The 57059-nt window shown below is 65.0% G+C and carries 51 protein-coding genes and 2 pseudogenes (2 of these 53 running past the window's edge); 17 read left to right on the top strand and 36 right to left on the bottom strand.

Features of this window, described 5'->3' with window-relative positions; genetic code table 11:
* Positions 1-84, top strand: the end of a protein-coding gene (locus IVB26_RS29295; protein ID WP_346732837.1) for a PepSY domain-containing protein. The gene continues 237 nt to the left of window position 1, outside the view; only the last 84 of its 321 coding nucleotides appear in the window; the start codon falls outside the window, past its left edge; the stop codon is at positions 82-84.
* A 90-nt stretch (positions 85-174) separates the two neighbouring features.
* On the opposite strand, the gene IVB26_RS29290 is transcribed toward IVB26_RS29295, so the two are convergent.
* Positions 175-642 (bottom strand): MarR family winged helix-turn-helix transcriptional regulator, encoded by a 468-nt coding sequence (locus IVB26_RS29290; RefSeq protein WP_247968551.1) that lies wholly within the window; start codon positions 640-642, stop codon positions 175-177.
* A gap of 149 nt (positions 643-791) precedes the next feature.
* Between IVB26_RS29290 and IVB26_RS29285 the strand changes: the two genes are divergently transcribed.
* On the top strand, positions 792-938 hold the full coding sequence (locus IVB26_RS29285; RefSeq protein ID WP_247968550.1) for a hypothetical protein: 147 nt from the start codon (positions 792-794) through the stop codon (positions 936-938).
* A 204-nt stretch (positions 939-1142) separates the two neighbouring features.
* Positions 1143-2342, top strand: a complete 1200-nt coding sequence (locus IVB26_RS29280) for an ABC transporter substrate-binding protein (RefSeq protein ID WP_247968549.1) — start codon at positions 1143-1145, stop codon at positions 2340-2342.
* A 142-nt stretch (positions 2343-2484) separates the two neighbouring features.
* On the opposite strand, the gene IVB26_RS29275 is transcribed toward IVB26_RS29280, so the two are convergent.
* On the bottom strand, positions 2485-2997 hold the full coding sequence (locus IVB26_RS29275; protein WP_246919307.1) for a winged helix-turn-helix transcriptional regulator: 513 nt from the start codon (positions 2995-2997) through the stop codon (positions 2485-2487).
* 229 nt (positions 2998-3226) lie between these two features.
* Here IVB26_RS29275 and IVB26_RS29270 point away from each other — a divergent pair, with 229 nt between their 5' ends.
* On the top strand, positions 3227-3859 hold the full coding sequence (locus IVB26_RS29270) for a 2-hydroxychromene-2-carboxylate isomerase (protein WP_247968548.1): 633 nt from the start codon (positions 3227-3229) through the stop codon (positions 3857-3859).
* Between the two features lie 188 nt (positions 3860-4047).
* Here the strand turns inward: IVB26_RS29270 and IVB26_RS29265 are convergent, their stop codons facing one another.
* Together IVB26_RS29265 and IVB26_RS29260 are read right to left on the bottom strand one after the other, a co-directional pair.
* Positions 4048-4899, bottom strand: coding sequence for an alpha/beta fold hydrolase (locus IVB26_RS29265; RefSeq protein WP_247968547.1), 852 nt, complete (start codon positions 4897-4899; stop codon positions 4048-4050).
* 29 nt (positions 4900-4928) lie between these two features.
* Positions 4929-5507, bottom strand: coding sequence for a TetR/AcrR family transcriptional regulator (locus IVB26_RS29260; RefSeq protein ID WP_247968546.1), 579 nt, complete (start codon positions 5505-5507; stop codon positions 4929-4931).
* A 220-nt stretch (positions 5508-5727) separates the two neighbouring features.
* Between IVB26_RS29260 and IVB26_RS29255 the strand changes: the two genes are divergently transcribed.
* Genes IVB26_RS29255 through IVB26_RS29245 form a run of 3 tightly spaced genes read left to right on the top strand, consistent with a single transcriptional unit; the run spans position 5728 to position 10574 of the window.
* Positions 5728-6834, top strand: a complete 1107-nt coding sequence (locus IVB26_RS29255; protein ID WP_247968545.1) for an efflux RND transporter periplasmic adaptor subunit — start codon at positions 5728-5730, stop codon at positions 6832-6834.
* Positions 6834-9944 carry an efflux RND transporter permease subunit gene (locus IVB26_RS29250; protein WP_247968544.1) on the top strand — a complete coding sequence of 1037 codons (3111 nt, stop codon included), beginning with the start codon at positions 6834-6836 and terminating at the stop codon, positions 9942-9944. Before IVB26_RS29255 ends, IVB26_RS29250 begins: the two co-directional genes overlap by 1 nt.
* Before the next feature lie 15 nt (positions 9945-9959).
* Positions 9960-10574 (top strand): TetR/AcrR family transcriptional regulator, encoded by a 615-nt coding sequence (locus tag IVB26_RS29245; protein ID WP_247968543.1) that lies wholly within the window; start codon positions 9960-9962, stop codon positions 10572-10574.
* A 76-nt stretch (positions 10575-10650) separates the two neighbouring features.
* On the opposite strand, the gene IVB26_RS29240 is transcribed toward IVB26_RS29245, so the two are convergent.
* Complete coding sequence (locus IVB26_RS29240; RefSeq protein ID WP_247968542.1) at positions 10651-11589, bottom strand: LysR substrate-binding domain-containing protein; 939 nt, start codon at positions 11587-11589, stop codon at positions 10651-10653.
* A gap of 216 nt (positions 11590-11805) precedes the next feature.
* Here IVB26_RS29240 and IVB26_RS29235 point away from each other — a divergent pair, with 216 nt between their 5' ends.
* On the top strand, positions 11806-12591 hold the full coding sequence (locus IVB26_RS29235; protein WP_247968541.1) for a 2-keto-4-pentenoate hydratase: 786 nt from the start codon (positions 11806-11808) through the stop codon (positions 12589-12591).
* A gap of 82 nt (positions 12592-12673) precedes the next feature.
* Here IVB26_RS29235 and IVB26_RS29230 read toward each other — a convergent pair whose 3' ends face one another.
* From IVB26_RS29230 to IVB26_RS29135, 20 genes and pseudogenes are all read right to left on the bottom strand, one after another.
* Entirely contained in the window at positions 12674-13300 is a 627-nt protein-coding gene (locus IVB26_RS29230) for an FMN-dependent NADH-azoreductase (protein WP_247968540.1), read from the bottom strand.
* A 3-nt stretch (positions 13301-13303) separates the two neighbouring features.
* On the bottom strand, positions 13304-14893 hold the full coding sequence (locus IVB26_RS29225) for an isochorismatase family protein (protein ID WP_247968539.1): 1590 nt from the start codon (positions 14891-14893) through the stop codon (positions 13304-13306).
* 20 nt (positions 14894-14913) lie between these two features.
* Positions 14914-15762: an MBL fold metallo-hydrolase gene (locus IVB26_RS29220; protein ID WP_247968538.1), complete on the bottom strand. Its 849-nt coding sequence runs from the start codon at positions 15760-15762 to the stop codon at positions 14914-14916.
* Between the two features lie 30 nt (positions 15763-15792).
* Positions 15793-16677, bottom strand: a complete 885-nt coding sequence (locus tag IVB26_RS29215; RefSeq protein WP_247968537.1) for an amidohydrolase family protein — start codon at positions 16675-16677, stop codon at positions 15793-15795.
* Positions 16674-17795 carry a vWA domain-containing protein gene (locus IVB26_RS29210; protein WP_247968536.1) on the bottom strand — a complete coding sequence of 374 codons (1122 nt, stop codon included), beginning with the start codon at positions 17793-17795 and terminating at the stop codon, positions 16674-16676. The genes IVB26_RS29215 and IVB26_RS29210 overlap by 4 nt, the downstream gene beginning before the upstream one ends.
* On the bottom strand, positions 17792-18673 hold the full coding sequence (locus IVB26_RS29205) for an AAA family ATPase (protein WP_247968535.1): 882 nt from the start codon (positions 18671-18673) through the stop codon (positions 17792-17794). Before IVB26_RS29205 ends, IVB26_RS29210 begins: the two co-directional genes overlap by 4 nt.
* 10 nt (positions 18674-18683) lie before the next feature.
* Positions 18684-19706, bottom strand: a complete 1023-nt coding sequence (locus IVB26_RS29200; RefSeq protein WP_011086158.1) for a xanthine dehydrogenase family protein molybdopterin-binding subunit — start codon at positions 19704-19706, stop codon at positions 18684-18686.
* Position 19707: 1 nt separating this feature from the next.
* Positions 19708-21301 (bottom strand): annotated as a pseudogene (locus tag IVB26_RS29195) (xanthine dehydrogenase family protein molybdopterin-binding subunit).
* Positions 21302-21310: 9 nt separating this feature from the next.
* Complete coding sequence (locus IVB26_RS29190; protein ID WP_246932306.1) at positions 21311-21787, bottom strand: (2Fe-2S)-binding protein; 477 nt, start codon at positions 21785-21787, stop codon at positions 21311-21313.
* A gap of 4 nt (positions 21788-21791) precedes the next feature.
* Positions 21792-22610 (bottom strand): FAD binding domain-containing protein, encoded by an 819-nt coding sequence (locus IVB26_RS29185; protein WP_247968534.1) that lies wholly within the window; start codon positions 22608-22610, stop codon positions 21792-21794.
* A 2-nt stretch (positions 22611-22612) separates the two neighbouring features.
* Positions 22613-23056 (bottom strand): SRPBCC family protein, encoded by a 444-nt coding sequence (locus IVB26_RS29180; protein ID WP_247968533.1) that lies wholly within the window; start codon positions 23054-23056, stop codon positions 22613-22615.
* A gap of 2 nt (positions 23057-23058) precedes the next feature.
* Complete coding sequence (locus IVB26_RS29175) at positions 23059-23496, bottom strand: SRPBCC family protein (RefSeq protein WP_247973296.1); 438 nt, start codon at positions 23494-23496, stop codon at positions 23059-23061.
* Positions 23497-23505: 9 nt separating this feature from the next.
* Positions 23506-26412 carry a flotillin family protein gene (locus tag IVB26_RS29170; protein ID WP_247968532.1) on the bottom strand — a complete coding sequence of 969 codons (2907 nt, stop codon included), beginning with the start codon at positions 26410-26412 and terminating at the stop codon, positions 23506-23508.
* Positions 26413-26437: 25 nt separating this feature from the next.
* Positions 26438-27271: a phosphoenolpyruvate hydrolase family protein gene (locus IVB26_RS29165; protein WP_247968531.1), complete on the bottom strand. Its 834-nt coding sequence runs from the start codon at positions 27269-27271 to the stop codon at positions 26438-26440.
* A 3-nt stretch (positions 27272-27274) separates the two neighbouring features.
* Positions 27275-29485: an ABC transporter permease gene (locus IVB26_RS29160; protein ID WP_247968530.1), complete on the bottom strand. Its 2211-nt coding sequence runs from the start codon at positions 29483-29485 to the stop codon at positions 27275-27277.
* Entirely contained in the window at positions 29478-30260 is a 783-nt protein-coding gene (locus IVB26_RS29155; protein ID WP_247968529.1) for an ABC transporter ATP-binding protein, read from the bottom strand. The genes IVB26_RS29160 and IVB26_RS29155 overlap by 8 nt, the downstream gene beginning before the upstream one ends.
* The gene (locus IVB26_RS29150; RefSeq protein ID WP_247968528.1) at positions 30253-31335 is read right to left on the bottom strand and encodes a branched-chain amino acid ABC transporter permease; all 1083 of its coding nucleotides are present in this window, start codon (positions 31333-31335) and stop codon (positions 30253-30255) included. The genes IVB26_RS29155 and IVB26_RS29150 overlap by 8 nt, the downstream gene beginning before the upstream one ends.
* A gap of 1 nt (position 31336) precedes the next feature.
* Positions 31337-32347, bottom strand: a complete 1011-nt coding sequence (locus IVB26_RS29145) for a branched-chain amino acid ABC transporter permease (RefSeq protein WP_247968527.1) — start codon at positions 32345-32347, stop codon at positions 31337-31339.
* Between the two features lie 465 nt (positions 32348-32812).
* Positions 32813-33640, bottom strand: a complete 828-nt coding sequence (locus tag IVB26_RS29140; RefSeq protein WP_247968526.1) for a helix-turn-helix transcriptional regulator — start codon at positions 33638-33640, stop codon at positions 32813-32815.
* 124 nt (positions 33641-33764) lie between these two features.
* Positions 33765-35015: an ABC transporter substrate-binding protein gene (locus IVB26_RS29135; RefSeq protein ID WP_247968525.1), complete on the bottom strand. Its 1251-nt coding sequence runs from the start codon at positions 35013-35015 to the stop codon at positions 33765-33767.
* A 253-nt stretch (positions 35016-35268) separates the two neighbouring features.
* Between IVB26_RS29135 and IVB26_RS29130 the strand changes: the two genes are divergently transcribed.
* A complete protein-coding gene (locus IVB26_RS29130) occupies positions 35269-36126 on the top strand; it encodes an SDR family oxidoreductase (RefSeq protein WP_247968524.1) in 858 nt (285 codons plus the stop codon).
* A gap of 57 nt (positions 36127-36183) precedes the next feature.
* Here IVB26_RS29130 and IVB26_RS29125 read toward each other — a convergent pair whose 3' ends face one another.
* On the bottom strand, positions 36184-36699 hold the full coding sequence (locus tag IVB26_RS29125; RefSeq protein WP_247968523.1) for a YciE/YciF ferroxidase family protein: 516 nt from the start codon (positions 36697-36699) through the stop codon (positions 36184-36186).
* 87 nt (positions 36700-36786) lie between these two features.
* Here IVB26_RS29125 and IVB26_RS29120 point away from each other — a divergent pair, with 87 nt between their 5' ends.
* The 3 genes from IVB26_RS29120 to IVB26_RS29110 all read left to right on the top strand — a co-directional run bounded on the left by IVB26_RS29120 (position 36787) and on the right by IVB26_RS29110 (position 39787).
* Entirely contained in the window at positions 36787-36981 is a 195-nt protein-coding gene (locus tag IVB26_RS29120) for a hypothetical protein (RefSeq protein ID WP_247968522.1), read from the top strand.
* Positions 36982-37105: 124 nt separating this feature from the next.
* Entirely contained in the window at positions 37106-37282 is a 177-nt protein-coding gene (locus tag IVB26_RS29115) for a hypothetical protein (protein ID WP_247973401.1), read from the top strand.
* Between the two features lie 183 nt (positions 37283-37465).
* The gene (locus IVB26_RS29110; protein WP_247968521.1) at positions 37466-39787 is read left to right on the top strand and encodes a molybdopterin guanine dinucleotide-containing S/N-oxide reductase; all 2322 of its coding nucleotides are present in this window, start codon (positions 37466-37468) and stop codon (positions 39785-39787) included.
* On the opposite strand, the pseudogene IVB26_RS29105 reads toward IVB26_RS29110, so the two are convergent.
* Both IVB26_RS29105 and IVB26_RS29100 read right to left on the bottom strand, forming a co-directional pair.
* A pseudogene (locus tag IVB26_RS29105) lies at positions 39715-40212 on the bottom strand (helix-turn-helix domain-containing protein); the annotation flags it as partial. The gene IVB26_RS29110 and the pseudogene IVB26_RS29105 overlap by 73 nt on opposite strands.
* Positions 40213-40538: 326 nt before the next feature.
* On the bottom strand, positions 40539-41246 hold the full coding sequence (locus IVB26_RS29100; RefSeq protein ID WP_247968520.1) for a hypothetical protein: 708 nt from the start codon (positions 41244-41246) through the stop codon (positions 40539-40541).
* A 200-nt stretch (positions 41247-41446) separates the two neighbouring features.
* On the opposite strand from IVB26_RS29100, the gene IVB26_RS29095 reads away from it, so the two are divergent.
* The 3 genes from IVB26_RS29095 (at position 41447) to msrA (ending at position 43280) form a co-directional block, all read left to right on the top strand.
* Entirely contained in the window at positions 41447-42124 is a 678-nt protein-coding gene (locus tag IVB26_RS29095) for a VOC family protein (protein WP_247968519.1), read from the top strand.
* An 84-nt stretch (positions 42125-42208) separates the two neighbouring features.
* Positions 42209-42631: an OsmC family protein gene (locus tag IVB26_RS29090; protein WP_246929977.1), complete on the top strand. Its 423-nt coding sequence runs from the start codon at positions 42209-42211 to the stop codon at positions 42629-42631.
* Positions 42632-42764: 133 nt separating this feature from the next.
* A complete protein-coding gene (gene msrA, locus IVB26_RS29085) occupies positions 42765-43280 on the top strand; it encodes a peptide-methionine (S)-S-oxide reductase MsrA (protein ID WP_247968518.1) in 516 nt (171 codons plus the stop codon).
* Between the two features lie 16 nt (positions 43281-43296).
* Here msrA and IVB26_RS29080 read toward each other — a convergent pair whose 3' ends face one another.
* Both IVB26_RS29080 and IVB26_RS29075 read right to left on the bottom strand, forming a co-directional pair.
* Positions 43297-46137, bottom strand: a complete 2841-nt coding sequence (locus IVB26_RS29080) for an ATP-binding protein (protein ID WP_247968517.1) — start codon at positions 46135-46137, stop codon at positions 43297-43299.
* A gap of 158 nt (positions 46138-46295) precedes the next feature.
* Positions 46296-47450, bottom strand: a complete 1155-nt coding sequence (locus tag IVB26_RS29075; protein ID WP_247968516.1) for an MFS transporter — start codon at positions 47448-47450, stop codon at positions 46296-46298.
* Positions 47451-48991: 1541 nt separating this feature from the next.
* On the opposite strand from IVB26_RS29075, the gene IVB26_RS29070 reads away from it, so the two are divergent.
* Entirely contained in the window at positions 48992-49915 is a 924-nt protein-coding gene (locus IVB26_RS29070; RefSeq protein ID WP_247968515.1) for an AraC family transcriptional regulator, read from the top strand.
* A 67-nt stretch (positions 49916-49982) separates the two neighbouring features.
* On the opposite strand, the gene IVB26_RS29065 is transcribed toward IVB26_RS29070, so the two are convergent.
* The 6 genes from IVB26_RS29065 to IVB26_RS29040 form a co-directional block, all read right to left on the bottom strand.
* Positions 49983-51215, bottom strand: coding sequence for a Zn-dependent hydrolase (locus IVB26_RS29065; RefSeq protein ID WP_247968514.1), 1233 nt, complete (start codon positions 51213-51215; stop codon positions 49983-49985).
* Positions 51208-51993 (bottom strand): ABC transporter ATP-binding protein, encoded by a 786-nt coding sequence (locus tag IVB26_RS29060; RefSeq protein ID WP_247968513.1) that lies wholly within the window; start codon positions 51991-51993, stop codon positions 51208-51210. The genes IVB26_RS29065 and IVB26_RS29060 overlap by 8 nt, the downstream gene beginning before the upstream one ends.
* Entirely contained in the window at positions 51990-52763 is a 774-nt protein-coding gene (locus IVB26_RS29055) for an ABC transporter permease (RefSeq protein ID WP_247968512.1), read from the bottom strand. Before IVB26_RS29055 ends, IVB26_RS29060 begins: the two co-directional genes overlap by 4 nt.
* Before the next feature lie 72 nt (positions 52764-52835).
* Positions 52836-53780, bottom strand: a complete 945-nt coding sequence (locus IVB26_RS29050; RefSeq protein WP_247968511.1) for an ABC transporter substrate-binding protein — start codon at positions 53778-53780, stop codon at positions 52836-52838.
* Positions 53781-53864: 84 nt separating this feature from the next.
* Entirely contained in the window at positions 53865-54593 is a 729-nt protein-coding gene (gene hutC, locus IVB26_RS29045) for a histidine utilization repressor (protein WP_247968510.1), read from the bottom strand.
* Positions 54590-55948 carry a formimidoylglutamate deiminase gene (locus IVB26_RS29040; RefSeq protein ID WP_247968509.1) on the bottom strand — a complete coding sequence of 453 codons (1359 nt, stop codon included), beginning with the start codon at positions 55946-55948 and terminating at the stop codon, positions 54590-54592. The genes hutC and IVB26_RS29040 overlap by 4 nt, the downstream gene beginning before the upstream one ends.
* Before the next feature lie 83 nt (positions 55949-56031).
* Here IVB26_RS29040 and hutI point away from each other — a divergent pair, with 83 nt between their 5' ends.
* Positions 56032-57059: the 5' portion of an imidazolonepropionase gene (gene hutI, locus IVB26_RS29035; RefSeq protein WP_247968508.1), read on the top strand. The gene runs 187 nt beyond the window's last position; the window shows 1028 of its 1215 coding nt (coding positions 1-1028); it begins with the start codon at positions 56032-56034; the stop codon falls past the right edge of the window.

Here is a 57059-nt window from a genome sequence, read left to right as displayed (position 1 = left end):
GAAGGCATCAAGGATGGTCAGAAGATGAAGTTTCACGCCGACCCCAAGACGGGCGAGATCATATCCGCGAGGCCTGATCGCTAGTGGAGGTTCCCCCACTGTCGCAGGCGGTATTGCCGGCGCACAAGCGAAGTCAGGCGCTCGATGGCGGAGCGCCACATTGCGCCATGCGATCTACTCAGGACGGGGGAGAGGGATGTCAACGGCCCGGTTCATCAAATCGCGCAGATCGGCGGCTTCCCGTTCGCCCATGGCTTCTTCGAAGGCTGTCTGCGCGCGCCGCCATGCAGCCAAGGCTCGGGCATGCGTCCCACGTCCCTGTTTTGTGACGGTGACGATGCGCTCCCGCCGGTCATTCTCGCCGACTGAAATCTCAACGAAACCGTCACGCTCGAGCGGCCTCAGGTTATGGCCCGTGGTCGCACGATCCATCGACATCAGCTTGGCGAGCCGGGCCATGGTCATCGGCCCTGAGGTCACGAGATAACTCAACAGACTATATTGCGTCGATTTGAGCCCGCTCGGGGCCAACGCGAGATCATAGTACCGGGAGAGCCGCCTGGCTGCGCGGCGGACTTGATTGCAGTTACAGCGCGCTGGGTCATCGACCAGATCGGATGATTTTGCTGCTGCTCTCGGCATCAATACCCTCTCAAACCCAAGATATCACACGGCTTCCGTTTGTTGTCGATAGTCCCAAACTGCGCGAGGAAGCGTGACGGTTCAGGCTCCGATGCCTGCGCCCCCCAGCGCGGACAAGGCCAGATGAGTTCATTAATAGAATTTACGGATTGCGTCAGCGCCGCGATTTGCCTTCGCACGCGGCGTTCGCGGCTGATAGCGCGCTGCGCTCGGTGATTTACCTCCTCGGGCAAAAAGTCGCACGTCTCATCGAATGCAGCCGCCGCGGCGCGACCGCCAACGAATGCGTCATCTAAGCGCTTGACTAGTTCTAAAAAAGAACGGTAGTTCTTGCGGGCGGGATGGCCGACCTCGACGGCCGCAGGACTCACCGCGGGCTGGCCAATCGCAGTTGGACAGCGAGCTGCGAGTTCGCGCGGCACAATGCCGGGCGAGCAGCCGGATGACGCAGCGAAACACAACGACGTGCCCGGATGGGTGCGCATCAGGGAGAACGAGCCATGTTGGCGAAATGGAAGAGCCTTGCGGCTCTGGCGATGCTTTTGAGCAGTCCGGCGCTTGCAGCTGACGAGCCCGGAATTACCGCGACCGAGATCAAGATCGGCGGAGTGTTTCCGTTCAGCGGACCGGCGTCATCGATCGGTCTCGTGGGCAAGGGCCTTATCGCCTATATTCAATTGATGAATGACCGCGGCGGCATCAACGGCCGCAAGATCAACTACATCGCCTATGACGACGCCTACAGTCCTCCGAAGGCGGTGGAGCACGTCCGCAAGCTCGTCGAGAGCGACGAAGTGGCGTTCATGTTCGGCCAGCTCGGCACGCCAGGCCTCTCGGCCACGGCAAAATACCTGAAGGCGAAAGGGGTGCCCAGCATCGCCATCATCAGCGGCTCGTCCAAGTTCACTGACGTCGCCAGTTACCCGCTGACGACGACGGGCCTCGTCAGCTACGACACCGAAGGAAAAATCTACGCCAAATATCTGACCAAGACGCTGCCGAACGCCAAATACGCGATCCTCTATCAGAACGACGATCTCGGCAAAGATTACGTCAATGCCTTCAAGTCCTTTCTCGGCAAGGACTACGATCGAAAGGTCGTCAGCGCGTCCTATGAGGTCACGGAGCCGACCGTCGATTCGCAGATCACGACTCTGAAAAGCTCCGGTGCCGACGCCCTGATGATCGCGGGAACGCCGAAATTCGCCGCGCAGGCGATCCGGCAAGCTTCTGTGATCGGCTGGAAAGCGACTGTGATCATCAATTTTCCGTCCGGTTCTGTCGGCGGCACGCTCGCACCGGCTGGCCTCGACAAGTCGACCGGCGTGATCGTCGGGACCACCAACAAGGATGTCATGGATCCGAATTGGAAGGACGATCCGGGCATGCAGGCCTATCGGGCATTCCTCGACAAGTATCTGCCGGGCGTCGATATCACCAACGGCAGCTATCTGACCGGCTATCAGCAGGGCATCCTGCTCGAGCAGATGCTGAAACAATGCGGCAATGATCTGTCCCGCAAGAACATTCTCGCACAGGCCAAGAGCTTCAAGGATTTCATCGTCCCGACGGTACTGCCAGGGATCAAGGTGAATACCAGCGAATCCGAGAACATGATCTGGACGCAGATGCGGCTGCAGCGGTGGACCGGCTCGACCTGGGAAGCCTTCGGCGAGGTGTTGGACGCAAAGTCCGAATGAATTTCGCGACAACCGGAGCAGCGGACGCGGCGTGAGCTGCGTCCGGTTTGCTTTGCGCGGCGGCCGCAAAGAACAGGGCCGCGATGTGGTCTTGGCGTAAGAGCGTATTCAGCGTTGCGGCAGCGTGGCGTGCGCTGCCGTCTCAAGCGGCGCGTGAGCGCGTTTTAGTCTTCCGGACCTCCGGTGCGCTTTTCTCCGGGAGGCCGCGGGCGCCCGGCCCCGGGTGAGTATGAACCTCCTTGGCCGACAGCGGCTCGCCGCATTCGGCGCACACCATGACCGGGTCGAAGTCCTTTCCGCATTTGCGATGCTGGTGCAGCAAGGGGCGGCCGCGCTCGTCGACCATATGAGTATCACCCCAATGCACGATCGCCATCATGATCGGATAGAGGTCGAGGCCCTTCTGAGTCAGGATATATTCGTGGCGCTTGGGCGATTCCTGGTAGGGAATGCGGCGCAGGATGCCTTGCCGAACCAGCTTTTTCAGCCGTTCGGCGAGCAAGTGTCGTGTGATTCCCAACGCCGACTGAAACCCCTCGAAGCGGCGCGTGCGCAGGAAGCATTCGCGCAGGATCAAAAGCGTCCAGCGATCACCGATCACGCCGATGGTTCGGGCCATCGAACACGGCTCTTCCTCGAGTTCTTTCCACTTCATCCGTACACTCCAGTCGTGCCGGCATGGGCCGTTCCGAATCTTCGCGGAGGCCGGCGCGGTCCGTTTCATTCTAGATAGGTACTAAATTCCAAACAATCCCCTTCCAGGCAGGGAAAATCAACACAATGCTGGCCCATTTGACAGTTCTATTTTAGAACTATACGATAAAGTAAATAGGCTGGCGAGTGGATCGCCAGTGCCTGCCATGCGATCTCCGGGAGAAGCCGCGATGACCTTGAAAGTTGAATTCCAGTTCGATTTCGGTAGCCCGAACGCCTATCTGGCGGAAGTGGCCATTCCGGGCATTGAGCAGCGGACCGGCGTGAAATTCACCTACGTCCCGGTTCTGCTTGGCGGAATTTACAAGGCGACGGGCAACATGTCCCCGTTCGAATCGCTTCACGGAATCAAGAACAAGCCGGAATATCAGGCGCTGGAGATCCAGCGGTTTATCCGACGCCACAACATCACGAAATTTCGCCAGAATTCCTTCTTTCCGGTCAACACGCTGATGCTGATGCGCGGTGCTGTCGCCGCCCAATTCGAGGGCGTGTTCGAGCCCTATTTTCGCGCCGCCTATCATCACATGTGGGAAGAGCCGAAGAAAATGGACGATCTCGAAATCTTCCGCAGCGCGTTTGTTTCCTCGGGCATCGATATCGATCGGCTGATGGCGCGTGCACAGCAGGATGACGTCAAGAAGCGCCTGATCGATCTGACCACCGACGCCGTCAGTCGAGGAGCATTCGGCTCTCCGACCTTTTTCGTCGGAAAGGAAATGTTCTTCGGCAAGGACCAGATCCGCGACGTCGAGGAGTCCATTGTCGAGCAAACCAGACAACCTCTTCCCAAGACAGCCTGACGGCGCCGACTGTCCGGGTTGAATGGCGAAAGCCATGCTTCCCGGCTTAGAGGCCCCACGAGCGAGGCGGGGGCGTTATATTATGAGCATCATGATCTCTCAGCACGTCGGAGCTCTGCAACGTGCTGAGAGTTAAATCGCGACAGTCGCCTTCGCCGGATGAGCGGCGTTCGCTGTCGCTGATGCGGTCATTCCGCCGCCAGTATCAAGCGAGCCAGCTCCGATGGATGCTCGACAGCCGAGAAGTGGCCGGTATTCTTGAGTGTCACCATCTGCGCGGCGGGAATCAGCGAGCGTGTGCGTTCGCGCTCGTTTGGACGAGACCAATCGCTATCGCCATAGATGAGCGTCACGGGCGCTGAGATCTGCCGATAGTAATCGCGGGCCTTGCTCCAGGATTGCCAGCCTGCCAGCACCTTGCGTGCGGCCCGCTTGTATCCCGGGCGGCGGGCAACTTCATCGAACTCAGCAAGCAGATCCGCCGGCAGTTTGCCTGAGTCGTGATATCCGCCACCCATGATCTTGCCGAGGACGAGCTTGTTTTCGAGCGATGCATTGATCGCGCCGAGCACCGGGACCTGCAAGCTTCCGATGATGAAGTTCGCGAACCAGTTGCCGCGTCGAATGCCGTCGCCGTAGCGGGTCTCATAGTCATAGGAGTTGACCGCAAAGACCCGCTTCACCCGCTGCGGAAGCGATGCCGCCACCGTGAGGGCCAATGCGCCGCCGATCGACTCGCCGACGATTGTGAGCTCCGAGAGATTGAGCTCCTCGATGAAGCCAATGACGGCTCGCCTGAAGTAGGGCTCGTCGAAGCTCGCACCTGGATCGATTGGTGAGTGGCCGTGGCCCGGGAGGTCAATGGCGTACACCGTGTGCGATCTGGCGAGGAGGGGCGCAAGAGCGCGGAAATATTCGAGCTGCGTCCGGATCGTATGTATGAGGAGCAGCGGAGGCCCGCTGCCGGTCTTTTGAAAGCGTATGCTTAGCTTGTTCGATATCTTCAGCAAACTTGGTTGGGCTTCGGTCATGCTGAGCATGAGATCTCTCCGTGCTTTGAGGGGCGCTTTCAAGCGGCAGCGGTGTCGCGAACCTGTTCGGCTGCGGCATCCAGAACGGCCTGAGCCAGATCGGGGTCGTTGATGGCGCGCGACAGCGTCACCGCGCCGACCATCGTCGCGAGAATGGCCATGGCCTTGCCCCGCGAGGCTTCATCGCCGGTCCCGGCGATGAGGCCGCCGAGCACGTCGAGATGCGCTTTGATGCCCGCTTCGAATTCCGCCTTGACCTCGGGGCCCTGACGCGCGGCATCCGAGCCGAGCGCCACGATCGGGCAGCCGTCCATCTTTTCTCCGCGATGGTCGCCGCTGAAGTAAAACCCGATCACCGCGCCAAGCGGATCATCGGGATTCTGAGTGGCCGCATCCGACCATCGGCCGGACGCGCTCTCCAATGCGCGCCGGGACGCCTCGACAGCCAAATCCACTTTGGACGCGAATTGCTTGTAGAAGGCGCCCTGGGTTAACCCGGCCCCCTCCATCAGATCCTTGAGCCCGATGCCGTCGAAGCCGCGCTCCCTGAAGAGGCGACTGGCCACATCGATCACGGTTTTGCGGTTTTCCGCGGCCTGAGCGCGACTGACACGCATTGGCACCTCCATATTTAGATTGCATTCGAACTCTATTACGACAAATAGAAGCCGAACGCAATCTATCAAGAGGCGGAAGGCGAAATCCTAGGATGGAACCGTTCCGGCCGGCCTTCCTAGGGACAAAATCACATCTTTGTCGCCTCCGTCTCTTTTAGATTGCACTCGACATCTAACTCGAATATAGAGTTCGTATGAAATCTAATTCGGGAGACTGACAATGAAGATGCGGGGTTTTGCGGTTTTGGCCGGTATTCTGGTCCCAGCGGGGGTGGCGACCTTTGTTGCTCTTGCGATTCCCTCCCATGAAGCCTCGGCCGTCAGCGACCCCAGGCAGGAGCCCCCGATGGTCCGTCTGGTCGCGGCCTCGCGGGTCAGCGGATCCGAGCGCGGTTTCACCGGGACCATCGGCGCGCGGGTGGAAAGCAATCTCGGTTTCCGCGTCGCCGGCAAGATCGTCGAACGACTGGTGAACGTCGGTGAGCAGGTCAAGTCCGGCCAGCCGCTGATGCGGATCGACGAAACCGACCTGCGCCTCGCCGTCGCAGCGAAGCGCAACGCGGTTGCCGCGGCGCGGGCCGTTGTCGTTCAGACCGACGCCGACGAGCGGCGCTACGCCAATCTGGTGAACGAGGGATGGACGTCCAAGCAGCGCTACGAGCAGGCCAAGGCCGCATCGGACACCGCCAAGGCGCAGCTCGCCGCGGCGGAAGCCGACGCAGGGGTCGCCGAGAACCAGGCGACCTATTCCGTCCTGGTGGCGGACGCGGACGGAACGGTCACCCAAACGCTGGGTGAGCCCGGCCAGGTCGTCGCCGCGGGACAAGCGGTGGTGCGGCTGGCGCAGTCCGGTCCTCGCGAAGCCGTGGTGGCGCTCCCCGAAACGATGCGGCCGGCGATCGGTTCGCTCGCCGAGGCGAGCCTGTATGGCAGCGATGGGCGCCGCTTTACCGCGCATCTGCGCCAATTGTCGGATTCCGCCGATCCCCAGACCCGCACCTATGAAGCCCGCTACGTGCTCGATGGCGAGGCCGCGGCGGCACCGCTCGGCGCGACGGTCACCATTCGGCTTGCCAGCCAGGATCAGCAGCCGGAAGTCCAGGTGCCGCTCGGAGCCGTGCTCGATGACGGCAGGACGACCGGCGTGTGGGTGTTCGACAGCGCGACCTCGACCGTACGCTTGCAGCCTGTCAAGCTTCTGCGCGTGACCAGCGAGACGGCCGTCATCTCCGGATCGAAGTCCGGTGACCAGATCGTTTCGCTCGGCGCTCATCTTCTGCACGATGGCGCGCGCGTCAAGACCGCCTCGGAAACCGGGAGCAAGTGATGAGCTTCAATCTCTCCGCCCTCGCCGTCCGCGAACGGGCCGTCACCCTGTTCTTCATCCTCCTGCTGGCAGCCGCCGGCGCCTACGCCTTCCTCATGCTCGGGCGGGCCGAGGATCCGTCCTTCACCATCAAGACCCTGACGGTCACGACGGTCTGGCCGGGCGCGACCGCGCGCGAGATGCAGGACCAGGTCGCCGAACCCCTGGAGAAGCGGATTCAGGAGCTGACCTGGTACGACCGGGTGGAGACGACGACGCGGCCGGGCTACGCCTACATGACGGTGACGCTGAAGGACAGCACGCCGCCCGCGAGCGTGCAGGAGGAGTTCTACCAGGCCCGCAAGAAGCTGGGCGATGAAGCGCGCAAGCTGCCCTCCGGCGTGCTCGGCCCCTTCGTCAACGACGAATATTCCGACGTGAGCTTCGCCCTTTATGCCCTCAAGGCCAAGGGCATGCCGATGCGCGAGCTCGCCAGGCAAGCCGAGACCATCCGTCAGGACCTCCTGCACGTGTCCGGCGTCAAGAAGATCAACATCCTCGGCGAGCGTCCCGAGCAGATCTTCGTCGAGTTTTCCTATGCCAAGCTGGCAACCCTCGGTGTGTCGGCAACGGATATCGTTGCCGCCTTGCAGCGGCAGAACACGATGACACCGGCCGGCTCGATCGACACCAAGGGACCGCAGGTCTTCATCCGGGTCGACGGCGCCTATGACAGCGTCCAGGCGATCGCCGATACGCCCATCGTCGCCGCCGGGCGGACGCTGAAGCTGTCCGACATTGCCGAGGTCCGCCGCGGCTACGAGGATCCTCCCACCTACATCATCAGGCACCAGGGTGAGCCCACCATCATGCTCGCAGCGGTGATGCAGGAGGGCTGGAATGGTCTGGCGCTCGGCAAGGCGCTGGAGGAGAGGTCCGCAGCCATCGCCCGGACGCTGCCGCTCGGGATGTCCCTGGCCAAGGTCAGCGACCAGGCCGTCAACATCACCTCGGCGGTCGACGAGTTCATGATGAAGTTCGCAATGGCGCTCGGCGTGGTGCTGCTGGTGAGCCTGCTCAGCCTCGGCTGGCGCGTCGGCATCGTGGTCGCGGCGGCCGTGCCCCTGACGCTCGCCGTCGTGTTCCTGATCATGCTGGAGACCGGCCGGTTCTTCGACCGCATCACGCTCGGCGCCCTGATCCTGGCGCTCGGTCTCCTCGTCGACGACGCCATCATCGCGATCGAGGTGATGGTGGTGAAGATGGAAGAGGGCATGGACCGCATCTCGGCGGCCGCCTATGCATGGAGCCACACCGCGGCGCCGATGCTGTCGGGAACGCTGGTGACGATCGCAGGCTTCTTGCCGGTGGGCTTCGCCCGCTCCACCGCCGGCGAATATGCCGGCAACATCTTCTGGGTCGTGGGCTTTGCCCTCATCGTCTCCTGGATCGTCGCGGTGATCTTCACGCCCTATCTCGGCGTCAAGATGCTGCCCGCGATCAAGCCGGTCGAAGGCGGTCACCACGCCATTTACGGCACGCCCAATTATCAGCGCCTGCGCGGGCTCATCACCTTCGCGGTCCGCCACAAGTTCGTGACCTGCAGCGTCGTCGCCGTCGCCTTCGCGCTGTCCGTCGTCGGCATGGGCGGCGTCAAGCAGCAGTTCTTCCCAACCTCCGACCGCCCCGAAGTGCTGGTGGAGGTTCGTCTGCCGGAAGGCACCAGCATCGAGACGACGACCGCCACCGTCGAGAAGCTCGAGGGCTGGCTGCACGATCAATCCGAGGCCAAGATCATCACGAGCTATGTCGGTCAGGGTGCGCCGCGCTTCTTCTTCGCGATGGCGCCCGAGCTGCCCGATCCGGCCTTCGCCAAGATCGTGGTCCTGACGCCTGACGCGGAAGCGCGCGAGGTTTTGAAGCACCGGCTCCGACAGGCCGTGTCACAGGGCCTTGCGGCCGAGGCCAATGTGCGCGTCACCCAGCTCGTGTTCGGACCCTATACGCCGTTCCCGGTGGAGTTCCGGGTCATGGGACCCGATCCCGCGCAATTGTATGCGATCTCGCAAAAGGCCCTCGAGATCATGCGCGGCGTTCCGGACGCGCGGCAGGCCAATCGGGATTGGGGCGATCGCACGCCCGTGCTTCGCTTCGTCCCGGATCAGGACCGGTTGAACCTGATCGGCCTGTCGCCGGCCGAGGTGGCCCGCCAGCTCCAGTTCCTCCTCACCGGCATCCCCGTGACGCAGGTTCGCGAGGACATCCGCAATGTCCCGATCGTGGCCCGCAGCGCCGGCCGCGAGCGGCTCGATCCGGCCCGTCTGGCGGATTTCTCGTTGATGAGCCGCGACGGCCGCGCGATTCCGCTCGACCAGGTCGGCCATTCGGAGATCCGGCTCGAAGAGCCGATCATGAAGCGGCGCGATCGCACGCCCGTCGTCACGATACGCTCCGATATCAATGAGGCGACCCAACCTCCGGAAGTCTCCAAGGATATCAACACCGCCCTGCAGCCGCTGATCGCATCCCTTCCGGCCGGCTATCGTATCGAGCTGGGTGGATCGATCGAAGAGGCAACCAAGGCCAACGATGCGTTGGCGACGATCTTCCCGGCCATGATTGCCGCGATGCTGATCGTCGTCATGCTGCAGGTGCGCTCGTTCTCGACGATGGCGATGGTCGTCCTGACCGGACCGCTCGGCCTCGTCGGCGTCGTGCCCGCATTGCTGCTCTTCAACCAGCCGTTCGGGTTCAACGCCATCCTGGGCCTGATTGGACTTGCGGGCATCCTGATGCGCAACACGCTGATCTTGACCGAGCAGATCAAGGAGAACCTTGCCGCCGGACTTGACGACTATCACGCCGTCATCGAAGCCACGGTGCAACGCACGCGGCCCGTGATCCTGACCGCGCTCGCCGCCGTGCTGGCCTTCATCCCGCTCACGCATTCGGTGTTCTGGGGGTCGATGGCCTACACCCTGATCGGCGGCACCGCGGTCGGAACGGTGCTGATCCTGCTGTTCCTTCCCGCGCTCTATGCCACCTGGTTCCGGATCAAGCCGACCGCAGATGATAGGCACGAGGCCTCGCACGAGAAGCCGGACGTGCGACCGGCATTGGCCGCCGAATAAGGCTCTGTTGCTCCAATGGATCGTCCGCTCCGCACGGGAAGAGAGTCCGACGAGGCCCGCGCCCGGATCCTGGGCGCGGCGGAAGAGCGTTTTCGCCGCGTCGGTCACCACAGGACGTCGGTGGCCGACATCGCCGCCGAACTCGGCATGAGCCCGGCGAATATCTACCGCTTCTTTCCTTCAAGGAATGCAATCAACGAGTCCATCTGCGGGCGCCTCATCAACGAGGTCGCCGACAGCGCCCTTGCGATCGCGCGCTCGGACGCGCCGGCGACGCAGAAACTCGAGCAATTGCTGACCAGTGTTCACCACCACACCACGATGATGCTGGTCGAGGAAAAGCCCATGCACGATCTGATCGTCGCCGCCATGCAGGAGAGATGGCCGATCATTCAGGCGCACATCGAGCGCATGCTGATGATCTTGGAGGCGATCATACGCGAGGGCGCCGACGCGGGCGAGTTCGATGTCGAAGACGCCGCGGAAGCCGCCCGAGCGGTCAGATCCGCGTTCGTGGCCTTCTTCCATCCGATTTTGATCGAGCACTGCGCGGTACACGGCGAAGACACCGAGGCAGGCATGCGCGCCCAGATTTTCTTTATCCTGAAAGCTTTGGGCAAGTCCGGCTAAGGACCTGCCTCATTTAGCTCTGATGAACGTCGCTGGTGCGAAATCTGCCATCGGCATCTTGGCCCGCGCCGGAAACTCAACGCTCAGTCCCAACCGTACGCTTTCGGGTGGATGTCCCGGCTGCCGCCTTGTCGCCACCCTGCTGTTTGCAGGCATCAGACAGCCAGGCGGAAAACGCGGCGACGGCTGGGTCGTCCGCCATACGCTGCTCGTATTCGAGCACGAAGTGACGCCGCGTCGGCCGAACGATGGGATGCGCTCTGACAAGATTGAGGTGAGCAAGATCCGGAGCGAGCAGGCTCTCGATGGCGATAGCAGCGCCAAGCCCGGCGGCCGCAGCTTCGATGGCGAGACCGAGGTTTTCAAAGCTGCTCCCGCCGCGAACGGGCACCTTGGTGAGCTGCGCGTGGTCGAGCCAGCGGCGCCAGTCGTCCGGTCGCGGCCTGTTGTGCAGAAGTGGAACGGAAGCGAAATCCAGTGCGCCATCCTTCAGCAGGGCTGGCGAGCAGACCGGCACGGTCGCGATCGGCAGCAGCGGCCGGGTGACGAGGCCGGCTCTGGGTTCTCCGTCCGAGACAGCTATGACGGCATCGTAGCGGCTGGCAAGAAGATCCACAGGGTTGGCACTGGTGTGCAGATCGATCTCCAGTTCGGGATGCGCCGCCTTGAGGCGCGGCCACATCGGCAGCAGAAATCGCGACAGGAAGAATCCGTAGACGCCGACCGATAGCCGTCTGAACTGCCGCAGGTGCAGGCCTTCGGCCGCGGCCGCAATGCGGTCCAGCGCTTCACGCGTGGAATCGGCGAAGGCCTTGCCGGCGGAGGTCAGCACCAGGCCCCGCGATCCCCGCAGGAACAGTGCCGTGCCCATGCGCACCTCGAGGGCGCGGACGTGCCTGCTGACGGCTCCAACCGTGACGTTCAGCTCGTCGGCGGCGCGCGTGATCGACAAATGTCGCGCGGCCGCTTCGAATGCTCGTACGGCATGCAGCGGAGGAAGTCGTCGTGAAACCATGAGGGTGCGCCCCGCGGGATGACCGAGCCTTGACTCTCGCTCAAGGCCCCCGCCCAACAAGTCGTTTGCGCGAAGCGCTGTCAAGCCATACCCGAAGTCTGGCCGGCTCCGTCCGGCCCCGAGCCAGCGCTGGGAGGACGAGGCGATCGACCTGCTGCTGCACGAAGCGCCCGTGCCATTGTCCCGCGCGGCCGCGCTGCTGGTGGAGTAATCTGGATGGATCCGTCGACCCAACGTGAACTTGCCCGTCTGCTCGCTGGCCTGCGCCGCGAAGGACGCCAGCAGAGCGGTCTCGATCAGCGTCTCGTGCCGCCCGACAAGGCGACTGCCTACCGCATCGCGCGCATGGTGGAGGAGGAGCTCGGCTGGATCGTCGCGGGATGGAAAATCGCCGCGATGAAGGCAGCGTTGCAACGGGAGTTGCGTACGGACTCGCCGATCTATGGTCGCGTCTTCGCACCGTTCATCATGGAGTCGCCCGGGAGCGTCGAGCACGCCACGCAATGCAGTCCGATTCCAGAAGTGGAGTATCAAGCGGTCATCGGTATCGATTTGCCGCCGCGCGCCGAGCCCTATACGGTGCAGGATGTGACCGCGGCTGTGGAGTCCCTGCATCCTGGAATCGAACTGGCAGAGTGCCGCTTTGTGCATGATGCGGCATTCCCGCCATTGCCGGCGATTCTCGCCGACGGTGCCGGTTCCGGGACGGTCGTCTATGGCCCTGCCATTGCGGACTGGCAAAAGCGTGACATTGCCGGACAGGAGGTCAGCCTCATTTGCAATGGCACTCTGCGCCGCAAAGGCAGGGCTGCCGATTTGCTGGATCATCCGGTCATGCCGCTGACGTGGCTTGCCAACGAACTTTCGCGCACGGGCATCGGCATGAAGGCAGGACAGATGGTCAGCACGGGCACGCTGACGGGCATGTTGCGGCCGAAGGCAGGTGAGACCTTCATTGGCGATTTCGGACCGTTCGGCAGCGTTAGCGCCAAATATTCGTGAGACTTGCGTGGCCTGAGATCGCGCTATCGAGAAGCGTGATGATCGCGCACGGGCTAACCGGATAAATCTACGCTGGGATGCATCAGAAGGTCGTGGCCATTGCAGCCAGACGCCGATGCGCCCTGTCCCGTGCGGCCTCGATCGGCTGCTGCGGTCCGGTGGTTGGTCCGATCGGCACGAAACGGACATTGTCGATACCGATGAAGCGCAGGATGTCCCGCAGGTAAGGCGTTGCCATGTCGATGCGGCCGCGGTTCATGCCGGTGGCAAAGTCGCTGCCGCTGGCGAGGATCACCAGCGTCGGCCGGTCCTTGAGCAGTGGAAGATAGCCCTGCGACGGATCGAACCGAAAAGTCAGCCCGGGCTGGACGATGATGTCGAACCATTGCTTGAGCTTGTAGGGAATGCCGAAGTTCCACATCGGCGTGGAGATCAGCACGCGATCGGCAAGCGACAGGCGCAGCGCCATGCGCTCGGCCTCGGCAAAGCCGTCGCGTTGCGCATCGTTGAAGGCTTGCCCACTCATCCGTGCATATTTGGCCTCGACGATGGGACCCGAGAATTCCGGCATCCGTTCCCGCCAGATGTCCATGACATCGACGTCCCAGTCCGGCCGGGCCTGACGAAAGCCGTCGAGAAAGACGCGCGCGCCCGCACTGGACTCGGAGTCGGCGCGAGGCGAGCAGGACAGGTGCAGGAGCTTGGCCACGGGTCATCCCAACGCCCGGATGACGGCATCGGCCCGGGTGACGATCGCGACGTTCTGCATGGCGAAATTGATCGAGGCGGCGTGCCAGTCGGCATTCATGGTCGAGCAGCAATCCTCCGGAACGATCATGAAGTAGCCCTTGTCGGCGCCGGTTCGGGCGGTGTGCTCGACCGACATGTTGGTCCAGGCGCCGGTATTGATGATCATGTCGCGTCCGGTCGCCTTCAGGATGGTCTCGAGCCGCGTGCCTTCCCAGGCGCTCATGCGCATCTTCTCGACGACGAAATCGCCGGGCCGTGGCTCGAGGCCGGACACGGGCGCCGCGCCCCAGCTGCCGCGCACCATCGCCTTGCTGTCGACGACGCCTTCGAATAACGGCGCATTCAGCGTGACGCCGGGCGCGCCGGGCTCGACGACGAACCAGACATGGATGACGGCGACGCCGCGGGCGCGCGCGGTCTCCGCCAGACGCCGGACATTCTCGACGACATGCTGTTGCTTCGCGTGGCCGGGCGCGCCTGAATCGGCGAAGGCGCCGCCGTCCATGATGACGTCGTTCTGCAGGTCCTGGATGATCATGGCGCAGCGCTGCGGATCGAGCCGCATCTCGCCATCGGCGAGGATGGGCGCCGCCGGCGCGGCGCTTGCAGTCGCGCCGCTTGCAGTCGCGCCGCCGCCGCTTCGCCGGCCGCTCATATAGGGCTCGTGCCGCGGGCCGACCTTGGTCGGGATCGCGTACACCGAATGGGTCGAGGTCAGGTAAAGCATGCGGAAATCCGGCCCGCCCCAGGCGAGGTTGGCGACCATCTCGGGGACGCGGACTTTGCCGAGCACCTCGCCGCGCGGCGAATAGACCCAGACGCCGCCGGGCGCGGTGACCCAGACATTGCCGTGCTGATCGCACTTCATGCCGTCGGGCAAGCCGGGCTCCAGCTCGGAGCGAATGCCGCTTGCGAACACCCGCGCATTCGACAGCGAACCGTCGCCATCGACGTCGAAGACGCGGATCAGCGCTTGCACGGTGTCGTTGACATAGAGCAGCTTCTCGTCCGGCGAAAAGCACAAGCCGTTGGGCTGGTCGAACAGATTGCGCTCGACCACGAGCTTCGGTTCGCCGCCGGGGACGACGCGATAGACGCCCTGGAATCCGAGCTGGCGCGGTCGCTCGACGCCGTAGACCGGCATGCGGCCGTACCAGGGGTCCGAGAAATAGATCGCGCCGGAGGAGTGCACGCAGACGTCGTTCGGGCTGTTCAGCTCCTGTCCCCCAAAATGCGAAGCCAGCACCTCGCGTCGCCCATCCGGCCGCTCGCGGACTAGCTGCGACGTCGCGTGCTCGCAGACAATGAGATTGAGCTCGGCATCATAGGTCATGCCGTTGCATTTGTTGGAGGGGCGCTTGACCTCGACCACACCGCGTCGCGCATCCCAGCGCCGGCGCACGTCGGCCGGCATGTCGGAGAACAGCAGATAGTGATCGACCGGATGCCAGATCGGCCCCTCCGTGAAGTCGAAGCCGGTGCCGACCTGCGCGACCGGCGCATAGGGGTCGATCAGGGTCTCGAACTCGCTTCGCAAGGTGACGTGGGTCATCGGTCGATCCTTAGGTCACGTTACGCTGGAAACCAGTTGCGTGCCGGCAGCGATTGCACGATCGGGCCGGGGACCTGATCGTGCAGGCGCCCGACGACGTTGCCGCCTTCGATCTTGGCGGGATGGTCGTGCACGGGCAGCAAATAGCGCGAATTGCTCAGGAGCTTCTTGATCGAGGCCTTCTCCGCGCGCTTGCTGGTGCCGTGATTGCCCGTCGTGCGTGGCTCCCAGTCATGGATCTCGTTGAACGGCGTCACGATCTGATCGTTGAAGTCGTAGATCACGTCGCCGCAGATGGTCGCAATCCCGTCGGCTGTCTCGACGATGATGTTCATGGAGCCCTCCGTATGCGCATTGGCGGCGTCGCAATAGACGCCGGGCATCAGCTCGATCGGACCGGTGATCTCGAGGTCAAGGAAACGCAGCGCGCTCTTGGTGTGCAGGCGGTCGATCAGGTGCTTGATGTCGGGCGCCGGATATTGCGGATGCATCAGGCCGGAGACGGAATATTCGAGCTCCTTGCGGTTGAGCACGACGGTCGTGTTCATCGGAAACAGATCGTCCTTGCCGGCATGGTCGATGTGCAGATGGGTGTGGCAGACGAAGCGGACGTCGCCCATGCGCACGCCGTAACGCGCGAGCTGGTTCTCGATCATGTTCTCGTGATACTGCAGCCCGCGCATGCCCAGCGTCTCCATGATCTGGTTGGAGCGATAGCCGGTGTCGACCACAACAGGATATTTCCCCCCGAGGATCAGGAAGCCGAGGGTGAGGACACGGCGGGTGCGGCCGCAATCGCGGCCGAGCACCAGAAAGCTCGATTCCAGCTCGATATCGCCATAGTCCAGGATCTTGATCTCCAGCGCCATTCGTTGCCCTCCCTCATCTGTTCTTGTCTGTCAAAGTCGATACACGCGCGCTGCGGTAGCGCTGAAGATCGCGTCCTGCTGCTCTGCACTGAACGGCGCGGCGGCGCTGCGAAAGGCGTCCACGAGGTCGCGATAGCTGGTCCACAATTTCTCGATCGGGAAGTTGGAGCCGAACAGGCAACGCTCGGCGCCGAAGATCGCGACGGTGTCAATAAGCACGGCGGCAATGTGCGCGGGATCGTTGCGATGGATGAAGGTGCCGAGCCCGGAGAGCTTTGAGACCACGTTGGGGCAGGCCGCGAGCCGGGCCATGCCGCCGCGCCAGGCTACGCGGCCTGCTGGCGAGAGATCCTCCAGCATGCCGGCATGCTGCAGGATGAAGGTCACCCTGGGGCAGGCCTCGGCAAGCGCTGCGGCTTCCGGCATCTGCGGAGTGAACACCTGCAAATCGAAGCTCCAGCCATAATCAGCAAGGCGCGCGACGTTGCGTTGGATCGTCGGATCGGCGCAGAGATCCGGGCGGGCCGCAAAGCGGTAAAGCGGGTTCTCGTGCCAGTGCAGCTGCATGCGTACGCCGCGCACCAGGGAATAGCGTTTCAGGCGATCGAGCTGCGGGCGCACGTCGTCCACGGCGAAATTGGCATAGGCGACGATCGCGTGCGGCCAGCCGTGTTCGTCCGCTGTCTGTTGAACCCAGGCGGCCTCATCTTCAAAACGGTCGTTGGCCCAGTTGGTCTGCACATAGACCGACTGGGTGACGCCGATGTCCTTGAGGTCGTCGAGATATTCCTCGATCGGATAGTCGCGCCGGATCGGCTCGTAAGGTCCGAAGATGCGCGGTTGCATGGGGCCGATCAGCCAGGGCAGGTCGTCCTGCCGCCAGATATGATGATGGCCATCGACAATACCGGTCACGCCGCTCTCCTTCGTCCCAACGCGAGAATATGCGCGACGATCGACGCGCTCGAACCGCCATCCACGAGGTCATCGACGAAGCGCTCGATGGCGACGAGCGCCTCGGTCTGCGGGCGGAAGCCCGGGCTTGTCGCCAGCGGCGTCAACCAGCTCAAGCGCCAGGCCCGCCGAGACAGCTTCGCGGCGGCATCGCGAAGCGCGTCGGTCTCGCCGCGCTCGAGACCGTCGGAAACGATCACCACGGCGGCGCCGCGGGCATAGCCGCCGAAGCGGGGCACGGCGAGAAAGGCCTGCAGTGCGTCGCCGATGCGGGTGCCGCCGTCCCAATCGCTGACCAGATGCGCGGCTGCGTTCATCGCCTGCTCGCGGCGCTTCAGCCGCAACGGCCGGGTGATGCGGGTCAGCCGCGTGCCGAAAGTGAAGACTTCTACATTCGGGGCAGCCTGCACCAACGCATGCGCGAGCTTCATGTTCTCCTCGGTGCGCCCCTTCATCGAGCCAGAGACGTCAATCAGCAGCAGCATCTTGCGCGGACGCTGGCGCCGCTTCATGTGACCAAGCCGCAGGATCTCGCCGTCGCTGCGGACGCTGTCGCGCAAGGTGCGGCGGAGATCGGCAAACGGGCCGCGACGGGCGCGCATGCGGCGATGGCCGCGCCGTCGCGGCAGGCGGCGCGGGGCCTCGCGTGTCAGGCGGCGCAGGGCGTCTGTGCTCGCGGTCGTCGCAAAGCGGCGTTCGACCAAGGCCTCGGTACGCGTCGCGGTGAGGCCGGACTCGCTCGCCTCTTCGGAGAGAAGCGGCTCCTCGTCACCGCGGCCTTCTTCCTGAAGCCGAACCGTCTCGTCGTCCTCGCCCTCGTCATCGCGCGTGATCGCCTCGCTGCCGCGGAAGTGGAGATCGAACAATCGGTCGAAGGTCGCGCGTCGCTCGGGTGGGGGCGCCAACGTCGCTAGGGCGGCTTGCCTGACGTGTTCGATATCGCGCGGACCGAGCAGCTCGATCGCCGCGAGGAACGTCGTGGTTTGCTCCGGTGCCACGGCAAAGCCGTTGACGCGCAGCAGCGGGACGAAGGCGACGAAGATGCGTGCGGCGCGCGGGAGCTGCGGCTCGGTGGTCATGCGGTCGCCTCCGCGAGCATGGCATCGAGCCGCGGCGAGATGAAATGCAGATCCTCTTCGTCCTTGAGCGCCACGCCGATCGAGCGCTTGAACGCGTCCGGCCAGCGCGCGCCGCCCTTGTGCAGTAGCGTCGCGGCTTCGGCCCAGTCGACAGCCTCGGCGATACCGGGCGCCTTGCTCAGGGGTTCGCGCCGCAACTTCTCGACGGCTGCGACGACGGCGCGGGCGGTGGCCTCGGCGACGCTGGAGGCGCGCATCATGATGATCCGTGCTTCCCGCTCGGCGCTGGGATAGTCGATCCAGTGATAGACGCAGCGGCGGCGCAGCGCCTCGTGCAGATCGCGCGTCCGGTTCGACGTGAGGACCACGACCGGGCGTTCCGTCGCGCGAACCGTACCGCGCTCGGGAATGGAGATCTGGAAGTCGGAGAGAAATTCGAGCAGGAAGGCCTCGAACTCCTGATCGGCACGGTCGATTTCGTCGATCAGCAGCACGGTGGAATCAGGCGCGCGCAGCGCGGCCAGCATCGGCCGCTCGATCAGGAAGGTCTCGCCGTAGATATCGATGTTCTCGTCACCGGCCTGGCGGATCGCCAGCATCTGGCGCGGGTAGTTCCACTCATAGAGTGCGGCAGACGCGTCGATGCCCTCGTAGCATTGCAGGCGGATCAGGCGGCGGCCGAGCACGGCGGCGATCGCTTTTGCCGCCTCGGTCTTGCCGACACCCGGCGCACCTTCCAGCAGCAGCGGCTTGCCGAGCGCGAGGCCAAGATAGGCTGATGTCGCAAGGCCTTCATCGGCGAGGTAATAGGCCGCCCGAAGCGCCTTCTCCAGCGCCTCCGGGCTGTCGATGCCGACGATGTTGCTGCGAACCGCCACGGCCGTTCCTCTAGCGCCGTGCCTGCGGTCGTGCGCCGCCTTGGCTCTTGATCGCGCGCAGCACCTTTTCGGGCGTGATCGGCAGGTCGTCGATGCGCACGCCGACCGCGTTGAAGATCGCATTGGCGACGGCCGGCAGCACCGGATTGGCGCACATCTCGCCGGGGCCTTTCGCCCCGAAAGGACCATCAGGAGCAGGGCGTTCCAGCACTGCGATATCGTGCGGGCAGATGTCGCCGGGGCCGGGCATTAGATATTCGACGAAGTCGCGGGGGCCGTGAACGGGGTCGGGATAATAGGGCTCCGGGGTCTCGTAGAGCGCGTGGCTGACGCCCATCCAGGCGCCGCCGACCAGCTGTTGCTCGACCAGGCGCGGGTTGAGCGCGCGGCCGAGCTCATAGGCGGAATCCATCCGGACCATCGCGACCTCACCGGTCTCGTCGTCCACCTCGACCTCGGCAACGAGGCAGGCATGGGCATAGCAGGTTGCCGGCGACATCTCGCCGGTCTCTGGGTCGACGTTGGAGAGCGGAACGAGAAAGATGCCGCGGCCGGAGATGGTCTTGCCCTGCTTGAACTGCGCGGCGATCGCGACGTCCTTGGTCGAGATCGAGCGGTGCGGCGCGCCCTTGACGTGGATATTGCCGCGGCCGTCGGTTTCGAGATCGGCCGCGTTGACCTCGAGCTCCTCGGCAGCCGCTTCCATCATCACCCCGCGGGCCTCGCGCGCGGCGGCCATCACGGCATTGCCGACGCGGTGGGTGCCGCGCGAGGCGAACGAGCCCATGCAGTGCGGTCCGGTGTCGGAATCCGCCGTGTCGACATAGACGTCTTCGACCGGCACGCCCAGTGTCTCGGCGCAGATCTGCCGCGTCACCGATTTCATGCCCTGTCCCAAATCGATCGACGACAGCGCCACGGTGAACTTGCCGCTGGGATTGGAGTGCACCAGCGCCTGGCTTGGATCGCCGCCGAGGTTCATGCCGATGGGATAGTTGATCGACGCCATCCCGCGTCCGCGATGCCTGGTCATGTCAGCGTCTCCTGGTGCCGAACACGGATGAGAACCGCGTCGCGCCGTGCGATGGCGCGGCCGGGCGGGGCGGGGAGAGGCGGCGGTGCCGGCGGAGGCGGATCGCGCGGCGGCTCCCGCGTCGTGGTGACAGGCGCGCGGTCGTAGCTCGTACGCTGCTGCGACGGCGCGGCGGGGCGCGCGCGCGTGTCCGTCGGCGTCGGCGGGATCATGGCGCGGCTGCCGCCGCCGTCCTTGCGCGAGGAGGCACGCTTGAACTCGTCGCGGATCGGCCACTTGGCCTTTTCGGCCGCGACCTGAACGCATTCGATCAGGGCGGTGTTCTTGGCCTCGCGTCGATGCGCCTTCATGTCGCCGTCGCGATAGGCGTTGAGGATGCGGAACTCCATCGGGTCCATGCCGACGAGGTTCGCGAGCTTGTCCATCTGGCACTCGATCGCAAAGTCCATCGCGGTGACGCCGAAGCCGCGCATGGCGGTCGCGGGCGTGCGGTTGGTGAAGACGCAATAGACGTCGCCATAGACGTTCGGGATGGTGTAGGGCCCCGGCAGATGCGCGGCACACTTGACCGCGGCGTAGCTCGACAGTCGCGTATAGGCGCCGCTGTCGAAATAGGCGCGGATCTTGCGGGCGACGACGCGGCCGTCGCGCATCACGCCGTCCTTGATGTAGATGCGTTCGGCGCCGCGCGGCGGGCCGTATTGCATCTCCTCCTCGCGCCCGAACACGTAGCGGACGGGGCGTCCGGTCAGCATCGCCCCGAGGATGGCGAGCGGCTCGGTCAATGTGTCGACCTTGCCGCCGAAGCCGCCACCGACGGTACCGCCGATGAAGTGGAAGGTGTTGGACGGCACGTCCAGGATCTTGGCGCAGGTGTCGACGGAGAAGAACAGCGCCTGGGTCGAGGTGTAGACGACGTAGCGGCCGTTGGTGTCGGGCGCGGCAATGGCGCCGTTGGTCTCGGTCGGCGCGTGCTCGATCGGCGACATCTGGTAGCGCTGTTCCAGCACGTGATCGGCGCTCGCGAGCGCCGCATCGGCGTCGCCGAACCGCAGGCGCTGGTGATCGTATACGTCGTGATAGATAAACGCGTTCTTCGGATAGGTCTCGTTGACCACGGGCGCGCCGGACTTCAGCGCATCCTCGACATCGAACACGGTCGGCAAGGGCTCGTAATCGATCCGGACCTTGGCAATGGCCTCGAACGCCTCGCGTTCGCTGTCGGCGACAATGGCAAGGACCGGCTCGCCCTTGTAGCGGACCTTGTCGACCGCCAGCGAGGGCTCGTCATCCTTGCCGAAGTTGATGAGGCTGAGAAGCGTGTTGAGATTGACCGGGACATCGGTGCCACGGATGATCCGGCGCACGCCGGCCGAGCGTTCTGCGTCCGTGGTATCGATGCGACGGATCCGTGCATGGGCTTGTGTCGAGCGCACGACCTTCAGATGCAGCATGCCTTGCAGCTTGTGATCATTGAAGTAGCTCGACGTGCCCGTGACGTGGCCAAGCATGTCCTGACGTTGCGTGCCCTTGCCGATTTCCTTGAGGTTATCGTCGCGCTCGTCGGCGAAAATGTCCTTGCGCAGTTCCAGCATGGTCTGACCTCAGGCGCTGACCCGGCCGCCGGCGGCGGCGAGGATGGCATTGATGATCGGCTCGTAGCCGGTGCAGCGGCAGATGTTGCCGGAGATGGCCTCGACCACCTCATCGCGGCTGGGCGAGGGATTGCGGTCGAGCAGGGCCTTTGCCGCCATCAGCATCCCCGGCGTGCAATAGCCGCACTGGGCGGCAAAGTTGTCGGCGAAGGCGCGTTGCAGCGGATGCAGGTTCGGGCCCTGCTTCATGCCGTCGAGCGTCTCGACCGAGCGGCCGGCGACAGTCTCCGCCAATGTCAGGCAGGAGAGATGGAGTTCGCCGTCAACAAGCACGCTGCATGTGCCGCAGCCGCCCTGGCCACAGCCGAACTTCGGCGTCATGTCGCCGATCAGCTCGCGCAGCGCGACCAGAAGATTGGTGCCGCCGTCGACGAAGATCGCGACGTCGCGGCCGTTGTGGCGAAATTGCAGGGGTATCTTGGACATGGCTCTATTCCTGTCCCGACAGCAGTCGCCGCAGATGCACGCCGACGATCTCGCGGCGATACCAGGCGCTGCCGAGCGCGTTGTCGGTTGGCGATGTTCCTTCGGTCGCCGCGGATGCGGCGGCTGCGATGGTTGCTGCGTCCAGCGAGCGTCCTTCCAGCGCGCGCTCGGCGGCCCGCGCGCGGATCTGGGTCGGCGCCATCGACCCCAGCGCGATCCGCGCGCCCGAGATCCGGCCGCCGCTGAGCGGCAGATGGGCCGCGAGTGTGATGACCGAGCCGCCCTTCGGCTTGATGCGGGCGATCTTGCGATAGCGGAAGGCTTCGCTGTTGGCGGGCCGGGTGCAGGACACCGACAGCACCAGTGTTCCGGTCTGCCGGTCCCGTGCCTGCAAGAACTCTTCGATCGGGATGTCGCGCGCGCCAAAGCCGCCGGCGACGGCGACGGTTGCATCAAGCGCCAGCAGGGCCACGGTGAAATCGCCGTAGGGATTTGGCGCGAAGAGGTTGCCGCCGACCGTGCCCATGTTGCGCACGGCGGGACCGCCAATCGAACGGGCAGGCGCGTGCAGGAAGGCGAGGTCGCGCTCGGCGAGGACGCGCGCGAAGGTGACACCGGCGCCGAGCGTGATGCGCGGTCCCGAGGCGTCGATCCGGGTCAGCGCCTGGTCCTGTGCGCGCACGACGGTCGAGATCGAAACATCCCCCTCGTTCAGCGCCCGCATCACCAGCGTGCCGCCGCCGAGATAGCGTGCGCTGCGGTCCGAGGACAGCGCGCCGGCCGCCTCGCTCGCGCTTGTGAACGTCTTCACTGTCACGGCCATGATTATGCGGCCTCCTTCAGATGCCGGCGGATCGCCTCGAAGCCGGCCTGATAGATGTCTTCCGCGACCATATGCGTAATGCGGTCGCGATCCTCCGGCTTCGTGGTGAAGCGGGACTCCCAATGCCAGAAGGTGCGATCACCATCGGTGACCGGCAGCAGCCGGACATGGGCGACGTAGTTGAACATCGGCATCGGCGTATCGAGCAGGCAATAACTGAAGGACTGTTCCAGGTCCGACAGCGCCAGCAATTGCTCGCGCAGCTCGGAGCCGTCGGTCAGCTTGAACCGCCTCACGCAGCCGATCTTGTCGGCGGATTGCGCACGTTCGATCGAGGAGGTCGCGACCGCCGGATGCCAGCGATCGTGTCCGTTGAAATCGCGCAGCACGGTCCACGCCGCGTCGGTCGGTGCGTCCAGGATCGTGCTCTTGACGATATGCGGCACGGCTAGCCTCCGAACACGCGCTTGAGCGCGTCGAACCCGCCCTGGAACACGCCGCCGCCGATATTGCTGACGAGCTCCGTCTCCTGCTCCGGCGCGCAGTCGAACTCGGCGGTCCATTCCATGAAGGTCTGGTCGCCGTCGGTGACGGGGGTCAGCCGCAGGGTCGCGACGTAGTTCTCGACGCCCATCGGGGATTCCAGGATCGAATAGGTGCAGAACATGTCGTAGTCGGAGAGGCCGAGCAGCTTCTCGCGGATGCGGTCGCCGTTGCGCAGGCGAAAATCTCGCACACAACCGATCTTGTCGGAGGGCTCGCCGCCCTCGATACGGCTTTCAGCAATGGCCGGATGCCAGTTTGGCAGGCCGTTGAAATCGCGCACCCGCGCCCAGACGCGGTCGTTGCGGGCGTTGACGACGGTGGAGACGTAGACGCGAGCCATCATGCGACCTCAGCTCTTCTTCCGCGGCCCGCGCTCGGCCGGCGGTTCGCCACCTTCAGCCGTAGGCGGGGAGGCCGCCGGCTTGTCACCGCCACCGCCGCCGCCCTTGCGCGCGGACTCCTTGATGCCCTGCATGTCGCGCGCCTCGCGGATCAGGCCCGGCATTTTGGCGAGGCTGCCGCCTTCGACGCCGATATCCGCCAGGATGGAGTCGATCAGCGGCGCCTGGACGCGGTAGCGCAGGGCAGAGTCGATCACCTCGTCGGTGGCGCTGCGGCCGCCATTGCCACTGTTCCCGTTGCCGTTGAGGCCGTCGACCTGAAGGATGCGGATGCCCTCGATCTTCTCCATCGGCTTGACGCTTTCGCGCACGATGCCCTCGATCCGGTCGAGCAGCTTTCGGCGGAACAGCGAGTAGCGCGCCTGATCGGTCAGCACGTTCTCGGCCTCGTTGAGCATCCGCTGCGCCTCGGCCTCGACCGCGGCGCGTACGCGCTCTGCCTCCGCGGCGATGCGGGTCTCCTCGGCCTGTTTCTCGGCGAGCAGCACCTCGACGGTCCTGCGCCGCTTGGCGATTTCGCTCTCGCGTGCGGTAATCACGCGCTCGGTCGCTTCTGTCGCGCGCATCCGTGCCTCCTCGGCCATCGCCTTGGCGGCGGACTCTTCCAGCGACTTCTGATGGATGGCGATGGCCTTCTCCATCAGGACCGTCTCGACCTCCTTCTCGCGGTTGACCTCGAGCTTGCGCAATTCGCGCTCGCGGCCGACGCGGGCCTCGTCGAGGCCGCGGTCCGACGCGATGCGCGCGCGCTCGACCTCCTCGCGGGAGGCGATCTCGGCCTCCTGCAAGGATTGCACGCGAGCGACTTCGAGCTGCTCGATCGCGCGGCGGCGCTCGATGCGGGCCGCTTCGAGCGCCTGCTCACGCGACACGTCCGTGGTCTCGACCTCCTTGCGGGCGACGATCTCGGCCTGCCGGACCTGGCGGTCGGCATCGATCCGCTCGGACTTCTTGGTCGACAGCGCGATGACGCGGTCCTCGTCGGCGATCTCGACCGCCTTCTTCTGCTCGATATTGAGCACCTCGCGCCTCTTGGAAGAGTTGATGCGCTCGGCCTCGAGTGCCAGGTCGACCGTGATGCGCTGGCGCTCGATGGCGTCGCGTCGCTTCAGCTCGGCTGCCTCCAAGACGCCGGTGCGTTCGATTTCGAGCGAACGGGTGTCGCGCTCGGCCTGGATACGCTCTGCCGCAACCGTCTTCTCCTGAGCAATGCGGGCCGCCTCGATCGCCTCGCGGGAGGCGATGTCGGCTTCCTCGACGGCGCGGTTGCGGGCGATCTCCAGCGACCGCACGCGCTCCTCTTGGGCGATGCGGGAGGCTTCCGTCGCTTCACGCGCCGAGATGCCGGCGACATCGAGCGCTTGATTGCGCTCGATCTCGAGCTGCCGCGTGTTCTGCTCGGCCGCGATGCGCTCGGCCGCGAGAGTCCGTTCGCGGGCGATGCGGGCGGCCTCGACTGCACGCTGCGCCTCGATCTCGGCCTCCTGGATGGTTCGCACCTGCTGGATCTCCAGCGCGCGGGTGCGCTCGTCCGAGGAGATGCGTTCGACATTGACCGTCATGGTCTGGGCGATGCGGGCCTTCTCGGTGGCCTCGCGGGCGGCGATCTCGGCCTCGTCGACCGCGCGGGTGCGCTCGATTTCGCGGCGTCGCGTCTCCTCCTCGTTGGCGATGCGGGCGTCGGTGACGACGCGGTCCTGCTGGATCCGCGCCTTCTCGATGGCTTCGCGGGCGGAAATCTCGGCTTCTTCGACCGTGCGCATCCGCTCGATCTCACGCTGACGGACCTCACGTTCCGAGGCGATGCGGGTCGTGTCGATCGAGCGCTGGTTGGCAATCCTTGTCTTCTCGATCTCCTCGCGCGCCAGCAGCTCCTTCTCCTCGATGGTGCGGGTCCGCTCGATCTCCCTCTGGCGGGTTTCCCGCTCTGAGGCGATGCGGGCCTCGGCGATTGCCTGGTCATTGGCGATGCGGGCGCGCTCGATGGCTTCGCGCGCCGAGATCTGCGCCTGCTCGGCCTCGGTTTCGCGCAGCGCCCGTTCGCGGGCGACTTCCGTGCGCTGAAGCGCGCGGCGCATCTCGATGTCGCGTTCCTGCTCGAGGCGGGCGGTCTCGCTCTCGCGCTCGATCTCGAGCGCCTGCCGCTCGGCTTCCAGATTGCGAGCGCGGATCTTGATCATCGAGTCCTGCTCAATGTCGTTGCGCAACTTCCGCTTGGCCTCGATGTCCTGCATCAGCTGGGTCAGACCCTCGGCGTCGAACCGGTTCGAGGGGTTGAAGAACTCCAGATCGGTCTGGTCGAGATCGGTGATGGCGACCGATTCGAGCTCGAGGCCGTTTTGGGCGAGCGCTTCGGCCGCGTTGGTCTTGACCCGCACGACATAGTCACCGCGACGCTCGTGCATCTCCTCCATCGTCATCTCGGATGCGACCGAGCGGATCGCGGAGATGAATTTGCCGGCGAGGAGAGCGTGCAGCTGCCCGGGTTCCATGGTGCGGCGGCCGAGCGTGGCCGCGGCGATCGAGACCGCTTCCCGGGTCGGCTGCACGCGAACATAGAAGTCGGCTTCGATGTCGACGCGCATGCGGTCGCGGGTGATCACGGCATCCTGCCTGGAGCGGACGATGCCCATCGGCAGCACGTTCATATTCACAGGCGTGTAGTCGTGGATGAACGGCAGCACGAACGCGCCGCCATTGATCACCACGCGTTCGCCGAGGAAGCCGGTCCGGACGAACGAGGTCTCCTTGGAGGAGCGGTGGTAGAGCCAGTTCACGATATAGACGCCGACCACGATCACGACGATCGCGACGATCAGCCAGAGGATCAATTCACCGACCAGCATCCCTGACATCTTTCCCTCCCTCGTACCTTCGGCGTTATCGCGCGCCGATCGCCTTGAATTGACGCACCTGTTCCGTCAGCGCCCGTTCCACGGGCAGCCGCTCCATCGAGGACGCGCCGTAGAAGCCGTGGCAATGGCGGGTGTTCTTCATGATGAAATCGGCATCGGCGGGATCCGCGATCGGACCGCCATGCGCCAGCACCAGGATGTCAGGATTGACGCTGAGCGCTGCGGACGCCCAGGTGTCGATCTGCGCTGGACAGTCCTTGAGCTTGGCCGCCGTCTGCGCGCCGATCGAGCCGCCGGTCGTCAGCCCCATGTGGCAGACAATGATGTCGGCGCCGGCGATCGCCATCGCGGCGGCCTCCTTCTCGCTGAAGACGTAGGGTGTCGTCAGCATGTCCTTGTCGTGCGCTTTGGCGATCATGTCGATCTCCAGCGCATAGGACATGCCGGTCTCTTCGAGATTGGCGCGGAACGTGCCGTCGATCAGGCCGACGGTCGGAAAGTTCTGGACGCCGGCAAACCCCAGCGCTTTCAACTCGTCGAGGAAGACGTCCATGTCGCGGAACGGATCGGTGCCGTTGACACCCGCAAGCACGGGCGTCCGGGTGACCACGGGCAGCACTTCGGTCGCCATTTCCAGCACGATGGCATTGGCATCGCCGTACGCCATCAGCCCGGCGAGCGAGCCGCGGCCGGCCATGCGGTAGCGCCCGGAATTGTAGATGACGATGAGATCGACACCGCCGGCCTCCTCGCATTTGGCGGATAGCCCGGTGCCGGCGCCACCGCCGACGATCGGCTCGCCGCGCCTCGCCATGTCGCGAAACCTCTTCAGCAGCGCTGCGCGTTCAAACCTTGGCATTGGTCACCTCGCTAGTCTCCGCCGCGCGCCGGTGCGGCCGAATAGGGTTCGGAACGCACCGACGATGGCGGCGGCGAATTCGGGGTCGTTGATGTTCTTGGGCATGCGGATGAGCTGGCGGTTGCCGGTCTGCCGCACGGTGCGCTCCAGGGTGCGGAACAACGCGGCGTCGGCATCGGGATCCCAGAACGGCTGGCCTCGCGCATCGAGTGCGGAGACGCCGGCCTCTGGCACGAAGAAGCGCACGGGGCCGTCCATCAGGTTGAGCCTCTCGCCAATCCAGCGGCCCATCCGCTCGTTCTCTTCCACGGTCGTCCGCATCAACGTCACCTGCGGGTTGTGGACGTGGAACTTGCGGCCGCGATAGCGTTCGGGAATGGTGTCGGGCGCGCCGAAATTGACCATGTCGAGGGCGCCGACCGAGCCGACATAGGGGATGCGCGTGCGGATGATCGCACCGAAGCGGTCCTCCGTCGCCGGAAACACGCCGCCCATAAGCAGGTCGCAGACCTCCGTAGTGGTGACGTCGATCACGCCCGCGAGCTGGCCGGACTCGACGAGCTTTTCCATGGAACGGCCGCCGACGCCGGTGGCATGGAAGACCAGGCACTCGAAATCGTCACGCAGATCGGCGGCGATCTTCTGCACGGCCGGCGTCGTCACGCCGAACATGGTGATGCCGACTGGGGGCAGCTTGCTGGTCTCGCGGGCCGGCGCGGCACGTCCATCCAGTCGCGCCTTGACCATACCAGTGAGCGCATTGGCGCCGTTGGCCAGCACCGCGCGCGAAATCGAGTTCAGCCCCTGCACGTCGGTGACCGAGTACATCATCGTGATATCGGCGGGGCCGACATAAGGTCCGACGTCGCCGGACGCGACGGAGGAGATGATCAGCTTGGGCACTCCGACCGGGAGCGTGCGCATGCCCGGCGCGACCAGCGAGGCCGCGCCGGAGCCGCCGGCCGAGATCACGCCGGCGATGTTGCCCTGGCGCCGCAGCCAGCTGACGAACGCATCCGCCATCGCAGTCACGGCCGTCCCGCGATCCGGGCCGAACACGGCGGAGCCGCCGCGGCCGTGATTCAAGGCGATCTCCTGCGCGGAGACGTCGCAGGACGAATGTTTGCCGCTGGTCGAGACGTCGACCAGCCGCGTGCGCAGGCCGCTTTCGGCGATGATGTCGCGGATGTAGCGCAGCTCGACGCCCTTGGTGTCGAGCGTGCCGACGACCAGCACCACGGGTGGGCCGGCGGTCTGCGCCGCCACCGGCTCGCGCTTGCGCCGCGCCGTCTCGTCGAGCCGCGCCACTTGCGTCGAGAGCGTACGCGCTGCGGCCTCGATGCGGGCGATCGGCACCGGTTGCGACCACCGCGTCGGAAGCGTCGGGTTGGAGATATAGATGCGGATCGGCCCGTCGCGCCGTGGCGTCGGTGCCGGTTTTGCCTCGGGGCCGGACGCGGGGAGCTCGATATCCGGCTCGAGCTCGGCGTGAAGCCCGACGCCGAGCAGGCGCTGCTGAAGCGCGCGGTCGGCAGCGAGCCGCGCGGAGTCGATGATGCGATTGATGCGGCCGTTGACCATGATCGCGACGTTGCGCGAGATCGCGGTGGCGACACCGATATTCTGCTCGATCACGAGCACGGACATGTCGCCGTCTTCCCCCAAGCGCAGCAGCATCTCCTCGACCTGCGCCACGATGACGGGCGCAAGGCCCTCGGTCGGCTCGTCCATGATCAAGAGCTGCGGATTGGTGAGCAGCGCGCGCGAAATCGCCAGCATCTGCTGCTCGCCGCCGGAGAGCTGGCCGCCGCCGTGATCCTTGCGCTCGGCGAGGCGGGGGAAGGTGTCGTAGATGCGCTCGACGGTCCAGGCGCCGGAGCGCATCCCGCCGGCGAGCCGCAAATGCTCCTCGACGCTGAGCGAGCGCCAGAGGCGGCGGCCCTGCGGCACATAGCCGACGCCGAGCCGGGCGATCTGGGCGGGGGGCCGCCGCGTGACGTCCTCGCCGCGAACGCGGATCGATCCGCCGCTCACGCCGACCAGCCCCATGATCGCTTTGCACAGCGTCGTCTTGCCCATGCCGTTGCGGCCGACCACCGAGAACACGCCGCTCTCCAGCGTGAGGTCGACGCCTTGCAGGGCGTGCGAGTGACCGTAATAGACGTCGAGCCCACGGACCTCGAGTGCGGCGGCAGAGCGGCGGACGTCATTCATGGCCGCCTCCGAGATAAAGCTCCTGCACCTCGGGGTCGGACTGGATCTCTTCCGGCAGGCCCTCCTTGAAGACGCGGCCATTGTGCATCATCGTGACGCTCTCGACGACGCGTAGCGCCACGTCCATGTCGTGCTCGATGATGATGTAGCCGATATGCGCCGGCAGGGAGGTCAGGATCTCGATCAGCTCGGCCCGTTCGGTCGGCGACAGGCCGGCGGCGGGCTCGTCGAACAGCACGAAGCGCGGGGCGCCGGCGAGCGCAAGTGCGATCTCGAGCTGGCGTTGCTGGCCGTGCGCGAGCTCCGCCACGCGCTGGTCCTTCACGGCGGAAAGATGCACGGCCTGGACCAGATTGTCGGCCGCATGCATCAAGGCATCGTTCTGTCCCGGACGCAGGAACGAGAAGCGCCCGCGCGAGACACCGCGGCAGGCGAGATAGACATTGTCCTGCACGGTGAGGCCGGGGAACAGGGCCGAGATCTGGTAGGTCCGGCGCAGCCCGCGGCGGATGCGTTCATAGGGCGGGAAATGCGTGACGTCCTCGCCGAAGAAGCGGATGGTGCCGGAGGAGGGCGCGAAGTCTCCGGTGATGCAGTTGAACAGCGTGGTCTTGCCGGCGCCGTTGGAGCCGAGCACGGCGCGGCGTTCGCCGGGGCGCACCGTCATGGTTACATCGGTCAGCGCGGCAAGCGCGCCGAACAATCTCGTCACACCGCGCAGCTCAAGCGCGGCACCGGCGCCGACGGCCGAGAGGCGTTGCGCGACGCTATCCATGGCCGCGTCCTCCGCCAGGTCGATTTGCGGCCGGACGCCGGCTCTGACGCCAGCGCTGCCACAGGCCGATGACGCCGTCCGACGACCAGAACACGATGGCGAGGAAGCCGAGTCCGATCAGCAGCCGGAAGCGATTGCCGTCGAGTCCGAGCCTGACCAGGAAGTCGAGCGCGAAGGTGCGCAGCAGCACGAAGATCAGCGCGCCGATGAAGGGGCCGATCGGGCGCGTGATGCCGCCGACGACGGCGATGATCAGCACGTCGATGCAGGCCCCGACGCTGACCGAGCCCGGTGAAATCTGGCGGTAGTTCCAGACCTGGAGCACGCCGGCAAGTGCGGCCACGAAGGAGGCGAACGCATAGGCGGCGATGCGGTGCGCATTGACGTTGAAGCCGAGCGCCGCCATGCGCCTTGGATTGTCGCGCACGCCCTGAAGGGCGAGGCCGAAGGGGGCGCGCGAAAGATATTCGACGGCGAAATAGCAAAGCGCGGCGACCGCGAGCACGATATAATAGAAGGGAATGTCCGCGCGCCAGTTGACGCCCCAGAAATGTGGCGTGGCCACGGTGTTGATGCCGGTATGGCCGTTGAAGATCGCCCAGTTCTGGTTGGTGAAATAATAGAAGGCCGCGCCGATCGCGAGCGTGATCATGATGGTGTAGATGCCTTCGGTGCGCACCGCGAGCGCGCCGCCGAGCGTGCCGAAGGCGGTTGCCAGCGCGAGCGCCATGGGGACCGCGAGCCACCATGGCCAGCCCAGGCTGATATTGGCGTTGCCGCTGACGCCGAACACCGCGACCATGTAGGCCGAGAAGCCGGCGATCGTGAGCTGCATCAGGCTGACCATGCCGCCATAGCCGGCGAGGAACATCAGGCTGAGCGCCATGGTGCCGAGGATCAAGGTGGAGGCGAAGATCTCGATCAGGAAGAAGCCGTTGGCGATCAGTGGCATGATCAGGAGGATGGCGGCGACGACCCAGGCCGCGGGATTGTTGATCTCCGGCCACGTCCGTGCCGCGCGCTGAGCCATTGTGGCGGGAGATGCGGTAACGCGGGCATCGTGGGCGAGCGACATGTCAGCGCCTCGCCAACAGGCCTTGCGGCCGGATCGCCAGCACCAGCACCATGATCAGGAAGGTCACGACGATGGCATAGGTCGGGATGTAGACCGAGCCGAGCTGTTCGGCGAGGCCGATGATCAGCGCCCCAAGCGCAGCGCCGGGGATCGACCCCATGCCGCCCACGATCACGACGACGAGGGAGGCGAGCAGGAAGCGAATGTCCTCGCCAGGCGACAGCGACTGGAAGGTGCCGCCGACGACGCCGGCGATGCCCGCAAGACCTGCGCCGAACGCGAACACGGCTACGAAGACGAGCTGGATACGCACGCCTGTCGCGGCGAGGATATCGCGGTCGTCGACGCCGGCGCGAATGATCATGCCGATGCGGGTGCGATTGAGCGCAAGCCACATTGCGACGCCAATGACCACCGAGGCGGCGAAGATCACCAGTCGCACCATGGGATATCGGAGATAGACCGGCTCGCCCGAGGATCTGATCGCCGTGACCAGCGGCAGCTCCACGGGGCCGATCAGCCAGTTCGGTGTCTGGATCTGGTAGAAATCGCCGCCGCAGGCCCACAGCATGAGATCGGCGAACACGATCGAAAGCCCGATCGTCACCATGGTCTGCCTGAGATCCTGTCCCTCCATCCGACGGAACACGATCACCTGGAGCAGGATGCCGACGAGGGCGGTGAGGATGAAGGCGACGATGAAGCTGAGCACCCAGGAGCCGGTCGCCGTGCTGATGGCGTAGCCGACATAGCCGCCGAACAGATAGAGCGAGCCGTGCGCGAGGTTGACGTTGCGCATCAGCCCGAAGATCAGCGTGAAGCCGCTGGCGACGAGGAAGTAGAGCCCTCCGAGCGTGATTCCGTTGAAGACTGCGTTGAGGAAGACGCGCTTGCGGCCGACGGCCTCTTCGAGGCCCGGCGGCCAGACCGCGAAGATCAGCCAGAGCGCGACGGCAACGGCAATGATTGCGATGAGCGCCCAGGCCGGATGGCGTTCGACAAAGCGGCTCATGGTCCCGCCTCGCCTCGCTTGTGGCAGGGCCATCGTAGATGGGAAGCGGATTCCCCGCGGCCGATCCTTCGAGACGCCCGCCTTGGCGGGCGCCTCAGGATGAGGGCGGAGTATGCAGCCGCAGGTTTGACGAGCTCCAAGCCGCTTAGCCTCATCCTGAGGAGACCGCGGAGCGGTCGTCTCGAAGGACGGGGCGCTTGCTCGGGCCGTTCCAAGAGATCATCTGTGATTGCGGGGAGAGGTCGCACGGAAGGCGCGGGTACACCCCGGCCTTCCCAGAGCGAGCGAAGCTCGTCTCGGCCCCGCAAGCGGGGCGAGGGGGCATGCAAGCCGATGCCGGCTGCGGGCCTCGCCATGGACGTGCGCTCCCGTCGGTCGCAATCCTCTCTCGGGATCGCGTTGCCGACATCCTAGCCGGGCTCGCAGGGGAACGTTTGATCGTGAGTATCTTTTCGTGGCCCGCGCTCAGGCGCGCAAAATCTTGGCTGCGCGACGATAATCGGTCGGGGCCATCCCCACGTTGGCGGCGAAGAAGCGGGTGAAACCGCTTTGCGAGGAGAAGCCGAGATCGAAGCCGATATCGGCGATCGGCGTCTCGCTTGCCACCAGTGCTTCGAGCGCCTGTTCCATGATCAGCGTGTTGAGATAGAGGTTCGGCGTAACGCCGGTCTGGACGCGGAATAGCCGATAGAAATGTGGTCGCGACAGGCCGGATTCCCGCGCGATCGTATCGAGCTCGATCTCAGCGCCGGGACTTTCCGACATCATCTTGATGCATTTGCGCACGCGAAAATCGGTGACCGAGCCGTTTGCGCGCGGATCGCGGGCGATCTCGGCCTGCTGCCAGCTTTCGTCGTAGCAGATGTCGATCAACCTCCGCAGCTCGGAATCCAGACTGGAGAGCGATGGTGCGCCGCACACGAGCGCGGCGGTCCGCCTGATGTGCTTGTCGAGTGCCGGCGTGCGCTTGAACTGGGTGCGGCCGAAACGCAGCCGATGGGTGCCGGAGGCATCGGGCGCAAACCATTCGGCATTGACGTAGAGCACGAAGAAGATCGCGCCGCCGTCCAGATCGGCAGGCAGGAAATTGTGCGGCTCCCAGGGATTGACCGCGACGACGGACGTCTCGTTGAGATCGTGGTGCCCGTCCGACACGTCGATGCATGCGGGCATGCCGCCGACATGGAAGATCAGATGACCTTCACGATGGGCGTGGATATTGAAAGGGCGGTTCAACTGATAAACCGTCGCCCGACCGAACCGGCCGTGGAAGACGGCGAGCGCACGGCTCATGCCTTCCCCTCCCGAATGTTCTTGTCTTTTGGGTCAACGTTCAACAACGCCGACGAGATTGCAAGAGCGGAGAGCGACCGCGTCAGCAAGTCGCTCCCCGGTTGTCCATTGCAGCCGTGATGCGTCAGTACTTCTTACATTCCGGCACGGTGCGGCTCGGCAGCCCGATCTTCGAGAATACGGCTGGATCATAGCCCAGCGTCTGGTTCACGTTCGGGATCACCTTCACCACCTTGCTGAACAGCGCGCCCTTGCCGTCGTCGACCACTTCGGTGACGAAGTTGGTGCCGATCGCCTGACGGTTGGAGTCGAGCTTGATCTTGCCGTTCGGCGCATCGATCTCGATCTTCGCCAGCGCTTCCTTGAACTTCGACTGGTTGTTGGAGAGATCGCCATTGACCTGACGCAGCGCGAGGATCAGCGCCATGGTCGAGTCATAGTAATTGGTCGCGAGCAGTGACGGGCTCGGGAAGCGCTTGTTGGGCGGGAAGGCGTCCTGATAGGCCTTCACGAATTTCTGCCAGCCCGGATCGTCCCAGGTATCGGCCTGGCCGCTCGCCGCGATGGTGCCGACCAGGGCGTTCTTGGCGTTGCCCTTGGACGACAGGATGGTCTGGTCGATCATGATGGAACCGCCCATCAGATGCGCCTTGCCGCCGGCCTGCTGATACTGGTTGAGGAAGTTCACGGCATCGGCGCCGCCGAGGCCGAGATAGATCGCGTCGACATCGTCGGGCAGCGCGGCGATGACCGAGGCGAAATCCTTGGTGCCGAGCGGCACCCATTGCCGGTTGGTGATCTGTCCGCCGGCGCCGCAGAACTCGAGCACGAGGCCGAATACCTGGGTGTAGATGAAGGAATAGTCCTCGCCGACGGTTGCGATCTTGCGATACTTCTTTTCGTCATAGGCGTATTTGCCGAGGCCGACCTGCCACTGCGCGCCGTCCATGTTGTAACGGAAGAAGTTCGGGGCAGGATCGACATAGGTCGTTTCCTGCGCGCCGGACGCCGCGTTGATGAAGGTCAGCTCGGGATGGGTCTTTGCGAAGTTCTTGACCGCGATGCCCTCGTCGCCGGACAGCGGCGAGAGCAGGATCTGCACCTTGTCCTGCTCGATCAGCTTGCGCACGGCGCGCACGGCGGAGTCCGGTGTCGCGTCGGTCGAGGCGACGATGAATTCGAGCTCCTTGTCGCCGATTTTCTTGCCCAGCACGTTGAGCGCGGTCTGGTGGCCGCGCATGCCGTCCTCGCCGAGCACCGTGTAGGTGCCCTCGAGCGTCGCGGTCACGCCCACCTTGATCTTTTCCTGGGCGATCGCTGCGCCCGAAAGAAACAGGCTGCTCAGCGCGAGCAGTCCCACACTGCATTTCGACATTGTGCTCCTCCCTGTGTCGTCGATTTATGGCCGCACCGAACCGGCGCGGCGCCGCGTGACTCTCGAAGGCCCGCGGCTTTGGAGAGAAGCTAGCCGAAGTCGGATGCGGTGCATGCGTGAGCGCCTCGTCCGGCTTGACGGGCAGTCTCATTTTTGAATGTTGCGGCGCAAAGGGTTCCGCGGTGCAGCAGCGCGGCCACAGGAACGCTTCCGGCGGGGCTCCGTTAGCGGAGCAGATCCCTGGAGCCGCTTCATGACCGACTATCCAAAGCCACCTTATCCGCCGCAGCAGCAACCGATGCCCGGCTCGACGCGGGCGATGCAGCCACGCCCCGATCATGGGGAGGAGAGTTACAAAGGCTCTGGACGTCTGGCCGGAAAGAAGGCGCTCATCACCGGAGGTGACAGCGGCATCGGCCGCGCGGTCGCGATCGCCTATGCGCGCGAGGGCGCCGACATCGTCATCTCCTATTTGAACGAGGACGAGGATGCGGCCGAGGTCAAGGCGCTGGTGGAGCGGGAGAGACGCAAGGCGATCCTCATTCCCGGCGACATCCGCAATCCCGAGCACTGCCGCTCCATCGTGCGTCGCACGGTCGAGGAGCTCGGCAGCATCGATATCCTCGTCAACAATGCGGCCCATCAGGCCACGTTCAAGGACATCGGAGACATCAGCGACGAGGAGTGGCAGCGCACGTTCGAGACCAACATCCACGCCATATTCTATCTGACCAAGGCCGCCGTTCCTCACATGCGGCCGGGAGCTGCGATCATCAACACGGCGTCGGTGAACTCGGACATGCCGAACCCGACCCTGCTGGCTTACGCTACGACCAAGGGCGCCATTCAGAATTTTACCGGCGGGCTTGCGCAAATGCTGGCCGAGAAGGGCATTCGGGTCAACGCCGTTGCCCCGGGCCCGATCTGGACTCCGCTGATTCCCTCGACCATGTCGGAGGAAAGGGTCAAGAACTTCGGCAAGCAGGTCCCGATGCAGCGCGCCGGTCAGCCGGCCGAGCTTGCAACCGCCTATGTCATGCTGGCCGATCCGCTCTCGAGCTACACCTCGGGGGCGACGTTGGCGGTCACCGGCGGCAAGCCGTTCATCTGACGAGAATCGTGGCGGCGCCGGAAGCCGGGCCGCCACGTTACAGTCAGCAGATCTCGATCAGGCCGCGTTGGACGCCTTGGCGTTGACGCCCTTGCGCAGCGCCACCGTGTTCAGCTTGGTGTTGGCAGCCTTCTCTTCATTCAGATTGGTGGTGAGGAAGCGCACGATGTCGTCGTGGCCGAGTGTTTCCGCCCAGGCGATCAGCGTGCCGTAGCGGCACATTTCATAGTGCTCCACGGCCTGCGCATTGGCGACGATGGCGGCGTCGAGCACGGCCTTGTCCTCAATCTCACCTGCGGTGGCGTCGGCTTCTTCGATCAGGCCGTCGATGGCCGGACACTGCGTGCCGCTGGGCTGCTTGCCGAGCTTGGCGAATACTTTGTCGAGCCGTTCGACCTGCTTGTTGGTCTCGTCCAGGTGAGCTTTCAGCCCAGTGGCGAGATCTCTGTTGGTCGCCTTGTCGATCATCTTGGGCAGCGCCTTCAGGATCTGCTGCTCCGCGTAGTAGATGTCCTGCAGCCCGTGCAGCAGCAGGTCTTCCATCGATTTGATGTCCTTGGTGAACAATCCCATAAAAGACGCCTCCTTTTCACAATGTTGACACTGGAACGCTGGACGGCCGCAGCTGTTCCATTTCGGTGTGCAGACCAGGAGAGCCGAATGAGCGATGCAGTTGATCATCTCGCGGGCCTGCTCGGGCGCGCTGCCATGGACGTGTGGGGCGACATGCCTCGCGACATCCAGGAGGCGCTGTTCGAGACCGCCATGAAAGGACGCGAGAGCGAGCGCGAGGAGCTCGCTCGGCTGCTGCACGAGCGGCATCCGCGCACGCTTCATCCGGCCCGGCCGGGATGAGATCCAGAAACGGAACGATCATGCGAGCTCACGATTGGTAAACTGGGTGGCGCGTCGCCGATGGCTCGCATGAGACCGCGGCAGGCGCACCGCCAACCGTTGGTCAATCTGTGAGTCGATCGCCGTGACTGAGATGAACATCGCAAAATGGTACGACCCGATCTCGGAGCGGTGGATCGTGCCTCGCGAAACGCGCGCCGATTATGGTCGGTCCAGCGTCGAGAAGGTGCCGGATGGTCACGAGCGGGACGAGGCGCAGCGGATCTGGCAGCTGTTGGTCGATTGCTGCGCGGGCGAGTGAGGCCGAACTCCGGCGCGCCTGTTCGGGGCGCCCTGTCCAAGCGCGCATGGTCATGATGTGATCACGAAATCCGCGGCGCGGGGCAGCCCAGCGTTTCCGTCAAGGCTGATCTCGACGACGTCCGGAACGGATCGGTATATTACCAGCCCGATTGCAGACCGGACCCGGAACAAGGATCAGACGATGGACGATACGATTGGCTTCCCCGACCCCGGTCTCGACCTGTCGGAGGGCTTCAAGCCGCACACCTCGCATTGGGGCGTGTTTTCCGCGCGTCAGGGCGCAGCTGGCCTCGAGGTCAGGGCCTATGCAGGCGACCCCGATCCGAACGGCATCATCGACAATTTCCCCGGCGCGCTCCGCCACCAGGCGCGCATCGCCCAGCCGGCGATCCGCCGCGGCTGGCTTGAGCGCGGGCCGGGCCTCGACAATCGCCGCGGCCGCGACGAGTTCGTCTCCGTGAGCTGGGAGAAGGCGCTTGACCTCCTCGGCGACGAGCTCTGCCGCATCCGCGACACGCGCGGCCCCGGCGCTGTGTTCGGCGGCTCCTATGGCTGGTCGAGCGCCGGCCGCTTTCATCACGCCCAGAGCCAGGTGCATCGCTTCCTCAACATCGCGATGGGCGGCTATGTCCGCTCGGTGAACACTTACTCGTCGGGCGCGTCCTCGGTGCTGCTGCCGCAGATCCTGGCGGGCTATGAGGACATCACCAAGCGCAACGTCACCTGGGAGCAGATTGCTCAAACCACCGACATCGTGCTGGCCTTCGGCGGCATGGCGCTGAAGAACTCCATGGTGGCCGGCGGCTCGATCAGCAAGCATGTCGAGCGCGGCGCCATGGCCGCGGCGCGCAAGCGCGGCTGCGAATTCGTCCTCGTCAGCCCGCTGCGTGACGATCTGCCGGTGGAAGCCGGCGCCGAATGGATGGCTTGCGTGCCCGGCACCGACACCGCCTTGATGCTCGGCCTCGTCCACACGCTGGTGAGCGAAGGTCTGCACGATCAGGCCTTCCTCGATCGCTACACCGAAGGCTGGCCCACCTTCCTGCGCTATCTCATGGGCGAAAGCGATGGCCAGCCCAAACACGCCGAATGGGCTGCGGCCATCTCAGGCGTCGATGCCGAGACGATCCGCAAGCTCGCGCGCCGCGCCGCCGGCAAGCGCGCGCTGATCACCGTCTCGCATTCGTTGCAGCGCGCCGAGCATGGCGAGCAGCCGGTGTGGATGGGCATGGTGCTGGCGGCAGCGCTCGGCCAGATCGGCTTTCCCGGCGGCGGCTACGCCTATTCGCTCGGGGCGATCGGCTATTACGGCCGTCGCGTCAACGACGTGCCGGGGCCGACGCTGGGGCAGGGCCGCAACGGCGTCGCCGATTTCATTCCGGTGGCGCGCATCGCCGACATGCTGCTCAAGCCCGGCACCACCTATCGCTACAACGGCGAGACGCGGACCTATCCGGACATCCGCATGGTCTATTGGGCCGGCGGCAATCCCTTCCACCATCACCAGGACATCAACCGCCTGCGCAAGGCGTTTGCGCAGCTCGATACCTTCGTCGTGCACGAGCTGGCCTGGACCGCCACGGCCCGGCATGCCGACATCGTGCTGCCCGCGACGATGACGCTAGAGCGCGAGGACATCGGCTATTCCACCAACGATCCCCTGATGGTCGCCATGCACAAGGTCGCCGAGCCGTTTGGCCTTGCGCGCGACGACTACGATATCTTTGCCGATCTCGCCGATCGTCTCGGCGCGCGCGAGCCCTTCACCGAGGGACGCACCTCGCGGCAATGGCTGGAGCATCTCTACGAGCCGACCCGCGCCTCGCTTGCGAAGCGTGGCCTCGAAGCCCCAAGCTTCGACGAGTTCTGGGCGCGCGGCAGCCTGGTCGTGCCGCAGCAGCCCGATGACGGCGGCCGGCTGCGCCGTTTTCGCGAAGACCCGGTCAATCATGCCCTGCCGACGCCGAGCGGCCGCGTCGAGATCTTTTCGCAGAAGATCGCAGGCCACGGCGATGCGGATTGTCCCGGTCATCCCGTCTGGCTGGAGAAGACCGACATGCCGAAGCGAGGCGCGCCATGCTTCCTCGTCGCCAACCAGCCGGTGACGCGCCTGCACAGCCAGCTCGATTTCGGCGGACATTCGCTTGCCGCGAAACATCGCGGCCGCGAGGTCGCGCGGATGAACCCGGTCGATGCGAACGCGCGCGGCATCAAGGACGGCGACATCATCCGCCTGTTCAATGCGCGCGGCGCGTGCCTTGCGGCGGTCCACGTCACCGACGGCATCGCGCCCGGCGTGGTGCAGCTTCCGACCGGCGCCTGGTACGATCCGATGGATCCCGAGGACGAGGCGCCGCTCTGCGTTCACGGCAATCCGAACGTGCTCACCCGCGACATCGGGACCTCATCCCTGGCGCAGGGCTGCACCGGTCAGCTGACGGCGGTCGAGGTCGAGAAGTTCACCGGCAATCTGCCGCCGATCCGCGCGTTCGATCCGGTGTAGGGAGCGGGGGCGCCGGCGATCCAGTTTCGCTCTGGCGAAGGACGACGCGGTGCTTCGACCGCGAGCCCTTCACCCTTGCTGGCGAGGCGCCAGCGCGCCGGAGACTCGCCGCTGATGCGCTTGAAGACGGTCGAAAAATGCGCCTGCGTGCTGAAGCCCACGGCCAGCGCGATCTCCGCCAATGGACGCTCGGTGGTTGCGAGCAGCGTCTTCGCATGCACGGTCCGGTGATGGAGCAGATATTCCCGAGGGCGGTAGCCGGTCGCGGCGCGGAATTGCGCTGCAAAGTGCATCCTGGACAGGCCGGCGACATTGGCGAGCTCGGACAGGCTGATGCAGCGGTCAAAATGATCGGCGACATATTGCTCGACGCGCCGCAGCCGCCATTTCGGCAAGGCATTGACCCTGACGCGCGGCAACTCCATCCCCGTGCATTGGCTGTCCCGGGCGATGACCGCTGTATGGCGAAGACTCTCGGGATCGCGCGCGCCGGCCGGACCATCGGCATGCGCCGCCTGCAAATTGTTCGACATCGCTCGTCCTTTCCTGGCTTGCGCCTGTTTGCAACGCCGGCAGACGTGCAAACCAATGCTTTCCATGTTCAGAGGATAGGGCTGGGTCGGCCATGACGCCCGTTAGAGGTGATGAGGATCTGTTAGATTTTGTGCGTCTGCGTTTGGCTGCGACAGCCCGCCGCAGGAGCGCGTCGTTCGATGCTCGCAAATCCGATTCAAACTTGAAGCCGTCGACGTTACTCGAAGACGGCATCGAAAATCTCGACATCCATGAGCACGGGCTTGGCGATCACGCTTCCGTCCGGCTGCACGGCCTGAATGCGTCGAAGCGTCGGCACCACGATGCCGCCGAAATTGTCATGCGCCCAGGAGGCGTGTGCAACCTTCATCCCGAAGAGCGCGTGATCCGCGCGCCGCTGCAGGGCGCTCTGGTCGAAATAGAGAATCTGCTCCGACGCGAGCGTGATCAGATGCGGGGGAAATTGCGCTCGCAGCCGGCGCCAGGTTTCGGTGCTCTGCTGCCAAGGCGACAGCTCCTCGATTACGACATCGGGGTGAGCAAGCAGGAATGGAATCGTCAGATAATTCCAGATCGCGACACCGCAGAAGAAGACGAGATGCAGCTCGTCCGCAAGCGCGGGCGAGCCGGCCTCGGCAAACGCTGGGACCGGGTTGCTCCAGGTCTGCAGGACCTCACCATCCAGCTTCTCGATGGTGATCGCATCGGGCTGAAAAGAGCCGGAGCGTTCGCCCCCGGTGATGCCGGTGAAGCGGAGCGATTGTATCCGGGTCGAGCCCTCCGCGGTCACGTCCTTGAATTCCCGGGCATGTCCGGCGTTGGCGAACAGCGTTCCGCCAATGGAAAGGTGGAGCGTGAAACGGCTCAGGTTGTTCCAGCGGGTCATTCCGCCGCTGGCATCGATCACATCGTCTAGAAGCGCCATGTCCCGCCATGTCCACCGAGCAATGTCTCCACCATGGCGGCGCGCGTGCGGCTTGGCGTGTTAGAATGTGTTAGGACTTGCGAGCCGGGCGGGCGGCGATATCCTGTTGAAGATACTCTCAATTCAGGCCGCTCAGACGCCCGCCGCCGCATAGCGGCCCTTCTCATCCGTAGTAGCGTGCTCAAATCAGGGAGCTCGACATGACCACTATCCAAACCGATCCCGAACTCTCGACATCGCCCAGGGCCGACTGGAAGCTCGAAGTCGTCGTGATCCCCGTGTCCAATGTCGACCGCGCCAAGGCGTTCTACGCGCGCCTTGGTTGGCGGCTGGACACCGACTTCACGTCGGGAGACGACTGGCGTGTGATCCAGTTCACCCCGCCTGGCTCGGCCTGCTCGGTGATCTTCGGAAACAATGTGACTGCCGCCGCACCCGGCTCGGTGCGAGGGCTGTACCTGATTGTCTCCGATCTGGAGGCGGCACGACGGGATCTGCTCGACCGCGGCGTCGAGGTCAGCATGCCATTCCACGGTGCCGGCGACGTTCACGTCGGGTCGGACGAGCCGTACCTGTTCGGCAATACTCGGATCAGTGGCGCCGACCCCAACCGCGGCAGCTACAGCTCGTTTGCATCGTTCAGCGATCCCGATGGCAACGGCTGGCTGTTCCAGGAGGTGACAACGCGACTGCCGGGGCGCATCGCGGGCGGCGGCACGACGTTCGCTTCGCAGGCGGAGTTGGCGGCCGCACTCCACCGGGCGGCGGCAGCGCATGGCGAACATGAGCGGCGGACCGGTGGACATGATGAGAACTGGGCGGAATGGTACGCCGATCACATTGTGCGCGAGCAGGCCGGCCAACCTCTGCCGAGCTGAACCCGCGGGCGTTGCTCGCCCGCCACGCCAATGTCGCCTTGCTCCGGTATGGAGCCCGGTACTGAAACGACAGGGAGAACTGACATGATCCGCAAAGCAACGGCCGTCTGGAAGGGCACCGGTCGCGATGGAACTGGCCATCTGACCAGCGAATCCGGCGTACTCGCGCAGACGCCCTATTCGTTCAAGACGCGTTTCGAGAATGAGAAGGGGACCAATCCCGAGGAGTTGATCGCAGCGGCCCATGCAGGTTGCTTTACGATGGCGCTGGCCTTCGGCCTTCAGATGGCGGGATTCACGCCCGACGAGCTCTCGACCGAAGCCGCCGTGACCCTCGAGCCCGAAGGCAAAGGCTTCAAGATCAGCAAATCCGCGCTGACCTTGCGCGCCAAGGTGCCGAACCTCGACGATGCGGGTTTTGCCAAGATCGCCGGCGAGGCCGAGAAAAACTGCCCTGTGTCGAAGGTGCTCAACGCAGCGATCACCCTCGACGCCAAGCTGGCTTAAGGCGAGCATCCCGGGTCCACCGGGCCCTAGAGGCACAGGTGGATACGCGTCAATAGCATGGCTTTCGGCCGGGTGGCCGAGAGCCTATGTTAGGGACACAGAACGGACCGAGCAATCAATCGGGAGCGGAGATATGACGATGGAGCGCGCAGTTTTGGCCGGAGGCTGCTTCTGGGGCATGCAGGATCTGATCCGCAAGCAGCCGGGCGTGATCTCCACCCGCGTCGGCTACACCGGCGGGCACGTGAAGAACGCCACCTACCGCAATCACGAAGGTCACGCCGAAGCCATCGAGATCAGCTTCGATCCTGCAAGGACCAGCTTCCGGACCATGCTGGAGTTCTTCTTCCAGATCCACGATCCCACCACGCTCAATCGCCAGGGTAACGATCTGGGCACGAGCTACCGCTCGGCGATCTTCACTACGAGCGAGGAGCAGAAGAGGATCGCCGAAGACACCATCGCCGACGTCGAGGCGTCGGGCCTTTGGCCGGGCAAGGTGGTGACCGAGGTCGCGCCCGCAGCCGAGTTCTGGGAAGCCGAGCCCGAGCATCAGGATTATCTCGAACGTTATCCGGACGGCTACACCTGCCACTTCATCCGGCCCGGCTGGAAGCTGCCGCGCCGCGCGGCTGCCGTCGGAGGCTAGGTCAGGTCGCGTGCCGTCAGGCGCGCAATTGCGCGATCAAATCGCGCGCAATGCGCATGTCGGAGATATCGGATCCCTCGGCGAAGGAGCCGGTGACATTCTTCAGAATGGCCAGCGCGTCCGCGCTCTGGCCTGCGCCCATCATGAGCCGCGCGAGGCTGGTCCCACAGCGCAGCTCCCAGAAGCGCGCGCCCTGCTCGACGGCAATGTCGATCGCCTCGCGAAAGTGGGCCTCGGCGTGCTCCGAATGCCGCGGGCTCCTGAGCATCAATTCTCCCTTGATGCGGATCAGCTCCGGCAGATACCAGCGCTCCTGCCGGTCGTTGCAACGGGCGAGGACGTCCTCGATCATTTCGAGGCCACGTTCGATCTGGTCGGCCTCCAGGAAGCATACAGCGAGCTCGCCGAGCAGCGGGAGAAAGCGCGGCAGGAAGCGCGCGTCGCCGGCGCGATCGAGTTCTTCGCGCAGCAGCGGCAGGCCCGTCGCGATGTCGCCGCGCCGGGCAATGACTGCGGCGTTGAAGGCCCGTGCCCACAGGCCCCACGGCCGGATGGCGTGGCGCTCGGTGTGTTCGAGCAGCTCGGCGCCGTGGCGCTCGGCGGCGTCGAAATCGCCGGACCAGAACGCGATCGGGCAGGCGGCCTGCCCCAGCACGCTACAGAAGGTCAGCGCGTGGCCGTTGGCACGGCCGTCTTCGATGTTCTTGGCGGCGAGCGCCTGGGCCTGATCGGCGAGGCCCTGAAGCCAGAGAATGCGGGCCCGGAAATATTGCGTCGATATCCTGAGATCGAGCGGGAAGATCTTCGGTTTCGTTTCCAGCACATGCAGCGAGGCGTTCACCCGATCGATACGCTGCCGCGCCTCGTTCTGGTCTCCCAGATAATGCAGCGCGACCGCCATCAGGCGGTCACCCAGCATGAGATCGGTATTGTCGGATGAATTCACCGCGACGCTCGCAAAGCGGTCGGCGAGTGCGCGGGCCTTGCCGAACTGCCCGTTGTTGAACTGGTCGATGCACAAGCCCCAGAGCGCGCGCAGCCGGAAATCCTTGTCGTCGAGGCTCTCAGCAAGCTCGAGCGTCGTCTCGAGGATCGGGCGCGCCTCGCGCGCGCGGCCCTCGCCATACATCAGCGACCAGCCGAGTGCCGACAGCAGCTGCATGCGGATGCGGTCGTCGTCGCCGCCGTCTCCGAGCGCCGCCAGTGCCGTTCTGCAGCGCTCGCGGCATTCGGCGAACAGCGAAAGACGCACCCACAGGGTGACCGCGGCCGCGGTCAGCGCGACGCCGAGCTTCGCATCGCCGTCGGGCGCGAAGGCCCAGTTCAGCGCCGCGCGCACATTGTCCAGCTCCCCGCCATAGGTGCCCAGCCAGTCGGGAAGCGGCGTCGAGGTGTCGGCCCCCGCGCGCTCGAAGAAGTCGCGAAAGTGCTCCGCATGGCGCCGCGCGAACTGCCTGTTTTCGCCGAGCTCGTTCAGCTTGCCGAGCGCGTAGGCGCGCGTGGTGTCGAGCAGGCGATAGCGCAGCGCCCGCGAACCGGATGGCGAGATCAGCGATTTGGCGACCAGGCTGTCGATCGCCTCCAGCGTTTCCGAGGCGCTCAGGCCATCGCCGGACGCGACCGCGGCGGCCGCTTCCGGCGCGAACGGCCCGGCGAACACCGATAATCGTCGCAACGTGGCGCTCTCCGCCGGAGGCAGCAGGTCGTAGCTCCAGTCGAGGGCGGCGGCGAGCGTCTGGTGCCGCGGGACGGCCGTCCGGCGCCCGCGCCACTGCAGCGAAAAGCGGCTGTCGAGCAGGGAGGCTGTGCCTGCGATGCCGTACGCGTCGACACGGCCCGCCGCGAGTTCGATTGCCAGCGCAATGCCGTCGAGCCGCCGGCAGATGCTCGCGACGAGCGGCGCCTCTTCGGCACTGAGCTGGAACGGTCCGGAGCTCTGCGCGATGCGCTCGACGAAGAGCTGCGCGGCCGGGTAGGCGAGAACCTCGGCGGCATCGAGGCCCTCGCGCTCGGGCGGACAATCCAGCGGAAACAGCCGGAAGATGCGCTCGCCTTCGCTTCGGAACGACTCGCGGCTGGTCGCAAGAACACGAAGCTGCGGCGCTTCGCGAACGATGCGCTCCACGAGCGGGGCCAGCGTGTCCAGCACATGCTCGCAACTGTCGAAGATCAGCAGGGTAGGTCCGGTCTTCAGAAATGTCAGGATCGCCGGCGTCGAATCCTCCGAGTTGACGGTCAGTCCGAGCACGGAGGCGATGGTGGTCGTGACATGGCTGGCGTCGCGTAGTGGACCGAAATCGACGAAGAAGACGCGGCCGCCGAAATCCGCCGAGCGGCGATGCCCCACAGTGACGGCGACGACGGTCTTGCCGATGCCGCCCGGGCCGACCACGGTTATGAAGGGATAGAGGGCAAGACCGCTCGAGATCTTCTCGATGATCTCCTCGCGTCCGACCATCTTCGCAAGCGGAGCGGGCAGGGAGCGGGGAGGGCTGATGTCGGCTGAGGCACGTGCGACCTGCGGGGCCGCTTGAGCGAACGGGGCGACAAAGCAATAGCCACGGCCCGGCACATTGAGGACATAACGGGCGGACTTGCCGGTATCGCCGAGCACCTTGCGCAATGCTGCGACATGGAAGCGCAGGCTGCCTTCGTCGACATTCACGTCGGCCCAGATGCGCTTGACCAGCTCTCTCTTGTCGACGACTTCCCCCGGGCGCTCGGCAAGCAAGATGAGAATATCGAGCGCGCGGCCACCGACATGAAGCGGCTCGCCTTCCTTCTCCAGGAGCCGGGACTTTGGAAACAGCCGGAATGGCCCGAATGAAACGACCGAGTCTTGGTTATGAGCTGGCACGTGCCATTGCCCCCGCGACGGGAGTCAAAAGGTATTTTATTGTGGTCTAGCAGAACGAGACGTCCAGTAAACTGGCCGAAAGCCGCATGGCTGACAGACATGCGCAGATGGCTTGGGTCGGCTTCGGCTCGTCCCGATAATGCTTGAGACGGAAGGGGTTAGGTCGGCATGGTCCGACCCGTGTCCTTTGTGACGATGTGCGCCGACAGCGTCACGAGACCCATCAATGCGGCCAGCAACCAGAACGCCATGGGTAATCCGCCAAGACGTGCGACGAAGCCGACGCCGGCAGGGCCGATCAGGATCCCGGCATAGCCCGCGGTCGTGATCGCCGCGACCGCAACCCCCGTCGGCATGACGGTTTGCCGCGCCGCCCGCCGAAACAGCACCGGCACGAGGTTCGACGCGCCGAGCCCGATCAGCAGGAATCCGGTGATGGCGACCGCCGCAACGGGCGCCGTGAGCAGGACCACGAAACCGGCGATCGCGATGAGGCTGCCCCAGAGCAATGTCGCGCGGTCCCCGATGCGCGCAACGACGGCGTCGCCGCCGAGCCGGCCTGCGGTCATCGCGATCGAGAACACGATGTAGCCGGCTCCGCCTTGCGCCTCGGTGACGAGACCCGCGCCGATGACGAGCAATGCGCCCCAATCGAGCATCGCGCCCTCGACCAGGAAAGTGATGGCGCCGAGCAGCGCGAGCAGCAGCACCGATCCGTGCGGCAGCACGAACAGCGGGCCCTCCTGCACCTGCACGGAGCGGAGCAGGCGCGGCCAGGTCACGATCATTGCAATCAGCATCAGGACGGAGCAGATCAGCGTGCAGGCCAGCGTGCCGAATTGCAGCGAGAGCAGCGCCGTCATCAGCGCGGATCCGGCGAAGCCCCCGATGCTGAACAGCGCGTGGAAGCCGGACATCAGCGGACGTCCCGCGGCGCGCTCTACCTCGACGGCGTGGATGTTCATGGCGACGTCGATCGAGCCGAGCGCCGCGCCAAATGCGAAAAGTGCCAGTGCCAGTGTTGCGGGCGAGCTTGCGACGGCGAGCAGGGGCAGCACCAGCGCCAGACCGAAGCCGCCCACAACGATGATCGGCCTGCTGCCGTGGCGCGCGCTGATGATTCCCGTCAGCAGCATCGCGACGACCGAACCGATGCCGAGGCTGAGCAGGAGCAGTCCGAGGACGCCGTCGTCGACGCCGAGCCGTGTCTTCGCGAACGGCACCAGTGGCGCCCAGCACGCGATGCCGAAGCCCGCGACGAGGAAGGCGAGCCGGGTCGCAAGGCGTGTCGCCGGACGGTCGGCAGAAGACATAGGAACTCCGGGAGAAGCAGAGGCGGGGCGAACGACAAGCCCGAGAAATGCCGCAGCTTTATGTCCGAGGCATTTCCGAACTGTCGCAGGCGATCCCGACAAGCCGCAGACGCGCGGCGCGCCGGTGCAGACGAGTGAGCGAGGCTCTCTCTTGTAGCCCGGATGGAGCGTCAGCGTAATGCTCGCCCAGTTATCTCGCACTGTCCCGGATTGCGCTTGCGCTCCATCCGGGCTAGGGCACCATCACCATCACCATCACCATCACCATCACCATCACCGTCACCCTGAGGTGCTCGCCTCTTCGGCGAGCCTCGAAGGGCGACGGCCCCACTGTGGCCGTTCATCCTTCGAGGCTCCCGGCGCGATGCGATGCGCATCGCGCCACTCGCACCTCAGGATGACGGAGCTGGCACTTACCTGTGTCGCTCCGTGTCAATCCATTCGCGCAAAAATATTCCACTTTACCGAAATTCGGTTTTATCGTATGTGTGGTCCATCCCGGCTCACCCAAGAGGGGCGATCTTGTGTCGTCACTGTCGCGAGCCGGGCTTGCGGTGGACGCGGCAGCGTCGGCACGAGATGGGGCGGGCAGGGCGGGTAGTCCCTGTGAGCTCGTAACCCGCGTGCGGACGAGCGGCGCTGCTAGGTTCGTCTCGCCTGTAAGTTTCCGGCTTTGTCGACAGGGCTGGGAAAACTGCGGCGACATTGGCGAGCCGTGCGTACGGCAAAACCGTGTGGTCCTGGCCGTCGTTGCCACGGTCAAGCCTGTCGCGAAGATGCGAGCGAGCCCAACCGGGCAGACTGCATCATCAATTCGCGGGGCGAGGGAGGCCAGAAGGAAAGTTCGGCTCCCGGGAGATCACGGCATAAGCCGTCCGACCACCGCGCAGGGAAGGCCGAGTGATCGGCATCACCTGTATGCTGCTGTGCGGTTCTTCCTGCGTGTGCATTTCGCGCAGCGGACCGCGGGTGCGAGCCGGCACCCGGCCTTCCCTGCGCCCTCTTGGCTAGAGGGTGGAGCGACCAAGCAAAGCTCGGGCGAAACCAGCCGCGAGAATGCGAAGGCGTGTCTGGGAGTCAAACTGCGTGTCACAAGCTCGATGTCGTAGGGTGGGCAAAGGCGCTCTTGCGCCGTGCCCACGATCTCTCTCGGCCGCGAAAGATACGTGGGCACGCTTCGCTTTGCCCACCCTACGGCACTGCCACAAGCTCGATCTCGTAGGGTGGCAAAGCGCAGCGTGCCCACGCCTTGTTGCTCATGGACGAAGCAATCCAGAATCCCTCCGCGGAAAGACTCTGGATTGCTTCCGCCTTCGCAAGGCTTCGGCGGACAAGTCGCTGCGCTCGCAATGACGATGCGTCGCCGGTATGCCTCTCGTGTCGGTGAACCCACATCGCGCCATGTGATCGTGCGTTTGTGAAAACCTGTGAAGCTCGCCTGGTGCGCGCACGTGGACAGCCGCTGCCGGATATTGTAATGCGCTCCTGAACTGGCGGGACACTGTGGCCTGCACGCGGGCTTCCACAGAAAGGCCAATCCGATGACCCAGGCAGGCGCCTACGGAGACAAGCTCGGGCTATTCCTGCGTTTGAAGGAAGCGCCGCCCTCCCTGGTCACGCGTTCGCTGCGCAGCGCGGAGCTTGCGGTCACCGAAACGCGGAATGATCGTCCGCTGACTGGCCTGTCCGGCTCGCTCACCGCGGAAGACGCGTTTCTCGTCAGCCTGAAGCTTCGTGATTACCCGGATTGCGAGCTCTGGGAGCGCGGCAAATTTATCATGAAGGCGGACGTGCGCGCGGGCACGACCTATCTCTATGACCTCAAGCTCGATCCACGCTATGTGATCGACAAGCCGTTCCACTCGCTTTTTTTCTACATTCCGCGTTCGGCACTCGACAGCATCTCCGAGCAGTGCAATTCGTCGCGGATCGACGAACTCGACTGTCAGATCGGCGTTGGCCACGACGACGAAATCATCCGCCACATCGGCGCGTCGCTGCAGGAAGGCCTGCGCAGGCCGGGCGAGGCCAATCAGCTTTTCGTCGACCACATGATGCTCGCCTTGACCGCCCATGTCGCCCAGGCTTACGGCGGCCTTCAGCGCAGGACTGAGCCCACCCGCGGCGGTCTCGCTCCCTGGCAGGCGAAACGTGCCTGCGAGCGCCTGGAATCCGATCTCGGCGAAAAACTCTCGCTGCAGAAGATCGCGAGCGAGCTCGACCTCTCGGTCAGTCATTTTTCACGCGCATTTCGAACCGCCGTCGGCATGCCGCCGCATCAATGGCTGCTTCATCAGCGCGTGAAGGCCGCCAAGCAATTGATGAGCGTTCGCGACCTGCCGCTGACCGAGATCGCGATCTCGGCAGGCTTTGCCAACCAGAGTCACTTCACGCGCGTGTTCTCCTCGATTGTCGGCGTCAGCCCAGCTGTATGGCGCCGACAGACCTCCGGCTTCAAAGCGTGAGCACCCGGTGATGCGGGGCGCCTGCCCGCAGCATCCGCGTCAGATCGCGCAATCGGTTGTCGTCACATCAGCCGCCGAGGATACGCCGGCAAGCGTCGACGAAGACCTCAGCGCCGGCGACGATATCGGTATCGGCAGTGTTTTCGGTCCAGTGATGACTGATGCCGCCGATCGACGGCACGAACAGCATGCCAGCGGGCATGACCGTTGCCAGCATCTGCGCATCGTGGCCGGCGCCGCTGGGCATGCGAATGGATCGTCCACCGGCGAGCGCCTTGCTTGCTGCTTCGATCGCATCCTGAAAGCCGGCGTCCATCATGGCGGGCGCACCGGTGCGCAGCTTCGTAACGGTGACGGTGCAGGGACCGCTCGCGCTGGCCTCGTCCGCCATGGTCCGTAGCAGCTGCTCCAGCCGGGCGATGACGGCTGGATCGTCGTCGCGGATCTGGAACAGCATTTCGGCTCCGCCCGGAATGATGCTCGGGGCGCCCGGATCGAGCGTGATGCGGCCGGTGGTCCAGACCGTGCGTGGACCGCAGGCATCAGGAAAACGCTCGTCGATCGCGACGCAGAATTTGGCCAGCGCCAGCCCTGCATCCCTGCGCACCGCCATGCGCGTCGTGCCGGCATGGTTCTGCTCGCCGATGAAATCGATCTGGTATTGCCAGATGCCGACGATGGAGGTCACGACACCGATCGCGAGCTTGCCGCTTTCGAGCGTGTCGCCCTGCTCGATATGGGCCTCGAGATATCCGACATGCCGGCCCGGCTCGGCGGCGAGGCGCGGGCGTTCAGCGAGCCCCATGTCGGCGAGCGCGTCGCGCATGGTGCGGCCGCTGGTTCGATCGCGCGCGGCGTCGATGTCGGCTTCGGTCACCTGCCCGACATAGGAGCGCGAGCCGAGGAAATGGCCGAAATGTCCCTCCTCGTCGCACCAGGCGGCGACCTCGACCGCGCCTTTCACGGTGGGATCGGCGTTGAGCACGCGGGCCGCTTCGAGCGCGTAGACGACGCCGAGCGGGCCATCGAGCCAGCCGGCGTAGTTCTGGCTTTCCAGGTGCGAGCCGGCCAGCAGCTTGGGTCCCGGCTTGGCAATGGTGCCGAACACGTTGCCGATGCCGTCGATCGAAGCGGAGAGGCCGGCATCGGGAAGCTTGCGCACGAGCCACTCCAGCGAAAGCTTGTGCGGCTCGGAGAAGGTCGGCTTATGCACGCCGGTCCTGTAAGCGCCGATGGCACGGAGGGCATTGAGATCGGCGAGAACGCGCTGGCCATTGGCGCGCGGATTGGTGTCAGGCATGTTCGGCAACCCTAAGCGCCTCGGTGCGGATCTCCTCGACCAGCCGTTCCTTGAGCTGGACGAACTCCGGCGTCGTCTTGATCTTGTAGGAGCGCGGATGCGGCAGGTCCACATTGATCTCAGCCTTGATCCGGCCGGGGCGCGCGCTCATGACGACAACGCGGCTGCCGAGGAAGATCGCTTCCTCGATGTCGTGGGTCACGAACAGCACGGTCTTCTGGTCGCGTTCCCAGATCCCGAGCAGCATCTCCTGCATCAAGGCGCGGGTCTGGTTGTCCAGCGCGCCGAAAGGCTCGTCGAGCAGCAGGATTTTGGGATCGTTGGCGAGCGCGCGGGCGATCGCCGTGCGCTGCTGCATGCCGCCGGACAGCTGCTTCGGCCAGTGGTTCTCGAAGCCGGACAACCCGACTTGGCGGATGAACGCGTCGGCGATCTTGTTCCGCTCCGCCTCGGACACACCGCGCTCGCGCAGGCCGAAGGCGATGTTCTCGCGCACGGTGAGCCAGGGAAACAGCGTGTAGGACTGGAACACCATGCCGCGATCGGCGCCCGGGCCGGTCACCTCGCGCCCGTCGAGCGTGACGCGGCCGCCGGTCGGACGGTCGAGCCCCGCGACGATGCGCAGCAGCGTGGACTTTCCGCAGCCGGAGGGACCGAGGATGGTGACGAAATCGTTGTTGCCGATGGTAAGGTCGGTCGGCTCCAGCGCGCGCGTCGGCGCGTTGCCTTGGCGCGCGGGGAAGGTGCGTGAGACCTGCTCGATCTTCAGCGTGGTCATGCGAGCCTCCACGGAAACAGCCAGGCGTTGAACGCCTTGAACATGAAGTCCGAGAGGAGCCCGATCAGGCCGATCACGATGATGCCGAAGATGATTTGCCCGGTGTTGAGCAGTGCCTGACTGTCGGTGATCATGTGGCCGATGCCGGAGGACGAACCGATCAGCTCGGCGACGATGACGTAGGTCCAGGCCCAGCCCAGCACCAGCCGCAGGATTTCCGCGATCTCGGGGGCAGAGGAGGGCAGCAGCACGCGGCGGATGATGCCGCGGTCGCTGGCCCCAAGCGTATAGGCCGCCTCGACCAGATCGCGCCGGGTTGCGCCGACGGTGACTGCGATCATCAGGATGACCTGGAATACCGAGCCGATGAAGATGACGAGCAGCTTTTGCAATTCCCCGATGCCGGCCCACAGGATCAGGAGCGGGATGAAAGCGGACGCAGGCAGATAGCGCGCAAAGGAGACGAACGGTTCGAGGAACGCCTCGATTGGCTTGTAGGCGCCCATCAGCACGCCGAGCGGGACCGCGATGATCGACGCGAGCGCGAAGCCGCCGACGACGCGCCAGATCGTCATGCCGATGTCGTAGACGAATCCCTGTTTGGCCAGGAGGTCATATCCCTCCTGCACCATGGTCAGCGGGTTGGCGAGAAAGGTTTTCGACACATGGCCGCCGAGCGTTGCCCACGACCAGAGGGCAACGAACAGCACGAAGAACGCAAGGCCGTAGGCCACGCGCTGCTTCGATGTAACAGGGTCCAGGGGACGCATCGACGATATATCCGGGCGCTGAAAAGATTTGCCGGCCCCGCCGCGAAACGGGGCCGGCGGCTCTCGAGAAGCTTACTTGATGTAGCTGGCGTCGAAGAGGTCCTCGACCTTCGGCGCGGCCTTGATGATGCCGATTTCCAGCAGCAGGTCGGCGGCCTCCTTGTTGAAGGTCAGGAAGTCGCCCGCGAAGAACTTCTGGTTCGCGGCCTTGTCCTGCCAGCGCAGGTATTTTGCCGAGTTGCCGAACTGCTCGCCGCTCTGCTTCACGTCGGCGCCCATGATCTCGTAGGCCTTGGCCTGGTCCTTGGCGATCATGTCAAGCGCCTCGAAATAGCTCTCGGCGAGTGCCTTGGCGGCCTTGGGATTCTCGGTGAGGAATTTCGGCGTGCAGCCGAAGGTGTCCATGACCATCGGATAATCCAGCGTGGTCGCGATGATCTTGCCCTTGTCGGGCGCGGCCCGCACCGTCGACAGATACGGCTCATAGGTCATCGCCGCATCGTTCTGGCCGGAGACGAAGGCCTGTGCAGCAGCAGCCGGCTCGAGATTGACGACAGTGACGTCCTTCACCGACAGGCCGTTCTTCTTGAGCATCCAGGCCAGCGCGAAATACGGCGAGGTGCCGGGCGCGGAGGCGGCGACGGTCTTGCCCTTCAGGTCCTTGATCGCGGCGAGATCGTTGCGCACGGCCATGCCGTCGGCGCCATAGCTCTTGTCGAGCTGGAAGATCTGCTTGGTCGCAACGCCGTTGGCGTTCCAGGAGATCCAGGTCTCGACGGTCGTTGCCGCGCACTGGACGTCACCTGAGGCGATCGCGAGGTGGCGGTCCTTCTGCGGGATCTTCTTGATCGTGACGTCGAGCCCATTCTTCTTGAAGATGCCCGCCTCCTTCGCCAGCGTCAGCGGCGCGAAACCGGTCCATCCGGAAATGCCGACGCCGACCTTGACGTCATCGGCGAGCACGGGAGTGGAGGCCGCGAGGGCAATGATTGTCGCAAATATCGTCGAACTACGCATGATTGTCGTCCTCTGCCGATCGATGGATTGACGTCTTGTTGATCTCTTCATGTAGCGTTGCACGATTTGTGCCGACATATCCTCTCAGCCTCCCTTGAATCGCGCGACAAGGCGGTGAGAGTCACCGGGATAGAGCAGGCGCACGGCGGTGATCGTGCGCGCGCTGCGCCAGGTGTAACGGTCGATCACGAGACAGGGGGCGCCGACGGCGATCGCGAGCGCGTCCGCCGCGTGGTCATCCGCAACGATGGCGCTGATCGTGTGCTCGGCCTCCGTCCATGGAACATGATGAAGCAGCCACGAGCCGGGCGGCTCGCGCGAAAAATCCGCGGTCGCGGCATCCGGCACGGATGACAGGTCGATCAGCCTGTCCTCGACGGCGAACGGCACGTTGTCGGCGCTGTGCCGGCAGGTGATCGCGACCACCTTGCCGGCCTTCCTCACGCCGAGACGGTCACGGTCGGCCGCGGTCGCGGCGCGGAGCTTGCGCTGGATCAGCTCATAGCCGTAAGCGCGCCCCAGCGCGGTGATCTCGGCGCGGATGTCGGCGATCTTGAGAACGGCGGATTGATGTTGCGGTCGACGCACGAACGAGCCGGCGCGCCGCCGCCGCTCGATCAGATCGGCCTGCGCGAGCTCCGACAGCGCCTTGTTCACGGTCATGCGCGAGCAGCCGTAGCGCGCCACCAGCTCGTGCTCGAACGGAATGCGATGCCCCGGCGGCCATTCGCCGGTCAGGATGCGCTTCTCTATGTCGGCGCGAATTCGCTTGTACAATGTTGGTTGGTCGGCTGTCTCGGTGGCGAGGCTCATGCGATGAGCCTCCGCACTGTCGCGTTGAAGTGTTCGCGTGCGGCTTGGCGCAATCCATGCTGGCCGCCTTCGACCACCTTGCGGCCGCCGGCCCAGACGCAGTCGATCGCGCCGCTGCCCGCGGCAAAGATCCAGCCGTCGATGGCGGCGTCGCCCTGTCGTCCCGCCAGCGACGGATGTGCGGCGTCGAGCGTGACGATGTCGGCGCGCGCGCCCGGTGCGAGGCCGACTGTCGGCTGCGCCAGCGCTTGCGCGCCGCCCGCGAGCGCTTGGTCGTACAGCGTGCGTCCGGTCGAGCGGCCGGCGCCGGCCGAGAGCACGTTCCGCTGGCGGTGCTTGAGCCGCTGGCCGTATTCGAGCTGGCGCAATTCGTCGGCAGCGCCGATCAGCACGTTGGAATCGGTGCCGACACCGAACGCGCCGCCGGCATCGAGGAATTCGCGCGCGGGAAAGATGCCGTCGCCAAGGCTCGCCTCGGTGATGGGGCAGAGGCCGGCAACCGCGCCGGTCCGGGCGAAGGCGGCGACTTCCTCATCCGTCGTATGCGTCGCATGGATGAGGCACCAGCGTCGGTCGATCGGCGCGTGCTCCAGCAGCCATTGCACCGGGCGGTGGCCCGACCAGGCCAGGCAATCCTCGACTTCCCGGACCTGCTCGGCAGCATGGATATGCACCGGCCCGCCTTCAGCGAGCGGAATGATTGCCGCAAGCTCGTCCGGCGCGACCGCGCGCAGGCTGTGCGGGGCAATGCCGATATTGGCGCCGGGCAATGTGCTGATCGCCTTGCGCGATGCTGACATCAATGCCGCGAACCGATCGACCGAGCAGATGAAGCGGCGCTGGCCGGCATGCGGCGCCGCGCCGCCAAACGAGCCGTGCGCATAAAAACTCGGCAGCAACGTCAGAGCAATGCCGGAGGCCTCGGCGGCCTGCGCGATGCGCGTGGCCATCTCGGCGGGATCGATATATTGCGCGCCGTCGCGGTCGTGATGGAGATAATGGAATTCGCCGACGCGGGTAAAACCCTGCTCCAGCATCTCGACATAAAGCAGCGTTGCGACAGAAGCGACGTCGTCCGGCGTCATGGCGAGGGCGAAGCGATACATCGTCTCACGCCAGGTCCAGAACGTGTCGGTGGAGTTGCCGCGCAACTCGGCGAGGCCCGCCATGCCGCGCTGGAAGGCGTGGCTGTGCAGGCTCGCCAGTCCCGAAAGCGCGATGGCGTGGCGCTCGTCGCCGGCAGCCGGAGCCACGCCCGGCGTCACCTCCGCGATCGCGCCGGCGGTGATCACCACCTGCACGTCATTGGCCCAGCCCGAGGGCAGGAGCGCGGAGGCGAAATGCAGTCGGGTCATGATTTACACGCCGGCTGGACAGAACCGGCTTACGATTATATGTCTAGACATATAAGTCAAGCATCCCACGAAGGGACCATGGCATGGCAGAGCGCTTCGACCGGATCTGGCACAATGCCCGGCTCGCCACGATGCGGGCGGATCGTCCCGATCTCGGCGAGATCGAGCATGGCGTGATCGCTGCGCGCGGCGGCCGTATCATCTACGCCGGTGCAGAAGCAGATTTTCCGGCGGACGCGGGCGCGATCGAGCGGATCGACTGCGAGGGACGCTGGATCACGCCTGGCCTCGTCGACTGCCACACCCATCTCGTCTATGGCGGCAACCGTGCGCACGAATTCGAGCTACGCCTGAAGGGGGCGAGCTACGAGGAAATCGCGCGCGCCGGCGGCGGCATCGTCTCCACGGTGGCGGCGACACGCAAGGCGAGCGAAGCAGATCTCGTCGCGAGCGCGCTACCGCGGCTCGATGCGCTGATCGGCGAGGGCGCAACCACGGTCGAGATCAAGTCCGGCTACGGCTTGGACGTCGAGACCGAGATGCGTCAGCTCGCCGCTGCGCGCAGCATCAGTCGTCAGCGGCCGGTTGCGATCCGCACGTCCTTCCTCGGCGCACATGCGTTGCCGGTGGAAGCCGACGGCGACAAGGATCGCTACATCGATCTCGTCTGCAAACAGATGCTGCCGGCCGTCGCGAAGGCCGGCCTTGCCGATGCCGTCGATGCCTTCATGGAGGGGATCGCGTTCTCGGCCGAGCAGACCGCACGGGTGTTCGAGACCGCGAGAGGGCTTGGGCTGCCGGTCAAGCTCCACGCTGACCAGCTGTCGAACCTTGGCGGCGCCGCGCTTGCCGCAAAGTTCGGCGCGCTCTCGGCTGACCATCTCGAGCATACGGATGAAGCCGGCGCTTCCGCGATGGCGAAGGCGGGTACAGTGGCTGTGCTGTTGCCCGGCGCCTTCTACTTTATCCGAGAGACGCAGAAGCCGCCGGTCGAGACATTTCGCAGGCACGGTGTCCATATGGCACTCGCGACCGATTGCAATCCCGGCAGCTCGCCGCTGACCTCGCTCCTGCTCGCGATGAACATGGGGGCGACGCTGTTCCGGATGAA

It is taken from the genome of Bradyrhizobium sp. 195 (assembly GCF_023101665.1).
Taxonomy (GTDB): Bacteria; Pseudomonadota; Alphaproteobacteria; order Rhizobiales; family Xanthobacteraceae; genus Bradyrhizobium.
Note: the sequence above shows the minus strand (reverse complement) of the source record. Positions and strands in the feature narration are given on the sequence as shown.

Bases quoted from the DNA above. Each gene is read 5' to 3' on its own strand.
- IVB26_RS29290 (WP_247968551.1), bottom strand. From the start codon at position 642: ATGCCGAGAGCAGCAGCAAAATCATCCGATCTGGTCGATGACCCAGCG.
- IVB26_RS29280 (WP_247968549.1), top strand. From the start codon at position 1,143: ATGTTGGCGAAATGGAAGAGCCTTGCGGCTCTGGCGATGCTTTTGAGC.
- IVB26_RS29275 (WP_246919307.1), bottom strand. From the start codon at position 2,997: ATGAAGTGGAAAGAACTCGAGGAAGAGCCGTGTTCGATGGCCCGAACC.
- IVB26_RS29270 (WP_247968548.1), top strand. From the start codon at position 3,227: ATGACCTTGAAAGTTGAATTCCAGTTCGATTTCGGTAGCCCGAACGCC.
- IVB26_RS29265 (WP_247968547.1), bottom strand. From the start codon at position 4,899: ATGCTCAGCATGACCGAAGCCCAACCAAGTTTGCTGAAGATATCGAAC.
- IVB26_RS29260 (WP_247968546.1), bottom strand. From the start codon at position 5,507: ATGCGTGTCAGTCGCGCTCAGGCCGCGGAAAACCGCAAAACCGTGATC.
- IVB26_RS29255 (WP_247968545.1), top strand. From the start codon at position 5,728: ATGAAGATGCGGGGTTTTGCGGTTTTGGCCGGTATTCTGGTCCCAGCG.
- IVB26_RS29250 (WP_247968544.1), top strand. From the start codon at position 6,834: ATGAGCTTCAATCTCTCCGCCCTCGCCGTCCGCGAACGGGCCGTCACC.
- IVB26_RS29245 (WP_247968543.1), top strand. From the start codon at position 9,960: ATGGATCGTCCGCTCCGCACGGGAAGAGAGTCCGACGAGGCCCGCGCC.
- IVB26_RS29240 (WP_247968542.1), bottom strand. From the start codon at position 11,589: ATGGTTTCACGACGACTTCCTCCGCTGCATGCCGTACGAGCATTCGAA.
- IVB26_RS29235 (WP_247968541.1), top strand. From the start codon at position 11,806: ATGGATCCGTCGACCCAACGTGAACTTGCCCGTCTGCTCGCTGGCCTG.
- IVB26_RS29225 (WP_247968539.1), bottom strand. From the start codon at position 14,893: ATGACCCACGTCACCTTGCGAAGCGAGTTCGAGACCCTGATCGACCCC.
- IVB26_RS29220 (WP_247968538.1), bottom strand. From the start codon at position 15,762: ATGGCGCTGGAGATCAAGATCCTGGACTATGGCGATATCGAGCTGGAA.
- IVB26_RS29210 (WP_247968536.1), bottom strand. From the start codon at position 17,795: ATGACCACCGAGCCGCAGCTCCCGCGCGCCGCACGCATCTTCGTCGCC.
- IVB26_RS29200 (WP_011086158.1), bottom strand. From the start codon at position 19,706: ATGACCAGGCATCGCGGACGCGGGATGGCGTCGATCAACTATCCCATC.
- IVB26_RS29190 (WP_246932306.1), bottom strand. From the start codon at position 21,787: ATGTCCAAGATACCCCTGCAATTTCGCCACAACGGCCGCGACGTCGCG.
- IVB26_RS29185 (WP_247968534.1), bottom strand. From the start codon at position 22,610: ATGGCCGTGACAGTGAAGACGTTCACAAGCGCGAGCGAGGCGGCCGGC.
- IVB26_RS29175 (WP_247973296.1), bottom strand. From the start codon at position 23,496: ATGGCTCGCGTCTACGTCTCCACCGTCGTCAACGCCCGCAACGACCGC.
- IVB26_RS29170 (WP_247968532.1), bottom strand. From the start codon at position 26,412: ATGTCAGGGATGCTGGTCGGTGAATTGATCCTCTGGCTGATCGTCGCG.
- IVB26_RS29165 (WP_247968531.1), bottom strand. From the start codon at position 27,271: ATGCCAAGGTTTGAACGCGCAGCGCTGCTGAAGAGGTTTCGCGACATG.
- IVB26_RS29160 (WP_247968530.1), bottom strand. From the start codon at position 29,485: ATGAATGACGTCCGCCGCTCTGCCGCCGCACTCGAGGTCCGTGGGCTC.
- IVB26_RS29155 (WP_247968529.1), bottom strand. From the start codon at position 30,260: ATGGATAGCGTCGCGCAACGCCTCTCGGCCGTCGGCGCCGGTGCCGCG.
- IVB26_RS29150 (WP_247968528.1), bottom strand. From the start codon at position 31,335: ATGTCGCTCGCCCACGATGCCCGCGTTACCGCATCTCCCGCCACAATG.
- IVB26_RS29145 (WP_247968527.1), bottom strand. From the start codon at position 32,347: ATGAGCCGCTTTGTCGAACGCCATCCGGCCTGGGCGCTCATCGCAATC.
- IVB26_RS29140 (WP_247968526.1), bottom strand. From the start codon at position 33,640: ATGAGCCGTGCGCTCGCCGTCTTCCACGGCCGGTTCGGTCGGGCGACG.
- IVB26_RS29135 (WP_247968525.1), bottom strand. From the start codon at position 35,015: ATGTCGAAATGCAGTGTGGGACTGCTCGCGCTGAGCAGCCTGTTTCTT.
- IVB26_RS29130 (WP_247968524.1), top strand. From the start codon at position 35,269: ATGACCGACTATCCAAAGCCACCTTATCCGCCGCAGCAGCAACCGATG.
- IVB26_RS29125 (WP_247968523.1), bottom strand. From the start codon at position 36,699: ATGGGATTGTTCACCAAGGACATCAAATCGATGGAAGACCTGCTGCTG.
- IVB26_RS29120 (WP_247968522.1), top strand. From the start codon at position 36,787: ATGAGCGATGCAGTTGATCATCTCGCGGGCCTGCTCGGGCGCGCTGCC.
- IVB26_RS29110 (WP_247968521.1), top strand. From the start codon at position 37,466: ATGGACGATACGATTGGCTTCCCCGACCCCGGTCTCGACCTGTCGGAG.
- IVB26_RS29100 (WP_247968520.1), bottom strand. From the start codon at position 41,246: ATGGCGCTTCTAGACGATGTGATCGATGCCAGCGGCGGAATGACCCGC.
- IVB26_RS29095 (WP_247968519.1), top strand. From the start codon at position 41,447: ATGACCACTATCCAAACCGATCCCGAACTCTCGACATCGCCCAGGGCC.
- IVB26_RS29090 (WP_246929977.1), top strand. From the start codon at position 42,209: ATGATCCGCAAAGCAACGGCCGTCTGGAAGGGCACCGGTCGCGATGGA.
- msrA (WP_247968518.1), top strand. From the start codon at position 42,765: ATGACGATGGAGCGCGCAGTTTTGGCCGGAGGCTGCTTCTGGGGCATG.
- IVB26_RS29075 (WP_247968516.1), bottom strand. From the start codon at position 47,450: ATGTCTTCTGCCGACCGTCCGGCGACACGCCTTGCGACCCGGCTCGCC.
- IVB26_RS29070 (WP_247968515.1), top strand. From the start codon at position 48,992: ATGACCCAGGCAGGCGCCTACGGAGACAAGCTCGGGCTATTCCTGCGT.
- IVB26_RS29065 (WP_247968514.1), bottom strand. From the start codon at position 51,215: ATGCCTGACACCAATCCGCGCGCCAATGGCCAGCGCGTTCTCGCCGAT.
- IVB26_RS29060 (WP_247968513.1), bottom strand. From the start codon at position 51,993: ATGACCACGCTGAAGATCGAGCAGGTCTCACGCACCTTCCCCGCGCGC.
- IVB26_RS29055 (WP_247968512.1), bottom strand. From the start codon at position 52,763: ATGCGTCCCCTGGACCCTGTTACATCGAAGCAGCGCGTGGCCTACGGC.
- IVB26_RS29050 (WP_247968511.1), bottom strand. From the start codon at position 53,780: ATGCGTAGTTCGACGATATTTGCGACAATCATTGCCCTCGCGGCCTCC.
- hutC (WP_247968510.1), bottom strand. From the start codon at position 54,593: ATGAGCCTCGCCACCGAGACAGCCGACCAACCAACATTGTACAAGCGA.
- IVB26_RS29040 (WP_247968509.1), bottom strand. From the start codon at position 55,948: ATGACCCGACTGCATTTCGCCTCCGCGCTCCTGCCCTCGGGCTGGGCC.